General features: G+C 68.2%; 60 protein-coding genes (2 of these 60 running past the window's edge). 38 read left to right on the top strand and 22 right to left on the bottom strand.

Translation table 11 applies throughout. The annotated features are described in order from the left end of the window. On the bottom strand, window positions 1-1,064 hold the 5' portion of the coding sequence (locus GC106_RS32440; protein ID WP_173138690.1) for a metallophosphoesterase. It extends 13 nt beyond the left edge of the window; only the first 1,064 of its 1,077 coding nucleotides appear in the window; it begins with the start codon at window positions 1,062-1,064; its stop codon lies off the left edge, out of view. Window positions 1,065-1,385: 321 nt separating this feature from the next. Between GC106_RS32440 and GC106_RS32445 the strand changes: the two genes are divergently transcribed. Next, entirely contained in the window at window positions 1,386-1,973 is a 588-nt protein-coding gene (locus GC106_RS32445; RefSeq protein WP_173138511.1) for an LppU/SCO3897 family protein, read from the top strand. A 9-nt stretch (window positions 1,974-1,982) separates the two neighbouring features. Here GC106_RS32445 and GC106_RS32450 read toward each other — a convergent pair whose 3' ends face one another. Next, entirely contained in the window at window positions 1,983-3,371 is a 1,389-nt protein-coding gene (locus GC106_RS32450; RefSeq protein ID WP_173138513.1) for a hypothetical protein, read from the bottom strand. 183 nt (window positions 3,372-3,554) lie between these two features. Continuing rightward, window positions 3,555-4,538, bottom strand: a complete 984-nt coding sequence (gene pip, locus GC106_RS32455) for a prolyl aminopeptidase (RefSeq protein WP_173138515.1) — start codon at window positions 4,536-4,538, stop codon at window positions 3,555-3,557. A gap of 135 nt (window positions 4,539-4,673) precedes the next feature. Here pip and GC106_RS32460 point away from each other — a divergent pair, with 135 nt between their 5' ends. Next, window positions 4,674-5,180 (top strand): amidase family protein, encoded by a 507-nt coding sequence (locus tag GC106_RS32460; protein ID WP_312873044.1) that lies wholly within the window; start codon window positions 4,674-4,676, stop codon window positions 5,178-5,180. Here the strand turns inward: GC106_RS32460 and GC106_RS32465 are convergent. Beyond that, entirely contained in the window at window positions 5,152-5,493 is a 342-nt protein-coding gene (locus GC106_RS32465) for a hypothetical protein (RefSeq protein ID WP_173138517.1), read from the bottom strand. The genes GC106_RS32460 and GC106_RS32465 overlap by 29 nt on opposite strands. Before the next feature lie 535 nt (window positions 5,494-6,028). Here GC106_RS32465 and GC106_RS32470 point away from each other — a divergent pair. Beyond that, entirely contained in the window at window positions 6,029-6,769 is a 741-nt protein-coding gene (locus GC106_RS32470; RefSeq protein ID WP_173138519.1) for an SIR2 family NAD-dependent protein deacylase, read from the top strand. Here the strand turns inward: GC106_RS32470 and GC106_RS32475 are convergent. Further along, window positions 6,760-7,845, bottom strand: coding sequence for a damage-control phosphatase ARMT1 family protein (locus GC106_RS32475; protein ID WP_173138521.1), 1,086 nt, complete (start codon window positions 7,843-7,845; stop codon window positions 6,760-6,762). The genes GC106_RS32470 and GC106_RS32475 overlap by 10 nt on opposite strands. Before the next feature lie 102 nt (window positions 7,846-7,947). Here GC106_RS32475 and GC106_RS32480 point away from each other — a divergent pair, with 102 nt between their 5' ends. The 6 genes from GC106_RS32480 to GC106_RS32505 all read left to right on the top strand — a co-directional run bounded on the left by GC106_RS32480 (window position 7,948) and on the right by GC106_RS32505 (window position 13,435). Beyond that, a complete protein-coding gene (locus GC106_RS32480) occupies window positions 7,948-8,484 on the top strand; it encodes a dihydrofolate reductase family protein (RefSeq protein ID WP_312873045.1) in 537 nt (178 codons plus the stop codon). Window positions 8,485-8,606: 122 nt separating this feature from the next. After that, window positions 8,607-8,894 (top strand): small secreted hydrophilic protein, encoded by a 288-nt coding sequence (locus GC106_RS32485; protein WP_173138522.1) that lies wholly within the window; start codon window positions 8,607-8,609, stop codon window positions 8,892-8,894. Then, window positions 8,881-10,290, top strand: coding sequence for a sensor histidine kinase (locus GC106_RS32490; protein WP_173138523.1), 1,410 nt, complete (start codon window positions 8,881-8,883; stop codon window positions 10,288-10,290). Before GC106_RS32485 ends, GC106_RS32490 begins: the two co-directional genes overlap by 14 nt. After that, window positions 10,287-10,946, top strand: a complete 660-nt coding sequence (locus GC106_RS32495; protein WP_173138524.1) for a response regulator transcription factor — start codon at window positions 10,287-10,289, stop codon at window positions 10,944-10,946. The genes GC106_RS32490 and GC106_RS32495 overlap by 4 nt, the downstream gene beginning before the upstream one ends. 60 nt (window positions 10,947-11,006) lie before the next feature. Then, a complete protein-coding gene (locus GC106_RS32500; RefSeq protein ID WP_173138525.1) occupies window positions 11,007-12,308 on the top strand; it encodes an SLC13 family permease in 1,302 nt (433 codons plus the stop codon). Further along, window positions 12,305-13,435: a glycerate kinase family protein gene (locus GC106_RS32505; RefSeq protein ID WP_173138526.1), complete on the top strand. Its 1,131-nt coding sequence runs from the start codon at window positions 12,305-12,307 to the stop codon at window positions 13,433-13,435. Before GC106_RS32500 ends, GC106_RS32505 begins: the two co-directional genes overlap by 4 nt. Window positions 13,436-13,442: 7 nt before the next feature. On the opposite strand, the gene GC106_RS32510 is transcribed toward GC106_RS32505, so the two are convergent. Beyond that, on the bottom strand, window positions 13,443-14,246 hold the full coding sequence (locus GC106_RS32510) for a nuclear transport factor 2 family protein (RefSeq protein ID WP_217281261.1): 804 nt from the start codon (window positions 14,244-14,246) through the stop codon (window positions 13,443-13,445). A gap of 169 nt (window positions 14,247-14,415) precedes the next feature. Here GC106_RS32510 and GC106_RS32515 point away from each other — a divergent pair, with 169 nt between their 5' ends. The 7 genes from GC106_RS32515 to GC106_RS32550 all read left to right on the top strand — a co-directional run bounded on the left by GC106_RS32515 (window position 14,416) and on the right by GC106_RS32550 (window position 21,186). After that, window positions 14,416-14,979, top strand: coding sequence for a TetR/AcrR family transcriptional regulator (locus tag GC106_RS32515; protein ID WP_173138528.1), 564 nt, complete (start codon window positions 14,416-14,418; stop codon window positions 14,977-14,979). 410 nt (window positions 14,980-15,389) lie between these two features. After that, window positions 15,390-16,430: a FecCD family ABC transporter permease gene (locus GC106_RS32525; protein ID WP_312873046.1), complete on the top strand. Its 1,041-nt coding sequence runs from the start codon at window positions 15,390-15,392 to the stop codon at window positions 16,428-16,430. Beyond that, entirely contained in the window at window positions 16,430-17,203 is a 774-nt protein-coding gene (locus tag GC106_RS32530; RefSeq protein WP_173138532.1) for an ABC transporter ATP-binding protein, read from the top strand. The genes GC106_RS32525 and GC106_RS32530 overlap by 1 nt, the downstream gene beginning before the upstream one ends. Continuing rightward, window positions 17,200-18,174 carry an ABC transporter substrate-binding protein gene (locus GC106_RS32535; protein WP_462937413.1) on the top strand — a complete coding sequence of 325 codons (975 nt, stop codon included), beginning with the start codon at window positions 17,200-17,202 and terminating at the stop codon, window positions 18,172-18,174. Before GC106_RS32530 ends, GC106_RS32535 begins: the two co-directional genes overlap by 4 nt. Then, complete coding sequence (locus tag GC106_RS32540) at window positions 18,171-19,199, top strand: pyridoxal-phosphate dependent enzyme (RefSeq protein WP_173138534.1); 1,029 nt, start codon at window positions 18,171-18,173, stop codon at window positions 19,197-19,199. Before GC106_RS32535 ends, GC106_RS32540 begins: the two co-directional genes overlap by 4 nt. Then, entirely contained in the window at window positions 19,196-20,362 is a 1,167-nt protein-coding gene (locus tag GC106_RS32545) for an ATP-grasp domain-containing protein (protein WP_173138536.1), read from the top strand. Before GC106_RS32540 ends, GC106_RS32545 begins: the two co-directional genes overlap by 4 nt. 20 nt (window positions 20,363-20,382) lie before the next feature. Beyond that, window positions 20,383-21,186: an alpha/beta hydrolase family protein gene (locus GC106_RS32550; protein WP_173138538.1), complete on the top strand. Its 804-nt coding sequence runs from the start codon at window positions 20,383-20,385 to the stop codon at window positions 21,184-21,186. Window positions 21,187-21,224: 38 nt separating this feature from the next. On the opposite strand, the gene GC106_RS32555 is transcribed toward GC106_RS32550, so the two are convergent. Beyond that, window positions 21,225-22,247 carry a S1C family serine protease gene (locus GC106_RS32555; protein ID WP_173138540.1) on the bottom strand — a complete coding sequence of 341 codons (1,023 nt, stop codon included), beginning with the start codon at window positions 22,245-22,247 and terminating at the stop codon, window positions 21,225-21,227. A 56-nt stretch (window positions 22,248-22,303) separates the two neighbouring features. Continuing rightward, a complete protein-coding gene (locus tag GC106_RS32560; protein WP_173138542.1) occupies window positions 22,304-23,470 on the bottom strand; it encodes an MFS transporter in 1,167 nt (388 codons plus the stop codon). A gap of 95 nt (window positions 23,471-23,565) precedes the next feature. On the opposite strand from GC106_RS32560, the gene GC106_RS32565 reads away from it, so the two are divergent. Next, a complete protein-coding gene (locus GC106_RS32565) occupies window positions 23,566-24,075 on the top strand; it encodes an Lrp/AsnC family transcriptional regulator (RefSeq protein ID WP_173138544.1) in 510 nt (169 codons plus the stop codon). Here GC106_RS32565 and GC106_RS32570 read toward each other — a convergent pair. After that, a complete protein-coding gene (locus GC106_RS32570; protein WP_173138546.1) occupies window positions 24,069-24,605 on the bottom strand; it encodes a nitroreductase family protein in 537 nt (178 codons plus the stop codon). The genes GC106_RS32565 and GC106_RS32570 overlap by 7 nt on opposite strands. Window positions 24,606-24,752: 147 nt before the next feature. After that, a complete protein-coding gene (locus tag GC106_RS32575; RefSeq protein WP_173138548.1) occupies window positions 24,753-24,947 on the bottom strand; it encodes a hypothetical protein in 195 nt (64 codons plus the stop codon). 169 nt (window positions 24,948-25,116) lie between these two features. Here GC106_RS32575 and GC106_RS32580 point away from each other — a divergent pair, with 169 nt between their 5' ends. Next, complete coding sequence (locus GC106_RS32580) at window positions 25,117-25,674, top strand: TetR/AcrR family transcriptional regulator (protein WP_173138550.1); 558 nt, start codon at window positions 25,117-25,119, stop codon at window positions 25,672-25,674. Continuing rightward, a complete protein-coding gene (locus GC106_RS32585) occupies window positions 25,662-26,822 on the top strand; it encodes an FAD-dependent monooxygenase (RefSeq protein ID WP_173138552.1) in 1,161 nt (386 codons plus the stop codon). Before GC106_RS32580 ends, GC106_RS32585 begins: the two co-directional genes overlap by 13 nt. A gap of 258 nt (window positions 26,823-27,080) precedes the next feature. On the opposite strand, the gene GC106_RS32590 is transcribed toward GC106_RS32585, so the two are convergent. Beyond that, entirely contained in the window at window positions 27,081-27,761 is a 681-nt protein-coding gene (locus tag GC106_RS32590) for a CDP-alcohol phosphatidyltransferase family protein (protein ID WP_246367356.1), read from the bottom strand. Window positions 27,762-27,812: 51 nt separating this feature from the next. Here GC106_RS32590 and GC106_RS32595 point away from each other — a divergent pair, with 51 nt between their 5' ends. The 6 genes from GC106_RS32595 to ribA are packed head-to-tail and all read left to right on the top strand — an operon-like array spanning window position 27,813 to window position 32,592. Continuing rightward, a complete protein-coding gene (locus GC106_RS32595; protein ID WP_173138555.1) occupies window positions 27,813-28,781 on the top strand; it encodes a zinc-dependent alcohol dehydrogenase in 969 nt (322 codons plus the stop codon). A 29-nt stretch (window positions 28,782-28,810) separates the two neighbouring features. Further along, a complete protein-coding gene (locus tag GC106_RS32600; protein ID WP_173138698.1) occupies window positions 28,811-29,221 on the top strand; it encodes a 6-pyruvoyl trahydropterin synthase family protein in 411 nt (136 codons plus the stop codon). Beyond that, window positions 29,182-30,270, top strand: a complete 1,089-nt coding sequence (locus tag GC106_RS32605; RefSeq protein WP_312873047.1) for a glycosyltransferase family 4 protein — start codon at window positions 29,182-29,184, stop codon at window positions 30,268-30,270. Before GC106_RS32600 ends, GC106_RS32605 begins: the two co-directional genes overlap by 40 nt. Next, window positions 30,258-31,064 (top strand): class I SAM-dependent methyltransferase, encoded by an 807-nt coding sequence (locus GC106_RS32610; protein WP_173138557.1) that lies wholly within the window; start codon window positions 30,258-30,260, stop codon window positions 31,062-31,064. Before GC106_RS32605 ends, GC106_RS32610 begins: the two co-directional genes overlap by 13 nt. After that, window positions 31,061-31,975, top strand: coding sequence for a lysylphosphatidylglycerol synthase transmembrane domain-containing protein (locus tag GC106_RS32615; RefSeq protein WP_173138559.1), 915 nt, complete (start codon window positions 31,061-31,063; stop codon window positions 31,973-31,975). The genes GC106_RS32610 and GC106_RS32615 overlap by 4 nt, the downstream gene beginning before the upstream one ends. Next, window positions 31,972-32,592: a GTP cyclohydrolase II gene (ribA, locus tag GC106_RS32620; RefSeq protein WP_173138561.1), complete on the top strand. Its 621-nt coding sequence runs from the start codon at window positions 31,972-31,974 to the stop codon at window positions 32,590-32,592. Before GC106_RS32615 ends, ribA begins: the two co-directional genes overlap by 4 nt. Window positions 32,593-32,649: 57 nt before the next feature. On the opposite strand, the gene GC106_RS32625 is transcribed toward ribA, so the two are convergent. Then, window positions 32,650-33,345 (bottom strand): creatininase family protein, encoded by a 696-nt coding sequence (locus GC106_RS32625; protein WP_173138563.1) that lies wholly within the window; start codon window positions 33,343-33,345, stop codon window positions 32,650-32,652. 8 nt (window positions 33,346-33,353) lie between these two features. After that, the gene (locus GC106_RS32630) at window positions 33,354-34,184 is read right to left on the bottom strand and encodes a transglutaminase domain-containing protein (RefSeq protein WP_217281263.1); all 831 of its coding nucleotides are present in this window, start codon (window positions 34,182-34,184) and stop codon (window positions 33,354-33,356) included. 52 nt (window positions 34,185-34,236) lie between these two features. On the opposite strand from GC106_RS32630, the gene GC106_RS32635 reads away from it, so the two are divergent. Then, window positions 34,237-35,142 (top strand): nucleoside hydrolase, encoded by a 906-nt coding sequence (locus GC106_RS32635; protein WP_173138567.1) that lies wholly within the window; start codon window positions 34,237-34,239, stop codon window positions 35,140-35,142. On the opposite strand, the gene pdxR is transcribed toward GC106_RS32635, so the two are convergent. Next, on the bottom strand, window positions 35,114-36,580 hold the full coding sequence (gene pdxR, locus GC106_RS32640; protein ID WP_173138569.1) for a MocR-like pyridoxine biosynthesis transcription factor PdxR: 1,467 nt from the start codon (window positions 36,578-36,580) through the stop codon (window positions 35,114-35,116). The genes GC106_RS32635 and pdxR overlap by 29 nt on opposite strands. A 28-nt stretch (window positions 36,581-36,608) precedes the next feature. On the opposite strand from pdxR, the gene GC106_RS32645 reads away from it, so the two are divergent. Together GC106_RS32645 and GC106_RS32650 are read left to right on the top strand one after the other, a co-directional pair. Continuing rightward, window positions 36,609-37,217, top strand: a complete 609-nt coding sequence (locus GC106_RS32645; protein WP_173138571.1) for a LysE family translocator — start codon at window positions 36,609-36,611, stop codon at window positions 37,215-37,217. A gap of 70 nt (window positions 37,218-37,287) precedes the next feature. Then, a complete protein-coding gene (locus tag GC106_RS32650; protein ID WP_173138573.1) occupies window positions 37,288-38,394 on the top strand; it encodes a serine hydrolase domain-containing protein in 1,107 nt (368 codons plus the stop codon). On the opposite strand, the gene GC106_RS32655 is transcribed toward GC106_RS32650, so the two are convergent. Then, window positions 38,384-39,556, bottom strand: coding sequence for a cytochrome P450 (locus GC106_RS32655; RefSeq protein ID WP_173138575.1), 1,173 nt, complete (start codon window positions 39,554-39,556; stop codon window positions 38,384-38,386). The two genes, GC106_RS32650 and GC106_RS32655, sit on opposite strands and share 11 nt — an antisense overlap. 91 nt (window positions 39,557-39,647) lie before the next feature. Between GC106_RS32655 and GC106_RS32660 the strand changes: the two genes are divergently transcribed. Further along, window positions 39,648-40,250, top strand: coding sequence for a TetR/AcrR family transcriptional regulator (locus GC106_RS32660; RefSeq protein ID WP_173138577.1), 603 nt, complete (start codon window positions 39,648-39,650; stop codon window positions 40,248-40,250). Window positions 40,251-40,415: 165 nt separating this feature from the next. Continuing rightward, window positions 40,416-41,222 (top strand): putative protein N(5)-glutamine methyltransferase, encoded by an 807-nt coding sequence (locus GC106_RS32665; RefSeq protein WP_312873048.1) that lies wholly within the window; start codon window positions 40,416-40,418, stop codon window positions 41,220-41,222. Here GC106_RS32665 and GC106_RS32670 read toward each other — a convergent pair. Next, complete coding sequence (locus GC106_RS32670) at window positions 41,217-41,876, bottom strand: class I SAM-dependent DNA methyltransferase (protein ID WP_173138579.1); 660 nt, start codon at window positions 41,874-41,876, stop codon at window positions 41,217-41,219. The genes GC106_RS32665 and GC106_RS32670 overlap by 6 nt on opposite strands. 178 nt (window positions 41,877-42,054) lie before the next feature. Here GC106_RS32670 and GC106_RS32675 point away from each other — a divergent pair, with 178 nt between their 5' ends. Together GC106_RS32675 and GC106_RS32680 are read left to right on the top strand one after the other, a co-directional pair. Beyond that, window positions 42,055-43,128 (top strand): DUF5005 domain-containing protein, encoded by a 1,074-nt coding sequence (locus GC106_RS32675; protein WP_173138581.1) that lies wholly within the window; start codon window positions 42,055-42,057, stop codon window positions 43,126-43,128. A gap of 121 nt (window positions 43,129-43,249) precedes the next feature. Continuing rightward, window positions 43,250-44,401, top strand: a complete 1,152-nt coding sequence (locus GC106_RS32680; protein WP_173138582.1) for a metallophosphoesterase — start codon at window positions 43,250-43,252, stop codon at window positions 44,399-44,401. A 67-nt stretch (window positions 44,402-44,468) separates the two neighbouring features. Here GC106_RS32680 and GC106_RS32685 read toward each other — a convergent pair whose 3' ends face one another. Both GC106_RS32685 and GC106_RS32690 read right to left on the bottom strand, forming a co-directional pair. Continuing rightward, window positions 44,469-44,993, bottom strand: coding sequence for an NUDIX domain-containing protein (locus GC106_RS32685; protein ID WP_173138583.1), 525 nt, complete (start codon window positions 44,991-44,993; stop codon window positions 44,469-44,471). A gap of 9 nt (window positions 44,994-45,002) precedes the next feature. Continuing rightward, window positions 45,003-46,379, bottom strand: coding sequence for an FAD-dependent oxidoreductase (locus GC106_RS32690; protein WP_173138584.1), 1,377 nt, complete (start codon window positions 46,377-46,379; stop codon window positions 45,003-45,005). Window positions 46,380-46,713: 334 nt separating this feature from the next. Here GC106_RS32690 and GC106_RS32695 point away from each other — a divergent pair, with 334 nt between their 5' ends. After that, window positions 46,714-47,913, top strand: coding sequence for an MFS transporter (locus GC106_RS32695; RefSeq protein WP_173138585.1), 1,200 nt, complete (start codon window positions 46,714-46,716; stop codon window positions 47,911-47,913). Here the strand turns inward: GC106_RS32695 and GC106_RS32700 are convergent. Together GC106_RS32700 and GC106_RS32705 are read right to left on the bottom strand one after the other, a co-directional pair. After that, window positions 47,901-48,869 carry a D-2-hydroxyacid dehydrogenase gene (locus GC106_RS32700; protein WP_173138586.1) on the bottom strand — a complete coding sequence of 323 codons (969 nt, stop codon included), beginning with the start codon at window positions 48,867-48,869 and terminating at the stop codon, window positions 47,901-47,903. The genes GC106_RS32695 and GC106_RS32700 overlap by 13 nt on opposite strands. Window positions 48,870-48,887: 18 nt before the next feature. Beyond that, the gene (locus tag GC106_RS32705) at window positions 48,888-49,340 is read right to left on the bottom strand and encodes a DUF5134 domain-containing protein (RefSeq protein WP_173138587.1); all 453 of its coding nucleotides are present in this window, start codon (window positions 49,338-49,340) and stop codon (window positions 48,888-48,890) included. 48 nt (window positions 49,341-49,388) lie between these two features. Here GC106_RS32705 and aroQ point away from each other — a divergent pair, with 48 nt between their 5' ends. Next, window positions 49,389-49,967 carry a gamma subclass chorismate mutase AroQ gene (gene aroQ, locus GC106_RS32710; RefSeq protein WP_173138588.1) on the top strand — a complete coding sequence of 193 codons (579 nt, stop codon included), beginning with the start codon at window positions 49,389-49,391 and terminating at the stop codon, window positions 49,965-49,967. Window positions 49,968-50,112: 145 nt separating this feature from the next. Here the strand turns inward: aroQ and GC106_RS32715 are convergent, their stop codons facing one another. After that, window positions 50,113-50,529, bottom strand: coding sequence for a cupin domain-containing protein (locus tag GC106_RS32715; protein ID WP_173138590.1), 417 nt, complete (start codon window positions 50,527-50,529; stop codon window positions 50,113-50,115). 355 nt (window positions 50,530-50,884) lie between these two features. On the opposite strand from GC106_RS32715, the gene GC106_RS47145 reads away from it, so the two are divergent. The 3 genes from GC106_RS47145 to GC106_RS32730 all read left to right on the top strand — a co-directional run bounded on the left by GC106_RS47145 (window position 50,885) and on the right by GC106_RS32730 (window position 52,506). After that, window positions 50,885-51,145: a LuxR C-terminal-related transcriptional regulator gene (locus tag GC106_RS47145; protein ID WP_217281264.1), complete on the top strand. Its 261-nt coding sequence runs from the start codon at window positions 50,885-50,887 to the stop codon at window positions 51,143-51,145. Between the two features lie 151 nt (window positions 51,146-51,296). Next, window positions 51,297-51,611 carry a hypothetical protein gene (locus tag GC106_RS32725; protein ID WP_173138594.1) on the top strand — a complete coding sequence of 105 codons (315 nt, stop codon included), beginning with the start codon at window positions 51,297-51,299 and terminating at the stop codon, window positions 51,609-51,611. A gap of 43 nt (window positions 51,612-51,654) precedes the next feature. Beyond that, window positions 51,655-52,506, top strand: coding sequence for an LLM class F420-dependent oxidoreductase (locus GC106_RS32730; protein WP_173138596.1), 852 nt, complete (start codon window positions 51,655-51,657; stop codon window positions 52,504-52,506). Window positions 52,507-52,538: 32 nt separating this feature from the next. On the opposite strand, the gene GC106_RS32735 is transcribed toward GC106_RS32730, so the two are convergent. Continuing rightward, window positions 52,539-53,687, bottom strand: coding sequence for a trans-sulfuration enzyme family protein (locus tag GC106_RS32735; protein ID WP_173138598.1), 1,149 nt, complete (start codon window positions 53,685-53,687; stop codon window positions 52,539-52,541). Window positions 53,688-53,748: 61 nt separating this feature from the next. On the opposite strand from GC106_RS32735, the gene GC106_RS32740 reads away from it, so the two are divergent. Next, window positions 53,749-54,807, top strand: the 5' portion of a protein-coding gene (locus tag GC106_RS32740; protein ID WP_312873049.1) for an aminotransferase-like domain-containing protein. It continues 357 nt past the right edge of the window; only the first 1,059 of its 1,416 coding nucleotides appear in the window; it begins with the start codon at window positions 53,749-53,751; the stop codon falls past the right edge of the window.

A 54,807-nucleotide genomic window follows, 5' to 3' on the forward strand; every position in this document is an offset into this window, starting at 1 on the left:
GTGATCACGGTGATCTCGCTGGGCGCGAAGACCCGGAACGGGGGACCCCAGAACCCGCTGCCCCGGGTCGTGTAGAGCTGGGTACGCGAACCGTGCCGCGACAATCCATGCACGACGCCCTGATCCAGGCGGACCAGGTAGTGGAACGGCCAGATCTGGCCGCCGTGCGTGTGCCCCGAGATCTGGAGGTCGACCTTGTCGACCGCCTGCTTGACCTGCTTTGGCTGGTGGGCAAGCAGGATCACCGGAAGATCCGGGTCGGCGCCGTCGAGCGCGCGCGTCAGGTCGGCGCCGTGGCCGTCGAGGCCGGACGCCCGTGCGGTGGCGTCGTCGACGCCCGCCAGCACCAGCCTGGCTGTGCCGCGTTCCACCACGATGTGCCTGTTGTGCAACGTTTCCCAGCCGAGACCGGCCATGTGGTCCAGCCAGGCCTGTGCTTCGCCGAAGTACTCGTGGTTGCCGGTGATGTAGGCCTTGGCCAGTCTGGATCGGACAGTCGCGAGCGGGGCGGCCTGGGCTTCGCGGCGGGACGGTGAGCCGTCGGCGATGTCGCCCGCGTGACAGACGATGTCCGCGTCGAGGTCGTTCACCGCCGCGACGAGCCGGGCCGACCACCGGGCGCGGTCGAGCGGGCCGTAGTGCGTGTCCGAGATGACGACGAGCCTCGTGCCCGCCAGGTCTTCGCCGAGACGAGGGATGGTCACGTCGACGGTCCTGATCCTGGGCACGCGCAGTGCTTCGCGGTAACCCCACACCAGGAGCCCGATCGCGGCAATTGCGACAAACCCGGCGACGATCCGCGATCTGGCCGGATCGTCGACGCCGAGCAGTGCCAGTTCCAGGATCTGGCCGATCACCGACCACACGAGCAGGACCCAGATCGCGCCGAGGGTCGTGTCGCCGATCCGGGCCGCCCAGTCCCTGGCGCCCCTGTTGTGCCCCAGGTACATCATCACGGGGAACGCGACGAGCACGATGGCGAACAGGGCCGTTCCCGTCACGAACACGCCGGCCGGCCAGTCCGTGCCGGACCCGATCAAGGTCCACCAGGGGATACCGAACATGACCAACAGGACGGCGACCAGGATCAGTGCCCGGACAAGGCTTTTCACGAGGACAACGATAACTTCGCCGGAGGCGGTGCGGTTCCTGGTCCGCTTGGGCTGAGGAGAACCGGGCCGCGGAGCGGTGCCGACGCCGATACGCTGGGTAGTCGCGACACCAATTCGTAGCCTGTTCGAGTCCACGCGGGTATGGACTTCCGACCATCCGATTCGGACAGTCACCCCCGCTGTCGACGCGCTGTGGCGTTGGTCTAGTGTTCGCTCGCCAAAGCCCAGCCCAGGAAGGCGGTCCTGGCGCCATCAAGAGGGGAAATTCCTTATATGTCTGCTGATGTCTCGACCCCGCCTCCTGCGCCGCAACAGCCAGGACAGCAAGGTCAACCCGCGCCGCAACGCAAGAAGGGCGTGCCGAAGTGGCTGATCAGCGTCATCGCGCTGGTCGTCATCGGTGGCGGCGTGTACGCGTACAACTACTTCACCAACGACGTCGCGCAGGCCAAGGCCGGCGACTGCGCCAAGATCACCGGTGAGAAGAACGCGCCGAACTACGAAGCCGTCGGATGTGACGCGGGCGGTGCCACCCACGTGGTCGGCAAGGTGCTGGCCAACACGTCGGACAGCTGCTCGGAGCCGTACGCCTCGTTCACCATGACGGCACGTCGCGGGCCGGACGCCAAGTTGTGCCTGCTGCCGAAGTGGACCGAGGGGCAGTGCTACAAGGAGGACCCGTCGGCATCGGAGTTCGCCACGGTCGACTGCGCGGCGCCGACCGACGAGACCCTGAAGGTCGTCAAGATCGTCCAGGGCAAGTCCGACCCGGCCGCGTGCGAGGGCGACGCCATCGTGCCCATCGCGTTCCCCGAGCCGCCGATCACGATGTGCCTGACCCCGGCGAAGCAGCAGCAGTAGCCGAAGCGGTCACTTCCGTTTGAGGTACAGCACAGCGGCGCCGGTGAACGGCGCCGCGAACTCGGTGGCCTGACCGCCGCCGGCCTCGGACACGGCAGTGGTCCGGCTCGTCTGCGGGTCGAACCACTGCCCCTCGTACTGACCGGCCACGATGGACACGGTGAACCGTCCGCCAGGGCTGAAGACCAGGTACTCCTGGGAGTTGGCCAGGCAGTAACCGGTCGAACTCAGGTCCCCTCGCGGTGTGGCGGTACTCAGGTCCATCCGCGAGGCGTAGGCCCGGACGTGGCCGAGGTTCGTACGGATCGCGACCTGGGTGTTGTCGTCCATGCTTCCGCCGATGCCGTAGGCACCGTCGTAGGGGTCCATGTAGATCGGGTTCTCGCCGCGGGTGAACGACTTCCACGGCCAGGAACTGTTACCGCACAGCCCGCACAAGTGGTCCGTGTCCGACAGGATGACCTTGCCGCCGTCGGCGACAGGCGGATTGTTCACGTCGCCGTTCGGCGAGATCCAGTCAGCGGGCGATGCCAGCAGGTCGTTGTTGTCGCCGCCGGGATACGTCGACGTCATGCCGATCGGATGCACCTTGCCGCGGCTTCTCCCGTACGCCCGGATGACGTCGATCATGTGGTACTGCCACGCGACCGACGTGGCCGGAGCTTCGTTGGCGACCTCGTAGAGCACGTTGTCGAGGTCGCCGACCGCGTCGATCACCTTGCGCACGTAGGCTTCCTGCCGAGCGGTCACGGCGGGCACAGCCAACGTGTGGACCTCCTCGCCGCTGCCGTCGCCGTTGAGGTCGCCGTCGATCCCGTTGACGTTGTTGGCCTTGTTGAAGGGATGGCCCTTCCACGGGTTGTTGTCGCAGAACTGGCCTTTGCACGACTCGATGCTCCAGCCGTTGAACAACATCACCGAGACGTAGATGCCGCGCCGACCGGCGTCGGCGACCCGCTGCCGGACGCGGGCGAAGTAGCCGGGATCGAACTTGTCGAGGTCGAACTTCGGCTGCCCGTCCGGCCCGCTCGTCCTCAGGTACGGCATCGGCGCGGTGAAGTAGTCGTCGCTGGCGATCTCGTTGGAGAACCTGGCCTGTTCCCACGTCCACAGCCGGAAGAAGTTGTGGTTGTTGCGCTCCAGGAAGTCCAGGTAGCCCGGGTAGTCGAACTCGCGCGGCGGGTTCGTCACGCCGGTGTCCTGGAGGTTCTGCCAGGTGTGCGCACCGGTCAGCAGGACCGGCTTGCCGTCCGGGGTGGCGAAGTACCTGGGGTTCTTGGCGTCCCGCTGCAACGGCCCGATGGCCGGTGCTGGCGTCGACGGAACCGTCGGCGTCTCGCCCACGAGCATCACTCCCGTCACGATCATGCACAGGGCGAGCGGGACAATCCGGACCATAACCGAAGGTTATCGGCGGCGGTGTGATGGCACAGTGATCGGTACAGCGACGATCAGTACAGCGGCCAAGCCGACCTGACGTCACCTGTCCTTTCCTGCCCAGCCGTCTGGTGTTCGGGTCTTCTTCGTGGGATGGATGTGTTGAGCCGGTCGGCGATGGAGCGGGGCGGCAGGCCGCAGCGATCACTCGCCCTGACCGGGGGCGAAGCGGTCGGTCGCGGCGATGATCGCCGCGGTCATGCTGCCGCCGCCGTGACCGGTGTCGTCGAGAACCACGAGCTCGCTTCCGGGCCAGGCCCGATGCAGCGCCCAGGCTGTGCCGAGCGGACCGCTGACGTCGTAACGCCCGTGGATCAACACGGCAGGAATCCCGTGGAGCCGCTTGATGTCACGCAGTAACTGCCCGTCTTCCAGAAAACAGCCGTGCGACCAGTAGTGGGTCACGAGGCGGGCGAAGGCCAGCTGAAATGCCGGGTCGGCGACCGACAGGAATGGTGCGGCGTCAGGGGCCAGCGACATGTGCGTGTCCTCCCACTCGCACCACCCGCGTGCGGCCTTGGCCCGGACTTCGGGGTCGGGATCGTGCAGCAGCCGGCTGTAGGCGGCGGACAGGTCGCCGTCGCGTTCGGCGGAGGGTACGCCGTCGCGGAACCGTTCCCACTCGCGCGGGAAAACACGGCCCATGTCACGAGTGATCCAGTCAGTCTCGCTCCGGTCGCCGCTGGTCACGGCCGCGAGCACCATCTCGGTCACCCGCTCCGGATATGCCTGCGCGTAGGCGAGAGCGAGTGTGACGCCCCACGAGCCACCCCACACCAGCCAGCGCTCGATTCCCAGGTGCACCCGCAGCGCCTCGATGTCGGCGATGAGGTGCTGAGTGGTGTTCGCCGACAGGTCCACGACCGGGTCGGCCGCCGACGGGGTGCTGCGCCCGGCGTTGCGCTGGTCGAACTGGACCACGCGGTAGCGGTTCGGGTCGAACAGGCTCCGCGTTCTCGGAGAGCTGCCCGAGCCGGGACCGCCGTGCAGCGCGACGGCGGGCTTGCCGTCGGGATTGCCCGACACCTCCCAGTACAGCGAATGGCCGTCGCCGACCTCCAACATGCCTGACTGGTGTGGCTCGCTCGATGGATATGGATGACGCTCGTCGTCGGATGTACTCGCCATACAGGCATGATCGCGCACCGTGCCCGACGGGAGGAGGCGGCCCACGCCACCCAGCCACTCCCGTGACGGGTACTTCGAGGTGCCGACCGAATAACGACGAAGGCCGGGTTGACCCGGCCACATGGTGGGAGTGAGGTGCTGCCACTCGTACTGCTCGTCACGGCCGCGCTGGTCGCCAGTCCGGTGCCGGTGTCGGCCGCTTCGCTCGACCTGGGCCGTGTCGACCTCGATGGGGCGACCATTCCCGACCTGCGGCGCCTGATGGACAGGGGACGGCTCACGTCCGTCCAGCTGGCCAAGGCCTACCTGGGCCGGATCAAGGCGGTCGACAGCAGGATCCGGTCGGTGGTGGCGGTCAACCACCACGCGCTCGCCGAAGCCGCGGCGAGCGACGCGCGCAGGCACGGCGGCAGGGAGTTGGGGCCGCTCGACGGCATTCCCGTGCTGCTGAAGGACAACGTCGACACACGTGCCATGCCGACAACGGCGGGCGCACACGCGTTGCGGTCCTTCTCTGGACTGGCCAAGGGAACGGGTGGGAGGCTCGCAGTCGCTTGGTGTGCTGTCCTTGGTCACCTCCGCGTCGGCTTCGGAGGTGCTCGACGACGCGGGGTCATACGTAGAAGTGCTGCCAGGCGATGACGTCGTCGATGATCACTGAGCCGGTGCCGCTGAGGATCGTGAACTTCAGCTTGTTCTGAGGCGGCGGGTCAGCGAAGACTGTGGGGGCGATCGCGTAATCGGCTCTGCTGGCGCTCACCGAGGTCGGACCGTAGCCGTAGATGGTCGTGCCGTTGAACTTGACCCCCAGGTGGAGGTTGTTCGGCGATTGCGCGATGATCCGGAACTGGATGATCGCATTGTCCGAGCCGGGCGAAACCTGTTCGAACTGGAAGCTCAGTTCCTTTTCGGTTGTGCCGGAGCTTGAGAGAGTGAAACTGGTCGCGGCGACCACGGAGAAGTTTGACACTTTTGGCACGACATGCCTCCCTGGTGAACAACGCTGCTCCGTTGGAAAGTACCGGTCGTTGTCCGGGACGGCGTGCCCCAACAGGCTGGCTCTCGGGCAGTGTGGTCCCCCTGAAACGCCGCCTGAACCGGTCTCGCGTGATCGAGCAGCGCGCCGTCGTTCCGTTCGGTCGGCGGGCACCGCGCGATGCTCACTGGCCGATTCGTCGGCCTGGGCGTCGATCGCGGTGTGAAGCAGGCCGCCGGATACAGCACCTTGTCCAGATTGGACAAGCGAAGTATTCGTTCTCCCACCTGTACGGTGACTTTCTTGCTTGGCGGCGTCGCATGTGCAGCGTCATGTTGTGGCTGGGGTGTCGCGGTGTGGCTGGTGGGGGCGATGACATCGCGCGGTTGTTTGTCGTGACCGGTCTGTTCGTCGAACACGGTCACCCGGGCGGCAAAGGGACTGACGAACATCCCGGTCACCCCTTGACCTGTCGCGGGAGAAATCGGTCGCCTCGATCCCTATGCTCGTGTTCATGGAGTGGACGCGAGGGGTGACCAGGGTGTCGGTGCTGACCGGGGCCGGGATCTCCACTGACTCGGGGATTCCGGACTTCCGTGGGCCGGACGGCGTGTGGACCAGGAACCCGCGCATGGCCGACATGTTCACCTACCAGAACTACATGGCGGATCCGGCGGTCCGCGAGCAGTTCTGGGCGACGTACAGCGGTCATTCCGCCTGGACGGCCGAGCCGAACGCGGCGCACAAGGCGATCGCCGAGCTCGACCGTGCCGGTCTGGCTGTTCGCGTGCTGACGCAGAACATCGACGGGCTGCACCAGCGCGGCGGCATGCCGGACCGCAAAGTCCTGGAACTGCACGGCTCCATGCACACGACCGTCTGCACGAAGTGCGGCAAGTCCCAGCCGAGCCAAGGTGTTCTCGCCAGGGTCGAGGCGGGCGAGAAGGACCCGGCCTGTCAGGACTGCGGTGGCATTCTCAAGCTCGCCGTGGTCCTGTTCGGACAGTACCTCGACCCGGACGTGTTCTCGAAGGCGAGCGCGATCGCCGCGGCGAGCCAGGTGTTCATCGCGGTAGGCAGCACGCTGGAGGTCCATCCGGCCGCGTCGTTGTGCGTCGAGGCGGTGGAAAGCGGCGCGAAGCTCGTCATCGTCAACCGGGACCCGACGCCGTACGACCACATCGCGGAAGAGGTGATCCGGGAACCGATCGGGACCGCGGTGCCACGGATCTGCCAGGCGCTGCTTCAGGGGTGAGCGAACTGGACCATCGCGTGCGTTCCGGCGGTCCGCCAGCCCGGTTCCCTGCCGTGGTGCTCGGCGCCGACGACCACTTCGGACTTGAGAATCCGCAGCGCCACCGCCGGTCCCGGCAGGTACGAAACGGTCTCGCCGAACGGCGTCGCGGCGTCCCAGTGGAAGTCGCCGACCAGGCGGCGGTAGTTCAGGTCACCCTTGAACACGGTGAGCCCGGCGCCGAGCTCCGCGCGGAGGTCGGCTGGCATGTCGTGGAAGGACAGCGGGGAGCAGTGGAACGGATGGGTGCGAATCCGCAGCCGTCCTTCCGCTGCCGCCTCGTGCAGCCGGTTTCCCGCGCCGCCGGGTAGGTCGCGCAGCCGGCGCAGGCAGTCGCCGACGTCGGTGATCGTCGCGTCGGAGACGTAGTACGGGACCGGCTTGGTGTGCAACGTGATCTCACCGGCGAGCCCGCTCGTCAGCAGATGGTCCGCGAACACCAGGTCGGACACCAGCTCCCGGCCCGCGTTGTCCAGCACGAACGTCACCGGCAACGGACCGTTCCGACGCAGGAAAGCGTGGACAGCGGCGCTGTCGTCCGCCACGAGCTGGTCGTGCGCCGCCGTCGAGTTCCCCGCGATGAGCTGGAAGCCGAGATCCGCCCGGTTTCCGTACAGCGACGCCAGCAACACCGCGTCGAAGTCCAGTGGTTCCGCCAGCCAGCCGTAGTCCGAATCCAGGCTGGGGGAGCGCAGTTCGGCGGTCTTGGCCGGCCCGAACGGGTCCACGCCCGTCTCGAAGTACCCCACCGCGCCCAGCAACAGCCGGTAGAAGTAGCTCTCCGCCCACAGAAACGGCGCCTTCGCCCACGGTGTGCCGAAATGACCGCGATCCCAGTCCAGCCACTGCGCGCGGTCGAAGGCGTCGTCGGCCAGGGTGATCACGCCGGTGTGCGTCTGCTCGAGCAACGTGTCCAACGCAGTACGCTGCGCGGGACCGTACGGATGGGCGTCCTTGAGCCGCTGGACGAGCACCGGGTGTCGCTCGTGGAACACCTGGTGGGCGAAGGAGCTCTCAAGCGTGATGACCGGTGGCACCCACCCAGCCTAAATGTGTGACGCGAGTCACAATGCGTGGGCGATGAGTAGTTCGGCGAGCCCTGGTCGGTACGGGCGCAACCCTGGCGAAGGAGTCCGATCGTGATCATCCACTTCGTGCACCAGTCGGTCGACGGCTTCATCGAGGGCCCGGACGGCGAGTTCGACTGGCCGGTGATGGGCCCGGAGATGTCGGCGTACGCCAACGCCTTGAGCCGCGACGCGGACACGTTCCTCTACGGCCGGGTCGTGTGGGAGATGATGTCGTCCTACTGGCCGCAGGCCGAGGAAATCTCCGACCACCCGCACGACCTGGAATTCGCGCCGATCTGGCGCGAGAAATCCAAGGTCGTGGTGTCCAGGACGCTGCCGGACCCCGGCGGGAACGCGCGCGTGGTGCGTGACCTCGCCGACCTGCGGGACATCCCCGGCACCCTGCTGCTGTTCGGCGGATCGGACCTCGCGGCCGGGCTGACCGAGGCCGGGCTGGTCGACGAGTACCACATCTTCGTGCACCCGGCCGTGCTCGGCGGCGGCAAGCCGGTCTTCAAGGACCCCAGCCGGCGTGTCACTCTCGACCTGGTGGAGTCGCGGGTGCTGGACGCCCAGGCCGTGCTGCTGCGCTACCGCCGCCGCTGACGTCGTCGGGACCCGGTGCGATGCGGGCGCTGGAGTGGCTGGTCAGGGCGGCAGGAGGCAAGATGAAGGAATTCTCATCTTGATCTCATCGAGCAGTCATCCCGGAGACGCAAGGTAGGTGCATGGCCCGGCTCAAGAGCATCCTGGCGGCGATCGCCGTGCTCCTGCTGCCGGGGCTCGCGGCACTCGGCGTGCTCATGCTCGCGCCGGACACGCCGCCGCCGAACGTTCCACCGGTCGTGCGGATCGGGGAGTCGAGCACGCCGCGGCCGACGACCACCACTGCGGAGCCCGCGCCGACCACCACGGCGTCCACGCCACCGGCACTGCCGCCGCCTCCGCCCCTCGACGACGACGATGACGACGGTGGCGGCGGGAGCGACGACGGGGGCGGCGATGACGACGGGTAGCCGCCTGCCCGCGCGGGTCCGGATCATGGGCTGGCTCGTCCTGCTCATGCTCTCCGCGCTGACCACGGTCATCCTGGTCGTCCGGGAGTACCAGCTGCGCGAGATCGACGACCGGGTCAACCGGTCGCTCGAACAGGACGCCGAGGAGTTCAGGATCTACGCGGGCACCGGCGTGAACCCGGTGACCGGCCAGATGTACGACCACCAGCACGAGCTGATCGAAGCTTACCTGCGTGGCCAGTACACCGACACCGCCGAAGTGCTGATCGGCGTGCCGGACTCGGCCGGTCCGTTGGACGAGAAGGTGCAGGGACACCCGTCGGTGACGTCGATCCCGCTGGATGACGGCCTGCTCCGGTCGATCATGCATGATCCGGGCACCACCGGGACGGCGATGACGCCCGGCGGCGAGATGCGGTGGGTCAAGGTCGGTGTGCTCGCCGCCAACGCGCCGGAAGGTGCTCAGCCCACCGCCTGGCTCATCGCCGGGTACTTCATGGACCAGGTGCGAGCCGTCGTCACCTCGACGCTGCGCACGCTGGTCGTCGTGAGCTTGATCGGCCTGGTGCTCACGGCGGGTGCGTCGTGGCTGATCGCCGGGTGGATTCTCGCGCCGGTGCGGACCGTGCGCGCGGCGGCGGCCGAACTGACCGAACAGGACCTGACCAAGCGAATCCCCGTGCAGGGACGCGACGACATCGCCGCGTTGGCCGAACAGTTCAACGCGATGCTCGACCGGCTGGAGCACGCCTTCGCCACCCGTCGTCAGTTCCTTGACGACGCCGGGCACGAACTGCGCACGCCGATCACGATCATCCGCGGCCACCTTGAGCTGATGGGCGACGACCCGGCCGAACGCGCCGAGGTGATCCGGTTGTGCACCGACGAACTGGACCGGATGGCCAGGATGGTCGACGACCTGCTCCTGCTGGCCAAGGCCGAACAACCCGACTTCGTCCGGTTCGCGTCCACCTCCGTGCCCGAGCTGACCAGCGATATCGACGCCAAGGTGCGCGCGATGGCCGACCGGCGCTGGACGCTGGAGAACCTCGGCGAGGGCGACGCCATGCTGGACGGGCACCGGGTTACTCAGGCCATGGTCCAGCTGGCGCACAACGCGGTGCAGCACACGAAACCGGGCGACGAGATCCGGATCGGCTCGGCACTGACCGGGTCCCAGGTGTTCTTCTGGGTCGGCGACACCGGTCCGGGCGTCCCGGAGTCCGACAGGGACCGGATCTTCGAGCGGTTCGCCCGTGGTACCAACCAGACCCGCGACGGCGCCGGGCTCGGTCTCGCGATCGTCAAGGCGATCGCGGACGCGCACAACGGTGAGGTCAGCGTGCACACGTCGCCGGGCGGCGGCGCGAGATTCGTCATGGAGCTGCCGAGATGAGCCGGATCCTGATCGCCGAGGACGAACAGCGGATCGCGTCCTTTGTGGACAAAGGGCTACGTGCCAACGGGTACAGCACGACGATCGTCACCGACGGGGATGCCGCGCTGGCCACCGCGATCACCGGCGACTTCGACCTGGTCGTCCTCGACCTCGGCCTGCCCCGTCGCGACGGCTTCGACGTCCTGCGCGGCATGCGCAGGGCGAACGTGCTGACACCGGTCATCATCCTGACCGCACGCGACTCCGTGCACGACACCGTCGCGGGTCTGGAGGGCGGCGCGGACGACTACATGACCAAGCCGTTCCGCTTCGAGGAACTGCTGGCCAGGGTGCGGCTCCGGCTGCGCACCGGCGACAGGACACCGGAGCTGACCGTGCTCAAGCACGGCGATCTCACCCTCGACCTGCGTACCCGGCGGGTCACCACCGCACAGTCCACAGAGGACTTGACCGCGCGCGAGTTCTCCTTGCTGGAGCTGTTCCTCCGGCATCCCGGCCAGGTACTCGCGCGGGAGCAGATCCTGTCGCACGTGTGGGGCTACGACTTCGACCCCGGTTCGAACGTCGTGGACGTCTACGTGCGGACGTTGCGCCGCAAGATCGGCCCGGACTACATCGAGACCGTGCGCGGCATGGGGTATCGCCTGTCCTGATGAAGATCCCCTCATCCACGTGTCATCTCCGCTTAAGGCCCGCGATGCACAGTGGACACCATGGCAGGCACGGCCCTTCTCACCCTGGTCATCTTCGCGATCACCGTGATCGCGTGGATGATCGGCAGGCTTGACGACACGTTCGTCGGCCTGCTGGCCGCGCTCGCCCTGGTGTTCGTCGGCGTCATCGAGCGTGATGATCTGTTCGGTGCGCTGGGCGGGGACACCATCTGGCTGCTGATCGCCGCCTTCGTGCTCGCACAGGGCCTTGCGGCCACCGGATTGCCGGAGAAGGTCGGTGCCTTGCTGATCAGCCGGGCACGAAGTGTCCGGCAGCTCGCCCATCTGATCACCGCCGGGCTCATCCTCACCGCACTCGCCGTGCCGGCCACTTCCGGGCGTGCCGCCCTGGCGTTGCCCGTGTTCATGGCTCTCGCCGAGGTGCTGAAGGAACGGCCTGCCGTGGTCAGGGCGCTGGCTTTGCTGATCCCGTCGGTGATCCTGCTGTCCGCCATCGCCACGCTGATCGGCGCGGGCGCGCATCTGATCACCACGCAGTTGCTCACCGGGCTGACCGGTGCGGGCATCGGTTTCGGTCACTGGCTGCTGCTCGGGCTGCCGTTCGCGGTGATCAGTTCGCACCTGTGTGCCGAAGTCGTGGTCCTGCTGATGACCCGCCGCGAGGATCGGCGCACGCCGTTGCCGCCGGTACAGCTCGACAAGGAACCTTTCACAGGCGCGCAAAAGCGGGTCACGGTCGTGCTCGCCGTGGTCGTCGTCCTGTGGTGTACGGGGTTTCTGGACCCGGCGCTCGTGGCGCTTGTCGGCGCGGTCGTGATCACGTCGCCGCGGATCGGCACGATCGGCATGAGCAAGGCGCTGTCGAAGGTGCCGTGGTCGCTGCTGTTGTTCATGGCGAGCACGGCGGTGATCGGGCACGCGCTGTCCTCGTCAGGTGCGGCGGAATGGCTTGGCAAGGCCGCTTTCGGCGGTGTCACGGGCGACACGATCGCCCTGCTGATCACGGTGGTGGTCGTGAGTGCCGCCGCGCACCTGGTGTTGCAGTCGCGTTCGGCGCGCTCGGCCGTCCTGGTTCCGCTGGTCATCCCGATGGCGGTGGCGACCGGGATGAACCCGGCGGCACTGGCGTTCGCGTCGACCGCCGCCGCCGGTTTCTGTCACACGTTGCCGTCCTCCGCCAAACCGGTCGCGATGTTCGCGGTCGCCGAGGACGTTCCCACCTACCGCAAACGCGACCTCGTCCGGCTGTCCTGTGTGCTCGGTCCGTTGATCGCCGCACTGGTCGTCGTGTTCGCGATGTTCGTCTGGCCGATGCTCGGCCTTCCGATGGAGGTGCCATGAGGTTCGCTGTCGCTCCCAGTGGTTTCAAGGAATCGCTCGACGCCCCGGCCGTCGCGGCGGCGATCGCCGACGGGATCAGGCGGGTCGTGCCCGACGCCGTCGTGGAAGAGATCCCTCTTGTCGATGGGGGAGAGGGCTCGGCCGAGGCACTTGCCGTCGCCCGTGGCGGCCGGATCATCCCGGTCACCGTGACCGGGCCGGTCGGCACACCGGTCGAGTCCCACTTCGCGATGCTCGACGAGCGCACCGCCGCGCTGGACATGGCCGCCGCGGCCGGCTTGCGGCTGGTGCCACGATCGCACCGTGACCCCGGCCTGACCACGACGTACGGCGTGGGTGAGCTCATCCGCGCGGCGCTGGACCACGGCGCCCGCACGATCCTCGTCGGCTGCGGTGATTCCGGCACCTGTGACGGCGGTGCGGGTGCCCTGGAAGCGCTGGGTGCGCGGGTGCTGGACGCCGACGCCCAGCCAGTCGGTCGTGGCGGGAACGCGCTCCGGGCCGCCACCAAGCTCGACGTGTCCTCAGTGGACAAGAGGCTCGCGGACACCGAGATCATCGCGGCGGTCAACCCGTACAACCTGCTGACCAGCGTGGCCCAGGTGTTCGGTCCCCAGAAGGGTGCATCACCGGAGCAGGTCCGCACACTCGCCGCGGCGATGGACCGGTGGGCCGACGTCCTGGCCGGGCACTGCGGCATCGACCTCCGCCCGTTGCCCGGCAGTGGTGCCTCCGGTGGCCTTGGCGCGGGCCTCGCCGGCGCGCTCGGCGCACGCCTGATCCCGCGGTTCGACGTGCTGCTGGGCCACACCGACCTGGACACCCGGCTGGCCCGCGCCGACCTCGTGATCACAGCGGAAGGGACGATCGACTACCAGACACCTCGCGGCAAGATCCCCGCCGAAGTCGCCACCCGGGCGAAACGCCACGGCAAACCCGTCATCGCACTGGCGGGCACCATCGGCGACGGCGCACATCACGCGTACGCCACCGGCATCGACGCCTACACAGGCATCCTCTCAGCGCCCGTTCCCCTCGCCGAGGCCATCGACCACGCCGCCGAACTCCTCACCGACGCCACCGAACGTACCCTCCGCCTGCTCCTGGTCGGAGCGGCCATGAGGTAGGCGCGGTTCAGGTGTCGTGCCCCAGAGCGGCCAGCGCTGCCGGGATGTTGACGTAGTCGCGCAGGTGGGCGATCTCACCGTCGCGCACGGTGAGCACAACGATGTTGGGAAGCGCGAACTCGCCGGTGATCGCGCTGGTGCCGAGCGCTTCCTGTTCGACGATGATCGTGTCCGGGTCACTGGTGGCGTGGACGGCCAGCGTGCGGTAACGCTCGTACCTCAAGGGATTGTCCTGCCACCCCGCGGAAATCCAGGTCACGATCTCGTCCCGGCCGGTAAGCCGGGACGGCAGGCCAGGCCGGGTGAACGGGAACTCGTGCACCGCGTCGGCCGCGTACACGCGCCTCATGTCATCGGCGGACTGGGTGATGGAGGCTTGGCGGAAACGCTCCAGAACCTCGCGCGGACCGACTCCTCGCACGCCGAGGGGCGCACGTCTGGCGCTCACCTTGCGGTGGCTGATCTTCCAGCCGTCGGGCCCGCGTACGACGACGTCGTCGTAGACCACGCTGCCGGATGTCCCGTCGGCCTGGATGCCGATTCCTTTGGAGTGGACTCGTGCCGAGCGGTCGTCGATCCGTGTGATCACGATGTTGGTGACATGATGGCCGACCGGGTTGGCGCTGCCCAGTGCCAGCGCGGCTTCCCGCAAGGCCGCGGTTCCGTGTAACGAGCCGAAGCCGAAGTCCTTCACGTCGTACGTGATATCCGGGGTGAACAGCTCGCCTGCCTGGTCCAGTTCGCCCGCGTCGATGAGGTGGCCGTGCAGGTTGATCAGGTCGGTGATGTCGATCCGGTCTTGTTCCGTCAACGCCATGAGGCTGCCCTCCGTGCTCCGGGTCAGTCACGCCCCCTCGTGAGTGGTTGTCAGGGTTAGAACCCCGATAACCACTCACGAGGGGGCGCACGTCCTAAGATGAGGCATGGTCCGGTTAGCCTGGACGGTAACGGACCATGTCCCCGGTCAGCAAGGAGGGATGATGCGCGCGGACGCCCGGCGTAACTACGAACAGCTGCTCGGACAGGCGAAGATCGCGTTCGCCGAGTTCGGCACGGACGCCTCCCTGGACGAGATCGCCCGGCGGGCAGGGGTGGCGAGCGGGACGCTGTACCGGCATTTCCCCACCCGGCTGGACCTCATCGAGGCGGTCCTCGCCGAGCGGATAGCCGAACTGGCCGCCCTCGGTCGCCAGTTGCTGACGGCCGAGGACGAGTTCGAGGCGTTGTCCACCTGGCTGCGGGCCGCGCTCGACCACGGCCTGACCTATCGGGGTCTGTCGGCCACCGTGATGAACGCGGCCCTCGACCGGGGAACCGATCTGGCATCCACGTGGCATGCCGAACTGTTCGAGGTGGGAGCCGCGTTGCTGGCGCGCGCACGGCGATCAGGCACGATCGTCGCCGACGCGCACGACGCGGACGTGCTCAAGATGATCGGTGCCATCGCCTGGGCCGCCCACGACGCCCCAGACAGCTCCGCCCAGGCCAGCCGCCTGCTCGTCCTGCTGCTGAACGGACTACGTCCCCGCAGCGTCCAGCAATGACGACGTTCCCTGCGTATCCCCTCGTGAGTGGTTAGCAGGGTTAGAACACGGATAAACACTCACGAGGAGCAGGGAACTTTTGGCCGGCGTGGGCCGACTCGTACACCGGAAGAGGTCTGTGCGAGGGCGGGAGGCGCCGGCGGAATGCGGTGGTACGAGAACGACGGCCTGTGGTCGGGCTTCGCGGAGACGATGTTCTCGCCGCGCCGGGCGGAGGAAGCCGCGGAGCTGGTCGCCACGTCGCCGTTGCTGGCCTACGAACCGGGGAATCACCTGCGTTCTCTCCAGCGCGGCCGAGTTGAAGGAGATGTTCAGGCAGGCGGGATTCCAGGACGTCGAGTGCTTCGGCGACTTCGACGAATCGCCTTACGACAACCACTCGGCGCGGTTGATTGTCCGTGGCTACCGGCGTGACTGAGCGAGTCCGGCTGGTTCCGGTACTCCTGATCCTTTCCGTGGCCCTGGTCGTGTCCATTGCCGCCGGCATCGCGCTCGGCGCGACGGTCATCCCGATCGGCGACGTGCTGCGGTACCTCCAAGCGGCCTTGACGGGCGGCACGATCACGGCAGACGAGCTGTCCGGTTACACCATCGTGTGGGAAGTTCGCACGCCACGAGTCCTGCTCGCGGTGCTGGTCGGAGCGGGGCTGAGCGTGGTGGGCGTCGTGATCCAAGCATTGGTGCGCAACGCTTTGGCGGACCCGTTCGTGCTGGGTATCTCGTCGGGTGCGTCTGTCGGGGCGACGGCGGTCGTGGTGTTCGGCGTGTTCGCGAGCCTGGGCGTGTACGCCTTGTCGGCAGCGGCGTTCCTGGGGGCGTTGGGTGCGTCGGCGCTCGTCTACATCGCCGCCATGAGCAAGGCCGGACTCACGCCGCTCAGGCTGGTGCTCACCGGAATCGCCCTGGCGTACGGGTTCCAGGCCGTGATGAGTGTGCTCGTGTTCCTCGCGCCCGACGGGCAGGCCGCGCGCACGGTGCTGTTCTGGCTGATGGGCAGCCTTGGCGGGGCGAACTGGGGATCACTGCCGATCGGGGTCGTCGCCGTACTGCTCGCGATGGTTGTGTTGCTGCGCAACAGCAGGGCGTTGGACGTGCTCGCGATGGGCGACGAAACAGCGGCGAGCCTCGGCGTGGACGCGGCCGGACTGCGGCGTTGGCTGTTCGTCCTCACCGCCGCGGTGACCGGATTGCTGGTAGCGGTCAGCGGGGCGGTGGCGTTCGTCGGACTGGTCATGCCGCACCTGGTCAGGATCCTGGTCGGGTCGGGGCATCGCCGGGTGCTCGCGGTGGCCCCGCTGGCCGGTGGGGTGTTCATGGTCTGGACCGACCTGGTGTCCCGGACGCTCGCCGCTCCCGAGGAACTGCCGCTCGGCGTGATCACGGCCGTGATCGGTGTGCCGGTGTTCATCACGTTGATGCGCCGCCGCGGCTACCTCTTCGGGGGCCGCTGATGGACGTCGCACTCACCGGTGTCTCGGTGGAGATCGCGGGGAAGTCCCTGGTCCGTGACCTGCACCTGGAAGCAGACGCCGGGCAGGTCGTCGGACTGGTGGGGCCGAACGGGAGCGGGAAGTCCACGGCGCTCAGGTGTGTCTACCGTGCCCTGAAACCGAGCGCGGGAGCGGTGTTCCTGGACGGCACGGACGTGGCCACGTTGACACTGAAGGAGAACGCGAGGCACGTCGCGGCCCTCACCCAGGACAACCACACCGACCTGGACTTCACGGTCGCCGAGGTGGTGGCGCTCGGCCGGACACCGCATCTGCGTGGCAACGAGGCCTTGTCGGCCAGGGAACGTGAGCTGTGCCGGGAAGTCATGGAGCAGACGGATGTCCTGCATCTGAAGGACCGCAGCATTCTCACGTTGTCCGGGGGAGAACGGCAGCGCGTCTTCATCGCGCGAGCGCTGGCGCAGGAACCGCGAGTGCTGGTCCTCGACGAGCCGACCAACCACCTCGATGTGCGGCACCAGGTGGAACTGTTGTCGTTCCTGCGCAAGGCCGGGCTGACCGTGCTCGTCGCCATCCACGACCTGAATCTCGCCGCTGCGGCGTGTGACCGGCTCGGGGTGCTTGCCGGCGGCCAGGTGGTGGCCGCCGGTGCTCCGATCGACGTGCTGACCTCTGGACTGATCAAAGAAGTGTTCGGAGTGGACGCGACTGTCGTCTCCCATCCAAGCACCGGCGTGCCGCAGTTGCTGTACGACCTCAAGGAGAAAGCGTGATCAGAATCCTGCCCCTTGTGCTCGTCGCGGGCCTGCTGACGGGATGCGGCGCTTCGGTGCGACAGGCCGCGGAAACGGACACACCGGTCACGATCAGCAACTGCGGCAGGGAGATCAGCTACCGGACGCCGCAACGACCGGTCGCCTACGAGGTCAGCGGCGCGGAGAAGATGTTCTCCCTGGGACTGGCGGACCGCATGCGCGGTTACGTGATGAACAAGGTGGCCGATCCGGCGATCGCCGGATCGCCGTGGCGCGAGGACTATTCCAGGGTGGAGCGACTCGGCACCTCGCGGATCACGCGGGAGATCGCGGTGAACGCCAAGGCGGACTGGGTCCTCGCCGGGTGGGGTTCCGGGTTCAGCGAGGAGCGGGGCATCACGCCGCAGCTGCTCGACCAGGTCGGCATCAGCAGCTACATGCACACCGAGACCTGCTGGAACTTCGGTGACAAGAAGGTCGACGTGCCGCCGCTGGAGGCGTTGTACGCCGATCTGGAGAATCTCGGCCGGATCTTCCGGGTCGAGCAGCGCGCCAGGGATCTGGTCGCCGGACTGAAGGACCGGGTCGCCAAGGTGTCGAAACCCGCGAACGGCCGGCCCGCCAAGGTCTTCGTCTACGACTCCGGCACCGACCAGCCGTACACCGCGGGCAGGCAGGCCGCGCCGAACGACATCATCAGCACGGCGGGTGCCCGCAACGTGCTGGGGGATCTGAAGAAGGGCTGGACGTCGGTCGGCTGGGAGCCGGTGGTCCAGGCCGCACCCGAAGTGATCATCATCATCGACTACGCCGACCAGCCGGCCGAGGACAAGCGGAAGTTCCTCGAGTCGTTTCCCGCCCTCCAAGCTGTCCCGGCCGTCCAGCACGATCGCTACTTCGTCATGTCCTATGGGGACGCTGTGAGCGGGCCACGCAACGTCAAGGCCGCTGAGGACTTCGCCGCCTACCTGCGGTCGGTCGGCCGATGAGCGTCGTGCACGAGCACGTCACCGATGCGATCAAACAGCCGGACCTGATCCGGTTGACCGGCAACATCGTCCTGGCCCGATTCGAGACGATGAAGGTCTACGCCGCCCTCGGCGCGGTCCGTGCGTTGCTGGATCGTGGTGTCGTCCGGCCCGGGCAGACGCTTGTCGACAGCTCCAGCGGCATCTACGCGTTGGCGCTGGCCATGGCGTGCCACCGGTACGGCCTGAAATGCCACATCGTCGCATCGACCACTGTGGACTCGGCGATGCGCGCGCAGCTGGAGATCCTCGGCGCCACGGTGGACCAGATGCCGCCTTCCTCATCGCTTCGGCTCGACCAGGAACGCCGTGTGCATCGTGTCCATCAGCTGTTGGCGCAACGGCCGGACGCGCACTGGATGCGGCAGTACCACGACAGCGTGCACTACGAGGGGTACAAGCACTTCGCTGACCTCGTCGCCGCGGCGATCGACGGCCCGCTGACCGTCGTAGGGGCTGTGGGAACGGGTGCGTCGACCGGCGGATTGATCGAGGCGTTGCGGCAGAACGATCCGTCGGTGCGGCTGCTCGGATTGCAGCCGTTCGGCAGCGTCACCTTCGGCAGCGAAAGGTTCACCGACCCGGAGGCGATCATCGCCGGGATCGGCAGTTCGATCTGGTTCGGCAACGTCCGGCACCACTTGTACGACTGCCTGCACTGGGTGGATTTCCGGCACGCCATGGCCGGGACTGTCGGACTGCTCAGGGACCACGCCGTGTTCGCCGGTCTTTCCACGGGCGCGGCGTACCTGGTCGCCGGATGGGAGGCCGCACGCAACCCTGGCCGTACACATCTGGTGATCGGCGCGGACACCGGACATCGTTACGTGGAGCGGGTATTCGCGCGGCACCAGGAAGCGCTCAGTGTGGAATCGTTGCGTCCGTTGGAGATCACGTCGCTCAAAGATCTGGCCATGCCGTGGTCGGCCATGGAGTGGCAACGCCGTCCGTGGCCCGTTGCGCGACAGGAGGAGCAAGCGTCGTGACCGTCGCGGCCCTGGAAGCGCTCAGTTTCGGGCTCGGCCACATGGTCCGTGCCGCGTCCCGGGCTGGTGAACGGCTCTGCCTGTTGACTGGCGTGCGTGAACTCTACCTGCACGAGTTGTCCCGGCTACCTCCCGGCGCTGTGGACATCGTCGACGTCGACACGAACGACAACCAAGCCTGCGCCGACGTCCTCAAGCAGATTCCCGACCTGCACGGACTGGTCAACTCCACCGACACGTGGCTCGTGCCCGGCGCCGAACTGACCGAGCGGTTCGGCCTGCCCGGACGGTCCGCGGAATCGGCGCGGTTCCTGCGGGACAAGCTGAGGGTCCGGCAGCGTCTGCACGAACGCGGTCTGAGCCCGGCGCCGGGCGACACGCTTCCGGCTGTGCTCAAGGACTCCGCCGGGACGTCGTCCCGGAATGTCTGGCTGGTCAGGACTCCCGAAGAACTGGGACGGGCTCGCCAGGAGGCGGCTCGCGGTGACCTCAAGGGCCGGTTGTTCGCCGAGCCGCTGTTCGCCGGTCCGGTCTACAGTGCCGAAACGATCACGTGGGCGGGGAGGACCCGGCTGCTGGGTGTGTTCAGCCGCCAGGTGACCGGAACCCGCGAGGACGCGGCCGCGTTTCCGGTCGCCTTCCCGGCGGAGGACGCCATCGCCGCCTGGGCCGGCCAGGTGCTCGACGCGGTCGAGTTCGAGCAGGGCTTCGCCCACGTCGAATTTGTGCTCACTGTGGACGGTCCGCAGGTCGTCGAGGTGAACGCCCGGATCGGCGGCGCCCTCGTGGGTGAGGCGTTGTGCCGCACGCTCGGCACGAACGTCTACGAGTCGATGATCGACATGGCGCTCGGGAAGCCACCGGCACTCGCGGCGCACGCGGAACGGACCGGTCCCGCGGTGGCGTTCGCGTTGGTCTACCCGTCCCAGAAGGGAGTCCTGCAAGGGATCGACGGTCTTGACCAGTTGCCCGGCTATCCAGGCCAACCCGAGTGGTATCCGATGAGGACCGTAGGTGATCACATCGAGCACTTGACCGACCAACGCGGATGCGTCGGCATGGTGCTGACCGAGGGACCGACGGCCGAACTGGCCCTGCACCGGGCCTTGGCCGCGGCGGCGGTCGTTTCGCCCAGGGCAGAACGGGACGCCACAGCCCGGTAGCAGCGTTTAGGGTGACCGGCATGGGTGAGGCGATCACCGGCACAGCCGCAGGCGTGCCGTACACAGCATTACGACCGGCTGTCGAAACCGACGCGTTGGTGGTGTCCTGGCACATGATGGACGCGCCACGCACGAACGCGGCTTTCGCCGCCGCACTGCCGATGAACGACGTCCCTGCCTGGCGCGTGCATCTCGGTATGCCGTTCAGCGGCGCCAGGAGACCCAACGACATGGACGCGCTCTTCGAGCGGGCCAAGCGCGACCCGGCGCTGGCGTTCTTCTCGCCGTTCGCCCGCCAAGCCGTCGAGGAGTTCCCCGCGGCGCTGGATGACGTCCGCGGTCAGCTGTCCATAGGGGACGGACCACTGTTCGCGCTGGGTGGTTCGCTCGGGGGCGCTGTCGTCCTGCAGAACCTGACCAAGGTGCCGTTCACGGCGGCGGCGTTGGTCAATCCGTTGATCCGCATGCGGTCGGGTGTCCGCTTGTTCGAACAGATGGTGGGCAAGCCGTATTCGTGGAACGACGAATCCACTGCGGCGGCCGACGCGATGGACTTCGTGGCTCGGGCGAGCGAACTCGGCGACGTGCCTTTGCTGGTCGTCAGCGGAACGGAGGATCATCCGGATCTCCGTGACGACGCCAAGGAACTGGTCGATCGTCTGCCGAATGCCGAGCTCGTAACCATTCCCGGCCTCGCGCATCCGCTGGCTGACGAGCCCGGGATCGATCCCGCGCCACAGTGGCCGGTGACCAGGACGGTCGACGAGCGGCTCACTCAGTGGTTCCAGCGGTTCGTCCCCCTCGTGAGTGTTTATCAGGGTTAGAACCCTGCTAAACACTCACGAGGTCTGACCAGGCGGTCTCAGCCGGTGCGAGAGCCGATGGTCAACTCGAGTTGTTGTCGTGCGTCGCCTCGGGCGATGGTCACGGGAACCTTACGGCCGGGTTCCGTCCGGCGGAGTCCGGACAGCAGTTCCTCCACGGTGCGGATGTCCTGACCGGCGAACTGGACGATCACATCGCCGGTGCGCAGTCCGCTGCCGGCGGCCGGGCCGGCCTGGTCCACGTCCAGCACCAGCGCCCCGTGGCCGGTGCGCACACCGAGCCGCTGCTGGATGTCCGGCGTCAGACGACCCAGTGACACGCCCAAGTAGGGATGTGTCGCGGTGCCGTCGGCCAGCAACTGCTCGGCGACGTCCAGCACAGTCGCCGACGGGATCGCGAAGCCGAGGGAGACCGCACCCGCGGTGGGCGGAATGTAGGCCTCGTTGATGCCCACGACGCGGCCGAGCGAGTCGATCAGGGCACCGCCGGAGTTGCCGGGGGAGATCGCCGCGTCGGTCTGGATGAGGTCCACCAGTGCCTGCGTCCGGCTGCCCGAGCCGGGGATCTCCCGGTGCAGACCGGAGATGATCCCCGCGGTCACGGAGTTCTGGAAGCCGAGCGGGCTGCCGATCGCCACGGCGGTCTCACCGGGCCGGGGGAGCGCGGTCCGGAATTCCGGGACCGGCAGGTTCTTTCGTTCGGTGCGGACCACGGCGAGATCGGTGACGGTGTCGGTGGCCAGCACCGTGCCAGGGGACCGGCCACCGTCGGCGTACGCGACGACCACCTCACGTTGCTGGCCCACAACATGCTGGTTGGTCACCACCACATCCGGCCGCAGCACCACACCACTTCCCACGCCCGCACCGACCTGGACGGTCACCACGCTCGGCCCGATCCGGTCGACCACGTCCGCCAGAGCGGCCTCCGGCGCGGCCGGTGCCGGAGCGGCGGGCACCGGTTCGCGCGACGGTTGCCCGCCGTCCTGCCCAGCTGTGCACGCCGACAACGCCATGACCGCCGCCAACACCACAGCACTGATCCACCGTGTCTCGGCCATACGTACCCAGTACCCAGAAACCCCGGTATCTGGACATCTGGGCGTCGGCGAGCGGCTCACTCAGGGGTTGCGGTTCGTCTGACCAGCAGGAGCACCGGGAGCAACGCCAGCGCTCCGGCCACCGCGGCGACGAGCGGGTACCCGCCGTACCCGAACAGGTGACCGGACCCGACGCTGGCGAACGCCGACGAACCCCAGATCACCGCGTCGACCGCACCCTTGGCGCGGGTCTGCACGGTGCCGCTGAGCAGGCTGCTGCCGCCGACGAACATCAGGTTCCAGCCGTAACCCAGCAGGAACAAGGAGATCGGCAGGCCGGACGTGTGCGAGGTGGGCAGGGCGTACGCCAGCGCGGTGGCCACGGCGAGCACGACGATGCCCCAGCCGATGGTGCGCCGGCCGCCGATCCTGTCGGCGATCCGGCCGGACAGCGGGGACAACGCGAACATCCCGAAGATGTGGGCGCTCAGGATCCAGCCCACCACGTCCAGGCTGTGGCCAAGGTGGTGCAGCTGTGGCGGCGTCATCGTCATGACCGCGACCATGGTCACTTGGGCGGCGACCATGGCGGCCAACGGAAGCCGCAGCGACGGACGCCGGAACACCGCCCAGCCTTCCGGTTTCGCCGATTCGGTGACCTCGTCCGGCGGCAGGAAGAACGACGTGACCGCGGCGAGCCCGACGGCCAGACCGGCGGTCACGATCGGGCCGGACAGGCTGGGCAGCCCGAGCCGGGCCGCGGCGCCGGCGGTCGGCGCGATCATCAACGGACCGGTCAGCGCGCCGATCGTGCCCGCCCAGACCACTGAGGACAACGCGAATCCCTTGCGCTCCTCCGGGTACATGTCCGCCGCGAGATAGCGGGACAGCTGCGCGGCGCCGTTGCCCAGGCCCAGGACGACCAGCCCGGCCAGCAACAGGACCACCGAACCGGTGACCGCGCCGATCGACGCGGCGAGCGCCCCGGCGGTCGCCGACCCGTAGCCGACCAGCAACGCGAACCGTCTGCCACGCAACGACGTCAGCGTGCCGGACAGCAGCGCGCCGAGGGCGGTGCCCAGGACGCCTGCCGCGCTGGGCAGTCCGCTCGCCGCCGGGCCGCCCGCCTCGGCGGCTATCAACGTGCCCGCCGTGCTCGCCAGGACGGTCGCGGTGTTCATCAGAGCCACGGTGGCGAAGAGCGCGGACATCGAACGCCGCCGGATATTGGTCCCCAGGTCCATGGTCGTCGATGCTATGCGGGTCACGACGCGAACCGAATGGTCACAGCACGGAGTTGGCCGGTACGGACCGTGCTGGAGCAAGGAGGAAACGGCCGATGACCTTCCGAACGGAAAGAGAGCTCGACGAGCTGGACTGGCGGATCGTCGAGCAGTTGCAGGCCGACGGCCGGTTGTCCTTCAAGGAACTGGGCCGCCGGGTCAACCTCTCGGCGCCCGCGGTGGCCGAACGGGTCCGCAGGCTCGAAGAGAACGGCGTGATCACCGGGTACCACGCGCAGGTCGATCCGCGCAGGGCCGGCTACCCGATCGCGGCGTTCATCGAAATGCGCTGCGCGCTGGGCAAATGCCTGCTCAAGACGAGCGCGGCGGACGATTACCCCGAGGTCGTCGAGGTGCACAAACTCAGTGGTGACCACTGCGCGATGGTCAAGGTGCGCGCCGCGTCACTGGAACACTTCGAAGGGCTGCTCGAACGGATCGGCAGGCACGGCGAGATGCGGTCTTCGGTGGTGCTTTCCACCCAGTACGACGGCCGTCCGGTGGAACGCCCGGCCGCCGACTTCTTCCGGGCGACGTCCAGCCACGGCTGGAGTTCCGGTCAGTAACCGATCCACCGGACGTGTCCGTCGTCGCGGGCGCCCAGTGCCGGGGCCTCGTCGGGGAAACCGACCGGAACGATGCCGACCAGCGTCTTGCCGTTGTCGGCGAATCCGGCGCCGCGCGCGGTGGAGTTGCCCGGAGGCAGGGCGGCCCACGCGGTGGCCAGGCCTGCCGCGTGTGCTCCGAGGAACATGTTCTGCAGAGCCATGCCCACGCTCAGGGTGTCGTCCCGTCCGTCGGGCAGCTTGCCCGCGTAGGCGAAGACCAGGACCGGCGCGCCGCCGAAGTCGAGGTAGAAGTCCGCGGGCCGCGTCCCGCAGACCCGGCGGATGACCTCGATGTCGTCGATGACAGCCTCCTGGATCCGCGCGCGTGCGGCGCCACGGGTCACCACGAATTCGTGCTGGATGTCATCCCCGCAGGTCGGTCCCCCCGCTGTCTGCGCCATGACCTGGGCCATCAGCTCACGGGGTACCGGGGTGGGCTTGAACTTGCGGACGGGCCGGCTGCCGCGGATCGCGTCGTGCAACTCCATCGGTCAGCACTCGGACAGGCCGTCGAGTAATCGCATTGCGGAATCTTGCACCCCCACCGCGCGGAACGACGGACCGGTGACTACTTCTCGCCTGATCCGGTCAAAACGGGCGTGTCGGGCCACGCCGACCGCCTGGGAGGTGTCCGGCTAGCTGTCCCGGTGCTGGTGTGCGTCGATGCGCTCGTCGAGCTCGGCCAGGTCGTTGTGCAATGCGGTCAGCTCGCGAGCGTGTCTGTTGAGCTGGCGGGATTGCTGGTCGATGCGGGTGCGCAGATGGTGCAACTCCTTGCCGGTCTGCGACTCAGGGACGGCGGCGGTGTCGTCGTCGGTGTCGTCGGTCATACATATCTCCCAGCAGTACAGATCGTGTCCCCTGCGTCTGGACGCGGAGACCCGGGAAGGGTTCCCCCGCTGATCGAGGACTAAACGTGTCGACTTCCCGGCAGGTCTGGGGTAGGTTGGTCATGCGCCTTGGACAACTGCCCAAGGCGCATGACCAAAGGAGTGGGGTATGACGTCGCCGATGGCCGCACGGGGCCGGGACGTGCGGCGGCGCCTGACCGCGGCAGCGGTCGAGCTGATCGCGGAAAAAGGCTGGTCAGCGGTGAGTACGCGGATGCTCGCCGAACGGGCAGGCGTCGCGCCGGGCTTGGTGCACTACCACTTCCCGTCGTTGCGGGCGTTGCTCACCGAAGCGGCGATCGGAGCGATGCGCGAGGCCGTCGCGGGCATCGAACCCGCGTCGGATCTCGTCGACGGGCTGCTCGGCCCGCTGGACGCGTACACCGGCCGCGACCCTGTCTCGCTGGTGTTCGTCGAGACCTATCTCGCCGCGACCCGTGACGAGCAGGTGCGGTCGGCGATCAGCGCGTTGGTCGCCGAGTTCCAAGGCAAGGTCGCCGGATGGCTGGCCGACCGCGGGGTTGTCGCGCCGGAGGCGACAGCGGCCGTGCTGATGGCGACGATCGACGGCCTGATGGTGCACCGTGCCCTGAACCCCATGGCCAGGACGGACCTCCGGCCGGTGCTGCGCCGGCTGGTCGAAGGGGGTGCGGTGTGCGGATCGTGATCTGCGGAGCGGGCATCGCGGGCCTGACGCTGGCGAACCAGTTGGCCGGCCGTCATGACGTGACCGTCGTGGAGAAGGCGCGGGGCCCGCGCCCGCAGGGCTACATGATCGACTTCTTCGGTCCCGGCTACGACGCCGCCGGCAGGATGGGCCTGGTGCCGGACCTGGAGTCCGTGGGATACCGGGTCAGCGAGGCCGTCTACCTCGACGAGACCGGCCGCCGCCGGGCCGGGCTGCCGTTCGGCACCTTCGCCAAGGCAGTGTCCGGAAAGCTGATCAGCATCATGCGGCCCGACCTCGAAGCGGTCCTGCGTGCGGCTCTTCCGGCGTCGGCCGACCTGCGGTTCGGGACGTCGGTGACGCACATCGAGAACTCCCCGGACCGCGTCCAGGTCACGTTGTCCGACGGCAGCACGATGAGCGCGGATCTGCTGGTCGGTGCGGACGGAATCCATTCCGCCGTCCGCCGCCTGGCCTTCGGCGACCAGGATTTCGTGCGCTGCCTCGGCTTTCACACGGCGGCGTACGTCTTCGACGATCCCGCGGTGCACGCCCAGGTCGCGGACCGCTTCTGCCTGACCGACACCGTGGGCAGGCAGTTCGGCTTCTACGCTCTGCGCGACGGCCGGGTCGCTGCGTTCGCCGTGCACCGCACGCCCGATCCCACGTTGCCGCCGGACCCTCGCGAGGCGGTCCGCACGACCTATGCGGACCTGGGATGGATTGTGCCGCAAGCGCTTGAGGCGTGTCCTGGAGCGGAAGACGTGTACTACGACCAAGTCGCGCAGACGGTGTTGCCACGGTGGAGCCGCGATCGCGTGACGTTGGTCGGCGACGCCTGTCACGCCGTTTCGCTGCTCGCGGGTCAAGGCGCGTCGCTTGGTATGGCGGGTGCGTACGTTCTCGCGGCTCAGCTCGACAAAGCGCCTGTCGCGGACGCCTTGGCGCGCTACGAAGAACTGTGGCGCCCGGTCGTCGAGGAGAAACAACAGGTCGCCCGCGACGGCGCTCGCTGGTTCCTGCCTGCGTCAGAGAGTCACCTGCGGATCCGCCGTGCGGCGATGCGGCTTGCCAGGGTCCCCGGCGTCAGCCGGTATCTGGCCGGGACGATCGCGGGCAAGACCACCGCGGTGATCCGGCAACTCTGACCCGAAGGGAATTTCGGCGTGCCGGAATGGTGCACTCGGGGTGCCGGAATGGTGGATACGGGGTGCCGGAATGGTGGACACGGGGTGCCGGAATGGTGGACACGGGGGCACGCGTCATGGTCCCAGCTCGACTGGACACAGTGGACGACGTCACGGTGAAAGGCCTGAGCATGACCGACGTCTGCGGCATGCCGCTGATCCTGCGTGGCCGCGGCCGCCGGGGTCGACATCAGCGACATCGACGTGTGCAACGTGATGTCAGGCCCGCGAACGGTACAACCAGCGCACATCCCGGCTGAACGACCACAACAGTGCGCCTAATGCGACGGCCGTGATCAGCGACGACGTCCAGACCGGGAACAAGCCCGAAGCGGCGGCGACCAGGATGATCCCCTGCATGGCGGCCACGGTCTTGCGGGCCATGCTGTGCGGCAACGCTTTGTTGAGCCACGGCAACGCCCAGCTCGCGGCCACGAACACGTACCGCATGGCGCCGATCAGCAACACCCACGGCCCCAGTGAGTGGGCCACGAACACGCTCAGGATGAGGATCAGGAACGCGTCCACCTCCATGTCGAAGCGTGCGCCCAACGGCGTCGCAGAACCCGTGCGCCGCGCGATCTGACCGTCGATCGCGTCGCCGACCAACGCGACCGTGGCGATGACGGCGAGCAGAAGCAACGGCACAGGCCGCCAGAACGAGTCGACGACGAGGGCCGTCACGCTCCCCACAAGCGCGGCTCTGGCGAGAGTGACGCGGTTGGCCGCTCCCACGCTCGTCGCGTCGGCCCGGAACAAGGCTGTCGTCACCATGCCGCCGAGCACGACCGCGTAGGTCGCACCCGCCAGCCACCCTTCAAAGCCCAGCGGAGTGACCGTCGCCAGCACAGTGACCAGCACCAACTGTGCGACCACGGCCACAAAGGGCTCGACGGCCAACGCAGCCCTCCCACTTAAGGTGATCGAAAGCCTGAGTGGAGGGTAGAACGGATGGAACGGGCGTTCTGGGTGCGTTCGGCTGGTCACGGCGAGGTTGAGCCTGTTCATGTGCATCAACACGCGCCGGGCGAGGTGTTGGTTCGAACTCTTTTCAGCGGGGTGAGCCGGGGGACCGAGACACTGGTCTTCCGGGGTGAGGTGCCGCGGAGCCAGTGGGAGGCGATGCGGGCGCCGTTCCAGGAGGGTGACTTTCCCGCGCCGGTCAAGTACGGCTACCTCAACGTCGGTGTGGTCGAGGACGGACCCGCCCACCTCACCGGGAAAACCGTGTTCTGCCTCTATCCACATCAGACCCGTTACGTCGTGCCGGCCACGGCGGTGACGGTGGTTCCGGACACCGTTCCCGCCGGGCGGGCGATCCTGGCGGGCACGGTCGAGACCGCCGTGAACGCCGTGTGGGACGCCGCGCCGATGGCCGGCGACCGGATCGCCGTGATCGGGGCCGGCATGGTCGGCGCGTCCGTGGCCAAGGTGCTGGCGGGTTTTCCCGCCGTCCGAGTCCAGTTGGTCGACTCCGATCCGGCGAAGGCCGGGATCGCGGCGGCGCTGGGAGTCGAGTTCGCCACGCCGGGACAGGCCAGGGACGGCTGTGATCTCGTCGTGCACGCCAGCGCGACCGAGGCGGGTCTGGTCCGGGCGCTGGAGCTGCTCGCCGAGGACGGCGAGGTGATCGAGATGAGCTGGTACGGCGACCGGCGGGTGAGTCTGCCGTTGGGCGAATGGTTCCACTCGCGCCGGTTGACCATCAGAGCGAGCCAGGTGGGAGCCGTCGCGAAGGCGCGGCGCGGCAGCCGCGGCTATGCCGACCGGCTCGCTGTGGCCCTCGACCTGTTGGCCGACCCGGGGTTCGACGCGCTGATCACCGGGGAATCCCCCTTCGACGAGTTGCCTCGGGTGATGAGTTCTTTGGCCAATGGTGAACTGCCTGGCCTTTGCCACCGTATTAGGTACGACGGGTGACGATTCGAACCGATTGGGAGGGCCCCCGGGTGTTCAGCATCACCGTCCGCGATCACGTCATGGTCGCTCACAGCTTCCATGGCGAGGTTTTCGGACCCGCGCAGCGGCTGCACGGCGCCACGTTCGTCGTGGACGCCACGTTCAGCCGGCCCGAGCTGGACGACGACAACATCGTCGTCGACATCGGACTCGCCACCGAACAGCTCAAGGACGTGCTCTCGCCGCTCAACTACCGCAACCTGGACGACGAGCCGGACTTCAAGGGCGTGAACACCTCCACCGAGTTCCTCGCCAAGGTGATCGCCGACCGGCTGGCGGACCGGATCGGCGAGGGCAAGCTCGGCGAAGGCGCCCGCGGACTGTCCGAAATCACCGTCACACTGCACGAGTCGCATGTGGCGTGGGCGAGTTACCGGCGATCACTGGAACCGTCGCCGTGATCACCTTTGTTGTCCCTGGCGACATCGACGACCAGACGGTACCGAGCGGCGGCAACGTGTACGACCGCCGGATGAGCCGCGCGCTCGGTGCCCACGAGGTCGCGGTCGCCGGGACATGGCCGACACCGGACGAGGCGGCTCGTCAGGAGCTGGCGAGCGCCCTCGCGGATCTCGACGACGGCGCCACCGTCCTGATCGACGGGCTCGTCGCGTGCGGTGTCCCGGAGGTCGTCGTGCCGCAGGCACAACGGTTACGCATCGCAGTGCTCGTGCATCTGCCGCTGGCGGACGAGACCGGCCTCGAACCTGACCTCGCCACCGAGTTGAACACCCGGGAACGGGAGACGCTGCACGCCGCGGGTATGGTCATCGCGACCAGCCCGTGGGCGGCGCGCCGGATCGTGTCGCACCACTGGCTTGACGCGGACCGTGTCCACGCCGTGCCGCCGGGCACCGACCCCGCGCCGCTCGCACCGGGCACAGACGGGCGCTCGCGGCTGCTCTGCGTGGCCGCGGTGACGCAGCGCAAGGGCCAGGACCGCCTGGTCGAGGCCCTGGCGGAGGTCCGTGACCTGCGGTTCGAGTGTGAGCTCGTCGGCTCGTTGCGGCGCGACACCGACTACGTGCTGCGGCTGCACGAGATGATCAAGGAGTGCGGACTGGCCGACCGGGTCACGCTGGCCGGTCCGAAGACGGGCGCCGAGCTGGAAGCGAGTTACGCGGCGGCGGACCTGTTCGTGCTGCCGTCGCACACCGAGACGTACGGGATGGTCCTGACCGAGGCACTGGCTCGGGGAATCCCTGTGCTGGCAACGAGAGTCAGCGCGATGCCGGAAACCGTCGGGCGTGCGCCCGACGGGACCGTGCCCGGCATCCTCACCTGGAAGTTCGCCGACGCGCTGCGCCGGTTCCTGACCGACGCGCAGTTGCGGGACGGAGTGCGCGCCGCGGCTCGCGCCCGGCGGGAGACGCTGACGGACTGGGACGCCGCCGCGCGTGAGCTGGCCGATGTACTGGCCGACTTGGAGGAACCGGCATGTCGGCGATGAGCAACCGCACCACGTATCCGGCCGAGTGGCTGTCGCTGCGCGAGGACGCGGACGCGGCGGCCAGGTCGGCCGGACTGGTCGAGCCGCTGCGGGCGTACCTCGGTGACCGGCCCGGCCTGATCATCCGGGACCTCGGCTGCGGCATCGGCTCGATGGGCCGGTGGCTGGCCGGCCGGCTGCCGGGGCCGCAGCACTGGATCCTGCACGACCGTGACCCGGGCCTGCTGTCGCGTGCGGTCGCCGGGTTGCCGCGGACCGTCACCGTCACCGGTGAACTGCAGGACATCACCCGGCTGCGGGCCACCGACCTCAGCGGAACCTCGCTGGTGACCGCGTCGGCACTGCTCGACCTGCTGACCGCGGACGAGATGGCCGAGCTGGTCGGGGCCTGCGCCACGATCCCCGTGCTGTTCACGCTGTCGGTGGTCGGCCGGGTGGAGTTCGAACCGGCCGACGCGCTCGACGGCGAACTGGTCAAGGCGTTCAACGCCCACCAGCGGCGCACGGTCGAAAGACGCCGCCTGCTCGGCCCCGACGCCGTGGACACCGCCGCCGAACTCTTCCGACGACAAGGAGCGACCGTGCACCGCAGGCCCAGCCCGTGGCGGCTTGGCGCAGGCGACGCCGCACTGATCACCGAGTGGCTGCGTGGCTGGGTGGCAGCCGCGGTGGACCAGCGGCCCGGACTCGCCGAGCACGCCGAGGCGTACCTCGGCCGCAGGCTCGGGGACTCCGGCCTGCGAGTCGTCGTCCACCACGAGGACCTGCTCGCGCTGCCGGCAGGTGCCCCGTGAAGAAGGTGTGGGCGTGGGCGCGGCTGCTGGCCGGCGCCGGAATCCTCGTCGCGCTTTTCCTCCAGCTGGGTACCCAGACCTTCGTGGACGGGCTGCGCGCGATCACCGTGGGTGAGGTCCTCGCGGCGCTCGGGATCGGACTGGCGACCACAGTGCTCAGTGCGTGGCGCTGGTGCCTGGTCGCTCGCCGGCTCGGGCTGCGGCTCTCGCTTCCCCGTGCGGTGCTGGACTACTACCGCGCGTTGTTCCTCAACGCGGTGCTGCCCGCGGGCGTTCTCGGTGACGTGCAACGTGCCGTCGAACATGGACAGCAGGAAGGAGACCTCGGCCGAGGCGTCCGAGCGGTTGTCCTGGAACGGATCGCGGGCCAGGCCGTGATCATCGTCGCCGGGGTCGCCGTGCTGCTCGCGGTTCCGTCCCTCGGTCTTCCCCGTGACATCATCCTGATCGTCCTCGGCGCACTCGCTGTGATCGCGGCCGCCTTCGTGGCCGGGAAACGCTGGGCGCGCAACAACACCGGGCTGTCAAGGACCATCGCGGACATCCGGGCGGGGCTTCTTGCCCGTAACGCGTGGCCCGGAATCACGCTACTGTCGGCAGCAGCACTGGCCGGGCACATCTGCCTGTTCGTGGTGGCGGCACAGGCCGCCGGATCGACAGCGCCGATCGCCCAGCTGGTTCCGCTGATGGTGCTGTCGTTGCTCGCGATGGGGCTGCCGGTGAACATCGGAGGCTGGGGGCCGAGGGAAGGCGTGGCCGCGGTGGTGTTCGGTGCCGCCGGTCTGGGCGCCGCCCAGGGACTGACCACAGCGGTGGTGTACGGAGTGCTCGCGCTGGTCGCGAGCCTGCCCGGGGCCGGAGTGCTGATACTGCGCGCGCCGGTGCTGCGGAGATTGGACAAGGCACTATGACGGAACTTGCCGGCTTCACCCGACGAGCGGCCGAGACACGGCTTCCCACCCGGTACGGTGACTTCACCGCGATCGGATACCAGGACCCGGCGTGCGCGATCGAACACATGGCGCTGGTGTACGGCGACATCACCGCCCGTGACCCGTTGACGAGAGTCCATTCCGAATGCCTGACCGGTGACGTGTTCGCGTCGACCAGGTGCGAATGCGGCGACCAGTTGTCCGCGGCGATGAAGGCGATCGTCGCCGATGGCGCGGGAATCGTGATCTACCTGCAGGGCCACGAAGGCCGGGGGATCGGCCTGCTGGCCAAGCTGAAGGCGATGCGGTTACAGGAGGACGGCCTGGACACGGTGGACGCCAACGTGGCGTTGGGACTGCCGGTGGACAGCCGTGACTACCAGGCGGCCGCCGACATCCTGCAGGACCTGGGCGTTCCCGCGATCCGATTGCTGTCCAACAACCCGCACAAGGTGGAGTCGCTTTCGCAGTACGGAATCCGGATCTCCGAGCAGGTTCCGCTGCTGATCGACGTGAACGACGACAACCTGCCGTACCTGAAGGCCAAGCGGGAGCGGCTGGACCACTACCTCCCCCAACTCGACGACATCCGGTAAACCCCCTCGTGAGTGTTTATCCGGGTTCTAACCCTGATAAACACTCACGAGGGGGTTTCAGGCGAGGGCGGTCAGGACGGCCGCGAAGGAGGTCACCAGGCTTGCCAGGACGTCGCGGCCTTTCTCGGCCGTGGCACGCGACGGCAGGCCGATGACGCCGGACCGCGTGTAGGCCTGAAGCCCCAGTGTCAGCATGTGGTCACGGTTGTCCGCGAGGTGGTCGTGCTGGGCGTAGTCGGCCTTCACGACCTCCGGGTGAGCGTGCAGCAGAATGGACACCTCGAGCTCGCCCGCGTGCATGTCGCTGGCCATCGGCGTCTCGATGCCACCGGCCGTCCTGGCGTTGTTCCAGTCCACTTCGGTCGGGAACAACGCCATCCCGGTCGATTCCTGGACCACGTTGCCCAGCACGTAGTTCCCGCCGTGCCCGTTGACCAGGACGAGCTTGTGCACGCCCGACTGCCGCAGCGACGCGGCGATGTCCCGTACCACGGCGTACAACGTCGGCGCCGAGATGCTGACGGTGCCGGGCCAGGCCGCGTGTTCATGGGAGCACGAGATGGTGATCGGCGGCAGTTCGAGGAGCGGGTAGGCGGTGCTCAACGCGCGGGCGACGGTGGAGGCGATGATGGTGTCGGTCGCCAACGGCAGGATAGGACCGTGCTGCTCATGGCTGCCGACGGGCAGGATCGCGACCTGCGGTCGCTGGTTGCGCACGTCGACTGTCGTGGTCAGTGGCAGGAACTGCGTCATGTCACCCTTCAGGCGATCGCTTCCTCGCGGTGCCGCGCCGTGTTCAGCACTTTAGCCGGGACACGGATCCGCTCGTCGTGTGCCAGCAGGCGTTTCAGCTCGTCGGTGGGTGCGCCGGGGTGCTCGGTCAGGGTGGCCAGGTGGTCGAAGAACGCCATGTCGACGGGATCTGCCGGCTCGGGCATGATGCCCCACGCGTCCCACGGCAGCAGCGGGGTGCCCAGCAGCGCCGCGGCGTCGCGCATCATGTTGCCCGCGATCCACCAGTAGCCGGTCTCGTTGAGGAAACTGAGCCCGAACGTGTCCGGGTCCTTCTCGCCCGCGCGGCACAACTGCCACGCCGTGCCGGCCGTCAGGAACTTGTCCCGCGGCACGTCCGTGACGTCGAAGTCGATCGGGAACTTCTCCTTCTGCACGTCGTCGATCTGGCTGTCGACCAGGACCCAGCGGGACCCGTTCCAGTACTCGCAGACCCAGTGGTCCTCGTGCGACCCCTCAGTGAAGTACGAGCCGAACCCGCAACGCGCCCGGGCCGAGATCCCGCGCGACTGCAGGATCGAGACGAGCAGCACGGTGAAGTGGCGGCAGTTGGCGGCAGTTCGCTCGCCGGGCGAGCGGGCCACGCCGAGCGGCCGGTCGTCCTCGCCGACAATGGCCGACAGCAGCTCCTCCACCGGCCTGATGTGCACCGTCTCGCGGTCCTGTTCGGACAGTTCGACGTCGTAGAAGTGGGCCAGGTGCTCGTGGATCAGCAGACCGTGACCGACCGCGGTGAGTCCTTCGATGTCCTGGGGCAGCGCGTCGAACAGGCCGGCGTTGCGGCCGGGAGACGTCAACATGCCGTCGATAGTGGCGGAATTTCCGCCGGATTCGCAACTATTGTGGCGAAGCATGACCGATGTGGTGCTCGACTGCGATCCCGGCCACGACGACGTGTTCGCCATGCTCCTGGCGGCCGCGCATCCCGCCGTCCGCCTGCGCGCGATCACGACTGTCGCCGGAAACGGCCCACTGGGCCAGGTCACCCGAAACGCGCTCAGGATCTGCGCGCTGGCGGGTATCGACGTCCCCGTCGCGGCCGGGCTTTCCCAGCGGGGAACCGGGAACGCGCCGTCGATTCACGGCGAAAGCGCGCTGGACGGCGCGGATCTGCCGGAACCCGCGGACGTGCCGGCCGACGAGGACGCGGTGTCGTTGACCGAACGACTGCTTGACGAAGGACCGTTGACGATCATCGCGACCGGCCCGCTCACGAACGTGGCGGCGCTGCTGCGCAGACGGCCGGATCTGCGGCCGTCGATCGTGTTCATGGGCGGCAGTTGCGGCCGCGGGAACTGGCGGCCTTTGGCGGAGTTCAACGTCTGGGCCGATCCCGAGGCCGCGGACGTCGTGCTGACCAGCGGCCTGCCGGTCACGATGTGCGGGCTGGACGTCACCCACCAGGCCACCGCGACGCCGGACGTGTTCGACAGGCTGCGGGAAATGGCGACGCCGTTGGCCGGCACGCTGGCGGATTTGCTGCGGTTCTTCGCATCCACGTACGACGAGGTGTTCGGGATGCCGGATCCGCCCGTGCACGACCCGGTCGCGGTCGCCGCCGTCGCCGAACCCGGCCTGCTGACGATGGTCGACGCGCCGGTGGCCGTGGAGCTGACCGGGACGCATACCCGTGGCGCCACCGTGGTGGATTTGCATGGCGTGACAGGAAAACCGGCCAACGCGCGGATCGCGGTGGGACTTGATCGCGTGAGGTTCTGGGACGTGCTGCTCAGTGCTGTCGAACGACTTGGCCGATAGTCGCGATGCCCGCGTGGATGTCGCTCGGGTTGTTCGCGGCGTACCCCAGAATCAGGCCGGGCCGATACGGGCGCTGACAATGCCACGACAGGGGCTGGACCTTCACGCCTTGCCGCAGGGCCGCCGCGGCGAGGTCCACATCGGAGAACCCGGCGTCGAACGTGATCATGATGTGCAACCCCGCCGCGGCACCGTGCACGACCGCGCCGGGCAGGTGTTCCCGGACGGCTTCGACCATCGCGTCGCGCCGCCGGACATGGCGCCTGCGCAGGAACCTCAGCTGCCGCTCCAGCTCCCCGCTGGACATCAGCTCGGCGAGCACCAGTTGGGGCAGCGCGGCGTTGCCGAGATCGGCCAGGCGCTTCGCGGCGATGATGGCGTCCCGGTATCTCGCCGGTACGAGCAACCAGCCGACACGCAGCGCCGGAGCGAGCAATTTGGACACACTGCCCGCGTAACACACGCGTTCGGCCAGCATCGAGCGCAGCGCGGGGACGGGCGGCCGGTCGTAACGGTGTTCGGCGTCGTAGTCGTCCTCGATGATCAGCCCATCCCAGCTCATCACCTGACGGCGTCGATCACCGTCCAGGATGACACCGGTCGGGAACTGGTGCGCGGGCGTCATCATGACCGCACCGACTCCGCTGTCGCGCAACACATCGACGCGCAGTCCAGCGTCATCCACCGGTATGGGCGGCGTTCTGAGTCCTGCGTTACGCATGTGCTGTTGAACGCCCAGTGATCCGGGATCTTCCACCGCGACTTCGGTGATCCCGTCGGCTTGCAGCACCTTGGCCAGGAGACCAAGCGCTTGCGCGACTCCGGCGACGATGACGACCTCGCTCGGGTCCACGCGGATGCCACGGGTCCGTGCCAGCCATGTCGCCACGGCCAGCCGTAGGGCTGGTGTGCCGCGCGGGTCGCCGTAACCGAACGCCGCCGGTTCCAGTCTCGCGAAGACGGTCCGTTCCGCCCGCAACCAGGCCGAGCGGGGGAACGCGGCGAGATCCGGCACGCCAGGGGAGAGGTCGATCCGTGCCGTGGCGGCGCGAAGCGAGTCGAACACGTCGTCCGCCGGATCTGTGGCGAACACGTCCGCGGTCGACGGCGGCCGGTACGGTTTGGCCGTCGGTGCTGCTTTCGGCACGGCGACGACCACCGTCCCGCCGCGGCCACGGCCAGCGACGTGACCGTCCTCGATCAGCCGCTGGTAGGCCTCGGTGACCACGCCCCGGGAGACGCTGAGGTCGGCGGCGAGCACCCGGGTCGCCGGCAGCCTGCTGCCCACCGGCAGCCGGCCGTCGGACATCGCCAGCCTGAGCCGCTCGGCCAGCCAGTCGGCCCGGCCGCCCGCGGGCGCGTCCTCGATCCGGAGCTGGAGGAAGTCGGACCCGGAAGTTATGGACCTCTCGACCGGGCCTGGTTTGGCCCTACTCATGGGACCATTATGGCAGCAGAGTACCGGCATGAGCATCGCATTCCTGGTCACGACCCTGATCGCGGTCGCGACGCCCGGCACCGGTGTGCTCTACACGCTGGCCGCGGGCCTGACCCACGGCCGCCGTGCGAGCGTCATCGCCGCCTTCGGCTGCACGCTGGGCATCATCCCGCATATGGTCGCCACCATCACCGGTCTGGCGGTACTGCTGCACGCCAGCGCGCTGGCGTTCGAGATCGTCAAGTACCTCGGCGTGGCGTACCTGATCTACATGGCCTGGAGCACCCTGCGCGACCGGACCGCGCTGACGGTGGAGCAAGCACCCGCTCGGTCGTCGACGAAGATCGTCGTCTCGGCGGTCCTGATCAACATCCTGAACCCGAAGCTGACGATCTTCTTCGTGGCCTTCCTGCCGCAGTTCGTCAGCGCGGACGATCCGGCCCGGCTGTGGCGAATGGTCGAGCTGAGCTCGGTCTTCATGCTGCTGACGTTCGTGGTCTTCGCGCTGTACGGGATTTTCGCCGCGGCCATGCGCGACCGCGTGATCTCCCGGCCCACGGTGACGGCCTGGCTGCGCCGTTTCTTCGCCGGCTCCTTCGTGGCCCTGGGCGCGAAACTGGCCTTCACCCAGGTGTAGCCCGCTACACCACACAGGCAGGGAGTTCGCGCGATCGACGGCAGAACGTGTTCTCCCTAGGTTGAACCGCATGACAGGAGCAACGGTCGCTGCCGCGATGGTCGCAGCCCTGGTGTCCGCACCAACCGGGTACGACCACGCGGCCTTGCAAAGGGATCTCGACGGTCTGCGGGACGCGGGCGTGGTCGGTGTCCAGTCCGAAGTGGACACCGGGCCACGCCGGTTCACCGCCCGTTCCGGCGTCGCCGGCCTGACCACGGGACGGCCGGTGCCGGAGCGGGGGTACTTCCGGATGGGCAGCAACGGCAAGACGTTCGTCGCGGTTGTCGTTCTGCAGTTGGTGGCCGAGCGGAAGATGTCGTTGGACGACACGGTCGAGCGTTGGCTTCCTGGTGTCGTCCAGGGGAACGGCAACGACGGAACCAAGGTCTCCGTGCGGCATTTGTTGCAGCACACGAGTGGACTGCACAACTACACGAACGAACTGCCGCTCTTCGCCTACGACGACTACCTGGCGCACCGGTTCGACCAGTACCGGCCGGAGGAACTCGTCAAGGGCGCGATGGCGTTCCCGCCCGACTTCGCCCCTGGCACGGGCTGGAGCTACTCCAACACCGGCTACCTGCTCGCCGGAATGATCATTCACAAGGTCACCGGCCGCGACTGGTACGACGAGGTCTCCCGCCGGATCATCGGGCCGCTCGGCCTGCGGGACACGTTTTCTCCCGGCAGCCGGCCCGGTCTGCCGCGCCCGCACAGCAAGGGGTACATGAAGTTCCCGGGTACCAACGACTACGCCGACACCACGCTGCACAACATGTCGTGGGCGGGTGCCGCGGGCGACATGATCTCGACCACCGCCGACCTCACCCGTTTCTGGCAGGCGCTGCTCGGCGGCAAGCTGATTCCCGCCGAGCAGATGGCGCGGATGCGGACCACCGTGCCGGAAGACCGGCCGGGTCGCGAATACGGCCTGGGCATCGGGCGGATCAAGCTGACCTGCGGCGGTCACGCCTGGGGACACGGGGGCAACACGGCCGGATACGCCAACCGCAACGGGTTCAGCGAGGACGGCGCGCGAGGCCTGGTGATGATCCAGTCCAGCAGGCAGATCGAAGGCCCGACCGAGCAGCTGACCGATCGGGCCATCGACCGGATGTTGTGCTCTACCAGGTGATCGGCAACGCCTGCAGGCCGTGGACCGGGGAGTGCTGCCGGAACGGCAGTTCCTCGTACGGCGCGGCCAGCGCCATCGTGGGGAAGCGTCGCAGCAACGCGGGGAACGCGATCCGCATCTCCATCCTGGCCAGCGGCGCGCCCAGGCAGTGGTGCAGGCCGTGCCCGAACGCCATGTGCGCGGAGATCTTCCGGGTGATGTCGAACGTGCCGAGGTCCGCACCGAGGATCGGGTCGCGGTTGGCCGCGGGCAGCGAACACACCAGGACATCGCCTGCCGCGATGCGCTGGCCGGACAGCACGAGGTCCTGCTTCGCGGTGCGGGGGATTCCGGAGTGGACGATCGACAGGTAGCGCAGCAGCTCTTCGACGGCCTCGTCGACCAACCGGCCCGCGCGGATCTCGGCGGCCTGCTCGGGGTGGCGCAGCAACAGCAGCGTGCCGAGGGCGAGCATGTTCGAGGTCGTCTCGTGCCCGGCCAGCAGGAGCAGGTCGGCCACGCCGGTCAGTTCGGTGTCGGTGAGGTCGTCGCCGTGCTCGCGGATCAGCATCCCGATCATGTCGTCGCCGGGATTGGCACGATGCGTGGCCACGAGGCCGGCCATGTACCGGCGGGACGCCTCCAACGCGGCGATGCGCTTGTCCACGTCCTGCGTCATGTCCAGGCGGACGGCCGCGTGGTCCTGGAACTCGTCGCGGTCGTCGTACGGCACACCGAGCAGTTCGCAGATCACCAGCGACGGGATCGGCAGCGCGAACGTGGACACCAGGTCGGCGGGTGGGCCGGCCTGTTCCAGCGCGTCGAGGTGATCGTCGACGATCGCCTCGATCCGCGGCTGCAACCGCCGGATCCGCCGTACGGTGAACTCGGGCGTCAGCATCTTGCGCAGCCGCGTGTGGTCCGGCGGGTCGTAGGCCAGCAGGAAACCGCTCCGGTCGGCGATCTGATCGCCGAACGGGCGGGCTTCGGCGGAGTTGCTGAACCGGTTCGCGTCCCCGAACACCTCCCGGATGTCCGAGTACTTCGTCACCAGCCAGGCACTCGTTCCCCACGGCAGGCGGATCTTGGTGACGGGCTGCTCCTCGCGCAGGCGAAGGAGCTCGTCCGGCAGGTCGAAACGGTTGCGTTGGGCGTGCAGCGGGATTTCGGGCGCTTGGGTCACGACGTCTCCCCGTAAGTGATATCGAACTATCGGTTTAATCCCACGCTAGCACAAGTGGAAGTCGGCTATCAGTCTGTTAGCGTTGCCGGATATGACCGGGTCTTCGCAGCGCCCGTTGCGTGTGGACGCGGCACGCAACGCCGAGTTGCTCGTCCGTGCGGCGTGGCGGGCGTTCATCGAATCGGGGCCCGAGGTCCCGCTCGACGAGATCGCCAGGCGCGCGGGCGTCGGCGTGGCGACGCTGTACCGGCGGTTCCCGAGCAAGGACGACCTGCTGCTGGCGGTCATGGAATGGCGGTACGCCGAGCACATCCAGCCCGCGGTGGCCCGCGCCCTCGTCGACACCGATCCGTGGCGGGCGGTGGTGACGGCGATGGAAGCCGCGATGACCATCGCGGCCGAGGCGCACTCGGTGCTGCGCGCGGTCCGTGAACCAGGTGCGCTGCTCACCGGCCTGAAGGAACGGTTCATCGCCGATCTCGCCACGATCGTGCGGCGCGCGCAGGACGCCGGCGTGGTCCGGGCCGACTTGCGGGCGTCCGACCTGCCGATGGTGATCTACATGCTGATCAGCGCGCTGCGGGTGTCCGCCGACCCGGCCGAGGGCTGGCGGCGGTGCTTCAGCCTGCTGCTGGCCGGGCTGCGTCCGGACTCCGGAATCCCGTTGCCGGACAGTCCTCTCGACGACTGCTGAGCGGCGGCAGTTTCCTCTCGTGAGTGTTTGTCCGTGTTAGAACACGGATAAACACTCACGAGTGGTGTCAAGGGCGTGTACTGTCGGCGGCGGAACCACGACCGAGGAGGTGAGACCCATCAACGCTGTGTCAGGCCGGGCGCTCACCCAGGTCCACCGATAACGGTGCGGCCGCGAGCGCCTGAGGATCATCGAAAGGCGCTTGAGATCTACTCCGACATCGTTTCCCGTCTGCGTGCCGTCGGCTGCGTGTTCGCCGAGGACGAGGCACGCCTGCTGTTGTCCACCGCCCAGGACCCGTCCGCGCTCGCCGCCATGGTCGACCGCAGAGCCGCCGGGCTGCCGCTGGAGCACGTCCTCGGCTGGGCCGAGTTCCACGGACTGCGGATCGCCGTGGACCCGGGCGTGTTCGTGCCCCGGCGCCGCACCGAGTTCCTGGTCACCCAGGCCCTGGCGTCGGCTGCCGAAGGCAATGTGGTGGTGGATCTGTGCTGCGGTTCGGGCGCGGTCGGCGCCGCCCTCGCCGCCGCCATGGACCTCGAAGTGCATGCCGTGGACATCGACCCGGCGGCCGTGGCCTGCGCCCGGCGCAACGTGGCCAACGTGTACCAAGGCGACCTGTACGCCCCCTTGCCTTCGCGGTTACGCGGGCACGTGGACGTCTTGGTGGCCAACGCGCCGTACGTACCGACCGACGCGATCGCTTTGATGCCACCGGAAGCCCGTGACCACGAACCGTTGGTGGCCTTGGACGGCGGTGCCGACGGGCTCGCTGTGCAACGCCGTGTCACCGCCGAAGCCCGAGACTGGCTCAGGCCCGGCGGTCACCTGTTGATCGAGACCAGCGACCGGCAGGCCCCGCACACGGCCACCGCGTTCGCCGAGCACGGCCTGGCCCCGAGGATCGAGCGGTCCGACGAACTCAGCGCCACCGTCGTGATCGGCACGGTGATCGGTGCCGGTGTCTCATGACTGCTTGCACCACACCGAGACGTGTTTGGTGCTGTCGCTGGTGAACGGGCTGCGGTCCCAGTCGGTGACTCGTTCGTGCAGGGACATTCCGGCCATCCGGGCCATCAGGTCGAGTTCGGCGGGCCAGACGTAGCGGAACGGCATCGAGAACGTCCGCATGGTGCCGTCGACGACCTGGAAGTGGTGGGAGATCAGGCCCTGGTTGGCGACGTCGTACTCGTCGAAGCCGAGCTTCGTCGGGCTGACGGTGAACGGGCGGACCGTCTCGCCCGGCGGAAGACGGCGCAGATCGGGCACTCCCACCTCGATCACGAAGTATCCGCCCGGCTCCAGATGCCGGGCCACGTTCGCGAAACACGCGACCTGCTCGTCCTGCGTCGTCAGGTTCCCGATCGTGTTGAAGACCAGGTACGCCAGCCGGAACAGGCCGGGTGCCTGGGCGGTCGCGAAGTCGCCGATGGTCACGCCGATCCCGGCCGCACCGGGCTTGTCCCGCAGCCGGGCCACCATCTCGGGGGACAGGTCGATGCCGTGCACCGGGACACCGGCCTGGCTCAACGGCACGGCGATCCGGCCGGTGCCGATACCCAGTTCGAGGGCACGGCCGTCGCGCGCCAGCTCCGCGAGGAACGTCACGACCGGTTCGACGGGCATGTCGTGCACACCCTTGTCGTAATCCTTTGCCACATCTTCGCCGAAGTGATTCACAGGCACCCCGGCACTCTGACACCCGGCAACCGCACAAGCGAGTCATTTTCGGGCAAATGGCCCTTGACGTGCCTGGCTTGATCGCTAGCGTCGAGCACATCCACTATGGACCGGGGGTGCGGCCGTGGCCTGGTTGATGTCCGCGGTTCTGCTCGTGTTCAGCGGCACCGTGGCAGGGCTGCCGGTCAGGGTGACGTCGAACTTCGAGCACCACAGGGGTATCAGCCTCGACCGTGACTGCGGGTTCTCCGCGCCGCTGTCCCGCGGACGGACGTTCTGGCTGTTCTGCGACACCGCATGGAACGACGGCGACGGCCGCCATTTCATCCCGGGGTCCACCGCCGCTGTCGGCACGGCGGCGCCCGGGCAGATCCCCACCGATCTGCACGAACTGCCCACGCCGCCTGGCCGGCCGCCCGCGTCGCCCCACCCAGGCGGACCTGCCCAGTTCCTCACCGCGCCGGGCGGCATGCGTACGCCGGACGGGCAGCCGTGCACGACGAACGCGGGCCAGTTCGCGGCTTCGTGGATCACCGGGATCACCACGACCAGCCCGGACAACCTGCTGATCACGTACGTCGATCTGTGCGTCACGAGCACGCCGAAGCCGTTTTTCATCCAGGGTTTCGGGATCGCGGAGTACAACGCCGAGACCAACACGATCACCGCGCGCACGACCGTGTTCTCGACGCCCGGTGCGCAGCTGCCGGCCACCAAGATCCTCGGATCGCCGATCCTGCAAGGCGGATCGCTGTACCTCTACGCCTTCGAATGCGGCAGGTGGTTCAGCGGGGTCTGCGTCACCGGCACGACCCACGTCGCCAGGGCGGAGTCATGGCGGACCGCGGCGAACTACCAGTGGTACTCGCAGGGCCGGTTCACGTCCGACCACACCAAGGCGGGCAACATCATCCCGTCGGCCGGGGCCGCGGTGTCCGTGCACTCGTTCGGCGCCGCGGGCCTGCACGCGATCCTGCAGAAGGACCTGGGCGGCGGATTCGAGGTCTGGCAGGCCCCGACCCCGGCCGGACCGTGGACCCGCCGGTCGACCGGCAAGGTCGGCTGCCGGGGCGGCCGCGGCAACGACCTGTGCCGTGCGCTGACCGGGCATCCGGAACTGTCGACCGCGCACCACATGGTGATCTCGTACTTCAGCCCGGCGACGAGGCACGTGGAAGCCGCCCTGTTCCCCTGGTGACCGGGTGAAGCCGGTTCGCCTGTGATGCGTCCTACGGGGGCGGTGCTCGCCGGACAGGGGCCGGCGGCCACGAGGTAGCTTGGAGCCCAGTAGGTCCTCTTTGCCCGGAAGGTCACTGTCCTTGTTCTTCTTGTTGCTCGGTGTGCCTGCCGCGCTTGCTCATTACTACCTGTGGCGCAGACTTGTCCGTGACACCACGCTACGGGGTGGTCACGGCAGGCTGTTCGGGACAGTGGCGCTCGTGGGCGCTTTCGTGCTCATGATGCTCGCCCTGGTGCTGCAACGCGACGTCGCGTTCCTCGCGTGGCCGGGGTTCCTGTGGCTCGCGTTCATGTTCTACCTGACGCTCGTACTCGGCGTCCTGGAGATCCCCAGGGTGCTGGTGAACCGCCGGGTGAAGGCGCCGGTCATGGCCGGCGCGGACGAGCCGGACGCCGTGCCGGTGCCGAGCAGGCGGGTCTTCATCGCCCGGTCCTTCGCGATCGCGGGCGGCATCACCGCGGGCGGCATCGTCGGCTACGGCGCGACCAAGGCGCTCGGCGCGCCCGAGCTCAGCACGGTGCCGGTGCCGATCAGGCGGCTCGACCCGTCGCTCAACGGTTTCCGGATCGCGGTGGTCAGCGACATCCACCTCGGACCACTGGCCGGCCGCGGGCACACCGAGCGCATCGTCCAGATGATCAACCAGCAGCGGCCCGACCTCGTCGCGATCGTCGGCGACCTGGTCGACGGGACGGTCGAGAAACTCGGCGACGCCGCCGCACCGCTCAAGGACCTGGTGAGCAAGCACGGCAGCTTCTTCGTCACCGGCAACCACGAGTACTACTCCGGCGTCGAGCCGTGGCTGACCGAACTGGAACGGCTCGGCGTGAACCCGCTTCGCAACGAACGGGTCGCGATCAACCGCGGCGGCGCGTCCTTCGACCTGGCCGGCGTCAACGACGTGACAGGCGGCCAGTTCGAGGACGCTCCGGACCTCACCCGTGCGCTGGCGGGCCGCGACACCGCGAATCCCGTCGTGCTGCTGGCACATCAGCCGATCCAGGTGGAGGACGCCGCCCGGCACGGCGTGGACCTCCAGTTGTCCGGGCACACGCACGGCGGCCAGATGTTCCCGTTTCACCTGGCCGTTCCGTTGCAGCAGCCGGTCACCGCCGGTCTCGCGCGGATCGACGGGACGTGGGTGTACGTCACCCGCGGCGCCGGTTTCTGGGGCCCGCCGGTCCGCGTCGGCGCGCCGCCGGAGATCTCGATGATCGAACTTACGCCGTGACCCCTCCCGGCGTTCAGGGCAAGCGCGGCCGGGAACACGCCTGTGTGGACAGGTGCTGGAGTGCGAGTCACAGTGGGGTGAACTCGGCCGGGCCCTCGTAGCCGAAATACCGCCGTGCGGCGTCCTCGTGCAGCGGGAAGGCCAGCCCGCGCGTGCCGAAAACCACGCCACGCTCGGACGCCTCACTGTTCGGCTCGAACGGCGGCAGGCCGGACGCCTGGATCTTCGGCGCGACACCGAACAGCAGCACCCGGTTCGGGCAGGGCTCGGTCGAGGTGAACCACAGGGGCTCCAGGCTGCCGGAGTCGATGACCAGGCCCGCCTCCTCGTACACCTCCCGTGCGCCCGCCTGCTGCCAGGTCTCGTCCGCGTCGACGAACCCGCCCACCAGGGCGAGTTCGCCGACTGGCGGGATCGCCCGGCGCACCACGAGCAGACCGGTGCGGCCCCGCACGTCGACCGGGACGAGCACGATGGCGACCGGCGTCGGGTTCGCCCAGGCCTGGGCGCCGCACGCGGCGCAGACGCGCGGATAGCCCGAGGTGTCGGCGTACGGAGTCCCGCACGAGGAGCAGTAGGCGTCACGGATCATGACCGGAACCTAGATCCTCGGCAGCAGCCTTTCGGTGAACCGCCACAGCAGTGTCGAGTCGTTCGTGTGGAACGCCGCCCCGGAGTAGAACGTGCTGTTGTGGCCTTGCAGGGCGTTGAGCCTGCGGTAGAAGCCGTTCGCGATGTCACGGGCGCTGACGCTGATCAGGAAGGGCGCGTGACTGGAGAACATCTCGAAGCGCGGCCGGGTGGCTGGGATGACGCCGGTGTTCTGCAACCTGTCGAGCGCGGCGACAATGTCGGCCCGCACGTGCGCGTCGGGAAGCGGCTGGGCGCTGCCGTAGTACGCGATGAAGATGTCCGGGATGCCGGTGGGAGCGAGGATGTAGATCCCTGGCATGGACGGCATGTGGAAGCGGGCGGTGTCCGCGCTGATGTTCTGGATGGGGACCTGCGGAACGCCTGGCAGCCGCAGCACGCTGGTGTAGTAGCCGCCCGGACGCCACCGGCTGAACACCGCGCGTTCCGTGCTGTCCAGGTCGAACGGAGCCAGGTTGCCCAGCAGCGGCGGCACAGTCACGACCAGCTTGCGTGCCCGGATCGTGCGCGGCCCTTGCGGAGTGCCGGCCTGAACCCGTACCCCGGCGCCGTCGCGCTGCACGGCGGTGAGCCGGGCGTCGAGCAGGACGTCGCCGCCCAGGTGCGTGGTGATCTTCTCGTAGAGCTCGCTGTTGTCCCGGCGGCTGGTGGTCAGTGCGGTGCCGGTCAGCGTGGCCCGGACGGAGGGAAGGTTGAGGTACTTCATCATGTAGATGGCCGGCTGGTCGAACAGGTCGCCTCGGCCCTGGCTGTGCAGCGCGAGGAACGGGGCCATGTCGCTGAGCCCGTGCTTGACCATGACGTCCCTGAACGGCGCCAGGAGTTCGTGCGGAACCGGATCGGGCAGGTCCATCCCGTCGTCCAGATACGGGTACTGCTCCAGCACCTCGGCATACTCCGCCATCCTGCCGACCGGTGGCATCAGGTAGTTGTCGACGACCTGTCCGGTGCGGAAATCGGCGAACCTGATCGTGCCGACGGCGGCGGGAGGGGTCCGTAACGGCACGTCGAACCGGCCGAAGAGGTCCCGGACGACCGGGAAGTCGTACCACGCCACCACACCGATGTCAGCGGTGCCGCCGCTGACCGGGTCGTGGAACGTCTCGGTGTGCCCGCCGAGCCTGTCCTTGCGTTCGACCAGGACGACCGAACGGCCCAGGTCACGTAGCCGGACCGCGGCGTAGCTGCCGGATGCTCCGCCACCGAGGACGCAGACGTCGCGTTCGATGACCCGGCTGCCGGAGGCGTTCGCGGGCAACGGGCCGACCACCGCCGCGGCACCCGCGCCCGCCATGGCCTTCAGCAATTGCTTGCGAGACAGGTTCATCCAGCAATCCCCTCGTCGGCTTTTGTCATGTCATTCAAGTGATGGTTGTTCGCGGGAGTCCATCCACTGAACGGGTGCGTGGCGCCGCCGTTCGACCAGCCGCCCGTGACCTCCTCTCGTGAGTGTTTATCAGGGTTAGAACACTGATAAACACTCACGAGGTCGAGGCCTGGCCGAGGTTGATGACGGCGAGATTCTGACTGCGCGTGCCGCGTTGAGCGACCCTTCGTAGCGGCCGATCATCCCTTCTCTCCCGCTGTACCACAAAGATCCTGCCTGAATCGAACATCAGTTCGAACCCGTGCTAGGGTCTGCGGTCGGTGGAAGGGGAGAGATGATCTGGGGCCCGGTCTTGCCCGCCGCGGTGGTGTTCCTGGTGGGACTCAACCTCCGGCCGGCGGTGACGAGCCTCGGTTCGGCGCTGCCGGACGTCGCGACCGCGCCGGGGGTGAATGGCGCGGTCGCGGCCGTACTGGTCGCGCTTCCGTTGTGGGTGTGTGGAACTGGCGCGTTGCTGGCGCCGCGGCTGCAGGCCCTGCTTGGGACACAAAGGACAGTGCGGGTGGCGTTGGTCCTGCTGGCGCTGGCGCAGGTGGTGCGCGTCGCCGACGGGCCGGGAGTGCTCATCGCCGGCACTGTGTTGGTGTGCGTGGCGATCGCGTTGATCGCGACCATGCTGCCGTTGCTCGTCGGTGCGAAGTCCACGGCTTCCAGCGTTTGCTACACGCTGTCGCTTGGCTGTGGCAGCACCGCCGGCGCGCTGATCACGCCGTGGATCGTCGCGCATTCCTCGTGGCGGTTGGGTTTGGCGGGCTGGGCGGTGCTGGCGGCCGCCGCCTTGCCGTTCACCCGTCGTCTGGAGGGAGTCCGTCCTGGGCACGGCGTGGTCAGCCCGCTGCCGGTGGCGCGGTCCGGCCCGGCCTGGGGCTTGACCGTCTACTTTGGACTTGTGTCGACCGTGACGTTCCTGGTGATGGGCTGGTTACCGGCGATTCTTCGGGACGCGGGGGTGCCCGCGGACGTCGCCGGGGCGTGCCTGAGCCTGTCGATGGTCATCGGGCTGCCAATGATGTGGCTGGTTCCGTGGTGGCTGCATCGGCGACGTCAACAGCCCGTGTTGCTGGCGGTTCTCGTGGTGCCGAGCATGGTCGGTGTCGTGGGATTGCTGGTGGCGCCGACCGTGATGCCGTGGTTATGGGCGAGCGGGCTCGGCGTCGGCATGGGTGGCGTCGCCCTGGCGCTGACGAGCATTCCTCGGCGTGCGGGTGGCAGAGCGGACGTCACAACGGCGTTGTCGGCGATGGTGCAGGGCGGGGGTTATTTCATCGCCGGTGTCGGCGCGCTCGCTTGCGGACTGGTCCACGCTGTCACGCGGTCGTGGGCGGTCTCACTGGTGATGATCCTGATTGTCCTGTGTGGACAAGCCGGTGCCGGGCTGGCGGCCGTACGGCCTGGTGTCGTGCGGGCTGGTGCGGTGCCCCGGCAGCGGACCGCGAGCCGGCCTGGCCGCGTCGGTCAGCGTCAGTGCCAGTGAGCCTTGTCCACCACGTTGATCAACCGGTCGCCCGCGGCGAACCGCTTGACGTTCTCCGCCAGCACCGCGAACCTGCGCTCTTCGGCGTGCGGGCCCGCGCCTGCCACGTGCGGGGTGATCAGCACGTCCGGACGTGTCCAGAGTGGATGATCCGCGGGCAGCGGCTCGGTCTCGAAGACGTCCAGCGCGGCACCGGCCAGTCTGCCCGCCGCCAGCGCCTCGGTGAGCGCGTCCAGCCGCAGTGTCGGGCCACGGCCGACGTTGACCAGCCGGGCGCCGGTCCGGAACCTCGCCAGGCGCTCGGCGTCGAACATGCCTTCGGTCTCGGGCGTGTGCGGGACCGTGATGATCACCAGGTCGGCCTTGCCCAGTTCGTCGTCCAGGTTCTCGGCAGGCAGGACTTCGGCGAACCCGTCCACCGGTCCGGTCCGCCGCGCGTCGACGCCGATGACGCGGGTGCCGAACGCCGCGAGCATCCGGCCGGCCGCCTTGCCGATCGCCCCGACACCGACGATCAACGCGGTCGACTCGGCCAGGGCGAGCACCGAATCGGGATTCCAGTCCGGCGCCCAGTTCGACCGGGCCTGCTCACGGACGTACCGCGGCAACCCACGGGCCAAGGCCAGGACAAGCGCCATGGTGTGAGTGGCGACGTGGTCGGTGTACGTGTCGCGCATGTTCGTGACGACAGCGGGGTGTTCGATCAGCTTGGGGTGGTAGAAGCCGGCGGGCGGCCCGGCCTGGGGTGCCTGCAACCAACGCAGCCGGTCAGCGTGTGCCAGCAGCTCCTCGGGCAGCGCGCCGTACGCCGCGTCGGCCTCGTGCAACGCCGCGGCCGCTTCCTCCGCGGTGTCCGGCCGCAGCACGCGAAGGCCGGGCACGGCTTCGGCGAGTCGCTGCGGCCAGGTCGCGGTCTCGTCCTGATGCGGTGGCACGAACACCAAGGTGAAGCTCATGCGCCGCATTATTCCTGCTCACATGGCCAGCAACAGCAGGCCCGTGCCCACGCTCATCGCCGCGTGGCCCACGGCGTCGATCGTCTTCCCAAACAGTGGGATGGTCGCGACGAGGAAATACGCGGCGAGCACGACCATGACCGAATGCCCGCCAGGCACCGACATCGCGCAGACCATCCAGACCATGCCCGCTCCCATGAAGGCGTGGTGCACCGCCCGTAACCCGTCCGAGCGATGCGGCACGGTGGCCAGCCCGGCGAACCACACGGTGATGGCCGTGAAAACCCCGACCTGAAGCCAATCGGGCAACGGCAACCCCCAGACCATGGCGATCATCGCCAGGCTCATCACCGAATGGGTGCCGCACGTGACGCGGGCGGCACCGGACGCCCGGGCGCAGGCGAGGGTGAACCACACGCCGGTCGCGAGGAACAGACCAGTCAGTGGCCAGGTGAATGACAGCACATCCATACAGACCGGACAGGAGGCCAAAACTGAGCGGGCGAGTACCGTGGACGCATGCGGATCCGGTTTCTGGTCATCGCGGCGATGACAGCGGTGACGTTCGGCGGGGCGGGAAAGGCGGTCGCCGCGCCCGCGATCGCACCAGTGGGCCCGTTCGGCCCGCTCGCGGAACTGGTGGTTCGCCGCGTCCTGCTCGGTGATTTCGTGGCGGCCGCGAAGTACGGCACTGGTCAGCCGATCGACGACCCGGTCAGAGAGCAGAAGATCCTGGACACCGTGACGGCGGAGTCGGTCCGGCTGGGCATGCCGCCGGAGCCCAGCGTCCGGTTCTTCCGCGCGCAGATCGAGGCGAGCAAGGTGGTCCAACGTGGACTGTTCAGCCGGTGGGAACGGCACCCCGGGCAGCGGCCGGTCCGCAAGCCCGACCTCGCCACCGAAGTCCGGCCACGACTGGACGAACTGACCATGGAGCTGCTCCGGGAGCTGCACGCCACCCTGCAGTTGCGCCGCCCCAACGTGGTGTGCGGGATCTGGCGCGTCGAAGCCGAGACGTCCGCCGACATCGTTCACCGCCTGGACAAACTGCATCGGCGCGCGGTCGCCGTGTCCATGCGCCCGATCTGCCAGTCCTGAAGCCGCACAGGCACGCCGGTGGCCGATCGCGTCTGACAGGAATGTCTGATCAAGAGGGCAGACCGCGAAGGGAAAATCGGGCACATTCGGTGTTCTTCCCCCGTTCGCGCCATCGACGCGGCCTGCCCGGGCGTTTACCGGTGGTTCACTGGAAATCGCAGCCGGGGTTCGGCGCGTCGTCCGACAATGGTGCGTCCTTGGGCAGGACGTACAGGACTTCGAGTACCACAGGCGTGGTGCCGAGGTTACGGCCGACGTGCACCTGGTTCGGCGGTTCGGTGAAGGCTGCGCCCTTCTGGTAGATCCCGTCGATCGAGCAGTCGGATTCGTTGTGGGTCAGTGTTCCGTTGCGTACGTAGGCGTAGAGCGTGCCCTGGTGGAAGTGCCATCCGGTGGTCCCGCCGGCCTGCAGGGTGATCTCCCTGAGGATGTAGTCCTTGCCACCGAACGTGGTCTTGCTGATGATGGTTCCGGTGACTCCGCTGGACGGGGTGGCCTCGGCTGCCGTGGCGGCCAGGGCGAGTGTGCTGAGGACCACGCCGGCGAATGCGGTCGTACGCATGGGTTGTCTCCTCTCGTCGGGGCCATTCTGCCGGGTGCGTCATCATGGACTGTCCACTGTCGATGGTCGTACTGGCCGAATGCCCGAATGGCCATCACACACTGCGCGAAAACCCCAGGCCGAACGCCTCTCCGGCCGCCTTTTCCGGTGTAGCGTCGTTCTTGTCGCGCTGCGATGGGGTGCGACAGCCTCGAATGCTTCACGAACGGACATGAGGGCAGGGCTCATGTCCGTTCATCGCCCGGTGCCGATACCCCCTTCGGCACCGGGCGGCGTTGAGGCAGTGCCTGGTGTGGTGTCGGCGCTGGCATCACACCGGGCTTTCCTACCGCCGCCGTATCGGGAGCTGTACCGAATGAAGCCCTCTACCAGTCCACGCGTTGTCGTCCTCGACCGGGAGCAGCGGGAACTGCTGCGACTGCTGGCCACCGGCCTGCCGGACACCGCGATCGCCCGCCGGATGTCGCTGGCGCCACGCACTTTGGCGCGCCGGATCTCCAGCCTGTACCAGATGCTTCAGGCGGACAACCGCTTCCAGGCCGGTGCCGCGGCCGAGCGGCTGGGCCTGCTCGCCGGCGCACGCGCCGACGAGCATCCGAAGTCCGTCGCCGTCTGAGAGTCGCCGTCTGAGACTCACTGTCTGAAAGTCGCTGTCAACGAGTCGCTGTCCGAGTCGCCAGCTGATCGTCCGTTCGAACACGTGTTCGAGTCTGTGGTAGGTTCTTCGTCGGTGATGGGTGCTCGCGAGCCGACGGGGATGGGCGGACATGCGCAGTCGAGTGATCAGGATCTACCAGCCGTGGCCGACGCCCGTCCGGGCCGCGTGCTACACCGATCCGGCTGTGTTGCCGGAGATCGACGCCTGGGTGGACCGGTTGCGGGAGCAGGGTCTTGTCCCTCCGGACGTCGACTTCGTCATCAGGGACGGCTCGGGTGGCCCGGTGGGCGTGCTGGATGATCACGAAGGCGAGCACGAGCTGCGGCCGGCCGGGTTTCTCGTCTTCGGTCGCGGGAGGTTGCGGGTACTGGACGAGTCGGCGTTCTTCGGCCAGTACCACGACCCCGCGCGGGACGAGATCTGACGGATCATTGCAAAACTGAAACGTGTTCTAATACTGTGCTGGTGTGCGGTACGGAATAGTCCTGTTCACCAGTGACCGTGGCATCGCGCCCGCGGCGGCGGCGGCTGCCGCCGAGCGGGCCGGTCTCGACTCCTTCTACGTGCCGGAGCACACGCACATCCCGATCAAACGGGAGTCGCCGCATCCGCACACCGGTGACTCGTCGCTGCCCGACGACCGGTACATGCGCACCCTCGATCCCTGGGTGGCGCTCGCGACGGCCGCATCGGTCACCACACGCATCAGGCTCGCCACGGCTGTGGCGCTGCCGGTGGAGAGCGATCCGATCACGCTGGCCAAAACCGTCGCCAGCCTTGATCATCTGTCCGGTGGCCGGGTCACGCTGGGCGCCGGGTTCGGCTGGAACGTGGACGAACTGTCCGATCACGGTGTCCCCGGCGGGAAACGCCGGACCGTGCTGCGCGAGTACCTCGAAGCGATGCGTGCACTGTGGACGGACGAGGAGGCGAGCTACGCGGGTGAGTTCGTGTCCTTCGGGCCCAGCTGGGCGTGGCCGAAACCCGTCCAGTCGCGGATTCCGGTGCTGATCGGGGCGGGTGGCACCGAGAAGACCTTCCGCTGGATCGTGCGCTCGGCCGACGGCTGGATCACCACGCCCTATGAGGTGGACATCACCGACCAGGTCGTCCTGCTGCGCAAGATGTGGCGTGACGCCGGGCGGCACGGTACTCCGCAGGTCGTCGCGCTGGGCGGGCGGCCGGACCCGGACAGGGTGGCGCACCTGGCTTCCATCGGCGTGACCGAAGTGGTGTTCGGCCTGCCCGACCGGGACGCGCCCGCCGTGGAGTCGTGGATCGGCCGCCTCGGCGAGCGGCTGGCCCTCCACCCCTCGTGAGTGTTTGTCCGGGTTCTAACCCCGATAAACACTCACGAGCGGTCAAGTGCCTGGTCGATGTCGTCCCAGAGGTCCTCCGGGTGCTCGACACCCACGGCGATGCGGACCATGTCCTGGCTGACCCCGGCCTGCTGGAGGGCTTCGGCGTCCAGATGCCGGTGTGACGTGGTCGCCGGATGCATCACGATGGTTTCCGTACCGCCCAGGGAAGGAGCGTTCAGGATCAGGGCCAGGTCGCCCATGAACCGCTGTGCGAAGGGGATTTCCATGGCGAAGGTGGCACCGTAACCGCTCAGCAGCTTCGTCGCCCGGTCATGACTCGGATGGGACGGCAGGCCAGGGAAGTGCACGGCGGACACCGCCGGGTGCGCGGCCATCCGTTCGGCCAGCAGTCCCGCGGTCGAGCATTGCCTGCTCAGCCTGAGCGGCAACGTCTTCAGGCCCCGGATGATCAGCCACGCGGCGAACGGATCGGCGATCACCCCGAGCTTGACCGCGTGCTGCCAGGCGCGCAGGTGGAGGTCGTCGTTCGCGAAAACGGCCACACCACCGACGACGTCGTGGTGCCCGCCCAGGTATTTGGTCGCCGAGTGGACCACGACGTCGGCGCCGTGCTCGATCGGACGGCACAACAGGGGTGTGGCGAACGTGTTGTCGACGACCGTGACCACGCCGTGCCGCCTGGCCTCGGCGGCCAGTGCGGGCAGATCAGGCACGTGACCGATCGGGTTGGCGATGGTCTCCAGGTACAGCAGCTTGGTCGTGGGCCGGATCGCGGCGGTGACCTCGGCGGAGTCGACCCCCTCGATATAAGTGACCGCTACGTTGCATCGTTCGATCAGGTCGTTGAAGACCGCGACGGTACCGCCGTACAGCGCTTTCTGTGCGATTACGTGGTCTCCATGCCGCAGGGTCGCGTGCAGCACGGCGTTGATCGCACCGGTTCCGGACGCCGTGACCAGCGCGTTCACTCCGCCCTCCAACTCGGCCATGGCTTCTTCGAGCGCGCGGTTGGTCGGGTTGCTGTACCCGCTGTAGACGAACTGGCCAGGCGTTGTCATCGCCTCCGCGACCTGCTGCGGGCCGTCGAACACGAAGTTGGCCGTCTGGTAGAGCGGTACGGCCATGGGCTGACCTGGGCTGGGGGCGACGATTCGGGCCGCGCGGGTCTCTCGGTGCATGATCACGAGTCTGTCCGAGAAATTGGACCTATGGCAGAGCCAATCTGGCAGAATTGGTTTGGTGACGACGCCGGATGACCTGGTGACCCGGCTCGGCCGTTGGTCGGCCGGCCGTGGCCCGCTGTACCTGCTGCTCGCCGGGCGGATCCGGCGCCTGATCGACGACGGCGAGCTGCCACCCGGCTCGCCGCTGCCGCCCGATCGCACGCTGGCCGCGGCACTGGCGGTCGGCCGCACGACCGTTGTGTCCGCGTACGACCTGCTGACGCAGGAAGGGAAGATCGTCCGGAGGCAGGGCAGCGGGACGAAGGTCGCCCCGGCGGCGCTGCGCCCCGACCGTCCGGCGGACGCCGCGAACCCGTTGTTCATGCATTTGCTGGAGCCCCTGGACAAGATCGTCCAGTTGACGTGCGCGGCGCCGAACGTGATGCCGGCCGCGGTGACCGAGGCGTACACCAAGGCCCTGTCGGTCGAGGTCACCGACGACATCGGCTACCACCCGCTCGGCTACTCCGAACTGCGCTGCGCGATCGCCGGCCGGTTCACCGCACGCGGCCTGCCCACCGGCCCCGGGCAGATCCTGGTCACCACCGGTGCTCAGCAAGCGTTGGCGTTGCTGGCCAGGCTCTTCGTCTCACCCGGTGACAAGGTGGTGGTCGAGCGGCCGACGTATCCCGGCGCCCTCGAAGCGTTCCGCGAGTCCACAGCGGACTTCGTGCCCGTGCCGCACGGTGACGCCGACGCGTTGAGCCACGCGATGCGGGAACGACCGGCGGCTGTGTACGTGATCCCGACGCACCACAACCCGACCGGCTCGGTCATGTCGCCATTGACGCGTCAACGCCTCGCCGGGGAGGCGGTGGACCGGGGTGTCCGGCTGATCGAGGACGAAGTGCTGGCCGATCTGAGCTTCGACGGTGACCTGCCGCTGCCGATCGCGGCCTATGGCCCGGCGGTGACGATCGGCTCGCTGAGCAAGGTCATCTGGGGCGGATTGCGGATCGGCTGGGTCCGTGCGTCCGAGTCGGTGATCATGCGACTCGCCCGGCTCAAGGCCGTGCACGACCTTGGCAGCAACTACATCGGGCAGGTCGCCGCGGTGTCCCTGGTGTCTTCTTTG

Source organism: Kibdelosporangium persicum (genome assembly GCF_013280595.1).
Classification (GTDB): domain Bacteria; phylum Actinomycetota; class Actinomycetes; order Mycobacteriales; family Pseudonocardiaceae; genus Kibdelosporangium; species Kibdelosporangium persicum.

Bases quoted from the DNA above. Each gene is read 5' to 3' on its own strand.
- GC106_RS32715 (WP_173138590.1), bottom strand. From the start codon at position 50,529: ATGCGTACGACCGCATTCGCCGGCGTGGTCCTCAGCACACTCGCCCTG.
- GC106_RS32610 (WP_173138557.1), top strand. From the start codon at position 30,258: ATGTCGGCGATGAGCAACCGCACCACGTATCCGGCCGAGTGGCTGTCG.
- GC106_RS32625 (WP_173138563.1), bottom strand. From the start codon at position 33,345: ATGACGCAGTTCCTGCCACTGACCACGACAGTCGACGTGCGCAACCAG.
- aroQ (WP_173138588.1), top strand. From the start codon at position 49,389: ATGCGGATCCGGTTTCTGGTCATCGCGGCGATGACAGCGGTGACGTTC.
- GC106_RS32485 (WP_173138522.1), top strand. From the start codon at position 8,607: ATGGCCCGGCTCAAGAGCATCCTGGCGGCGATCGCCGTGCTCCTGCTG.
- GC106_RS32700 (WP_173138586.1), bottom strand. From the start codon at position 48,869: ATGAGCTTCACCTTGGTGTTCGTGCCACCGCATCAGGACGAGACCGCG.
- GC106_RS32595 (WP_173138555.1), top strand. From the start codon at position 27,813: ATGGAACGGGCGTTCTGGGTGCGTTCGGCTGGTCACGGCGAGGTTGAG.
- GC106_RS32445 (WP_173138511.1), top strand. From the start codon at position 1,386: ATGTCTGCTGATGTCTCGACCCCGCCTCCTGCGCCGCAACAGCCAGGA.
- GC106_RS32580 (WP_173138550.1), top strand. From the start codon at position 25,117: ATGACGTCGCCGATGGCCGCACGGGGCCGGGACGTGCGGCGGCGCCTG.
- GC106_RS47145 (WP_217281264.1), top strand. From the start codon at position 50,885: ATGAAGCCCTCTACCAGTCCACGCGTTGTCGTCCTCGACCGGGAGCAG.
- GC106_RS32645 (WP_173138571.1), top strand. From the start codon at position 36,609: ATGAGCATCGCATTCCTGGTCACGACCCTGATCGCGGTCGCGACGCCC.
- GC106_RS32490 (WP_173138523.1), top strand. From the start codon at position 8,881: ATGACGACGGGTAGCCGCCTGCCCGCGCGGGTCCGGATCATGGGCTGG.
- GC106_RS32530 (WP_173138532.1), top strand. From the start codon at position 16,430: ATGGACGTCGCACTCACCGGTGTCTCGGTGGAGATCGCGGGGAAGTCC.
- GC106_RS32495 (WP_173138524.1), top strand. From the start codon at position 10,287: ATGAGCCGGATCCTGATCGCCGAGGACGAACAGCGGATCGCGTCCTTT.
- GC106_RS32515 (WP_173138528.1), top strand. From the start codon at position 14,416: ATGCGCGCGGACGCCCGGCGTAACTACGAACAGCTGCTCGGACAGGCG.
- GC106_RS32695 (WP_173138585.1), top strand. From the start codon at position 46,714: ATGATCTGGGGCCCGGTCTTGCCCGCCGCGGTGGTGTTCCTGGTGGGA.
- GC106_RS32550 (WP_173138538.1), top strand. From the start codon at position 20,383: ATGGGTGAGGCGATCACCGGCACAGCCGCAGGCGTGCCGTACACAGCA.
- ribA (WP_173138561.1), top strand. From the start codon at position 31,972: ATGACGGAACTTGCCGGCTTCACCCGACGAGCGGCCGAGACACGGCTT.
- pdxR (WP_173138569.1), bottom strand. From the start codon at position 36,580: ATGAGTAGGGCCAAACCAGGCCCGGTCGAGAGGTCCATAACTTCCGGG.
- GC106_RS32560 (WP_173138542.1), bottom strand. From the start codon at position 23,470: ATGGACCTGGGGACCAATATCCGGCGGCGTTCGATGTCCGCGCTCTTC.
- GC106_RS32555 (WP_173138540.1), bottom strand. From the start codon at position 22,247: ATGGCCGAGACACGGTGGATCAGTGCTGTGGTGTTGGCGGCGGTCATG.
- GC106_RS32705 (WP_173138587.1), bottom strand. From the start codon at position 49,340: ATGGATGTGCTGTCATTCACCTGGCCACTGACTGGTCTGTTCCTCGCG.
- GC106_RS32725 (WP_173138594.1), top strand. From the start codon at position 51,297: ATGCGCAGTCGAGTGATCAGGATCTACCAGCCGTGGCCGACGCCCGTC.
- pip (WP_173138515.1), bottom strand. From the start codon at position 4,538: ATGGCGAGTACATCCGACGACGAGCGTCATCCATATCCATCGAGCGAG.
- GC106_RS32540 (WP_173138534.1), top strand. From the start codon at position 18,171: ATGAGCGTCGTGCACGAGCACGTCACCGATGCGATCAAACAGCCGGAC.
- GC106_RS32660 (WP_173138577.1), top strand. From the start codon at position 39,648: ATGACCGGGTCTTCGCAGCGCCCGTTGCGTGTGGACGCGGCACGCAAC.
- GC106_RS32450 (WP_173138513.1), bottom strand. From the start codon at position 3,371: ATGGTCCGGATTGTCCCGCTCGCCCTGTGCATGATCGTGACGGGAGTG.
- GC106_RS32650 (WP_173138573.1), top strand. From the start codon at position 37,288: ATGACAGGAGCAACGGTCGCTGCCGCGATGGTCGCAGCCCTGGTGTCC.
- GC106_RS32635 (WP_173138567.1), top strand. From the start codon at position 34,237: ATGACCGATGTGGTGCTCGACTGCGATCCCGGCCACGACGACGTGTTC.
- GC106_RS32690 (WP_173138584.1), bottom strand. From the start codon at position 46,379: ATGAACCTGTCTCGCAAGCAATTGCTGAAGGCCATGGCGGGCGCGGGT.
- GC106_RS32735 (WP_173138598.1), bottom strand. From the start codon at position 53,687: ATGCACCGAGAGACCCGCGCGGCCCGAATCGTCGCCCCCAGCCCAGGT.
- GC106_RS32470 (WP_173138519.1), top strand. From the start codon at position 6,029: ATGGAGTGGACGCGAGGGGTGACCAGGGTGTCGGTGCTGACCGGGGCC.
- GC106_RS32505 (WP_173138526.1), top strand. From the start codon at position 12,305: ATGAGGTTCGCTGTCGCTCCCAGTGGTTTCAAGGAATCGCTCGACGCC.
- GC106_RS32570 (WP_173138546.1), bottom strand. From the start codon at position 24,605: ATGGAGTTGCACGACGCGATCCGCGGCAGCCGGCCCGTCCGCAAGTTC.
- GC106_RS32500 (WP_173138525.1), top strand. From the start codon at position 11,007: ATGGCAGGCACGGCCCTTCTCACCCTGGTCATCTTCGCGATCACCGTG.
- GC106_RS32685 (WP_173138583.1), bottom strand. From the start codon at position 44,993: ATGATCCGTGACGCCTACTGCTCCTCGTGCGGGACTCCGTACGCCGAC.
- GC106_RS32575 (WP_173138548.1), bottom strand. From the start codon at position 24,947: ATGACCGACGACACCGACGACGACACCGCCGCCGTCCCTGAGTCGCAG.
- GC106_RS32565 (WP_173138544.1), top strand. From the start codon at position 23,566: ATGACCTTCCGAACGGAAAGAGAGCTCGACGAGCTGGACTGGCGGATC.
- GC106_RS32630 (WP_217281263.1), bottom strand. From the start codon at position 34,184: ATGTTGACGTCTCCCGGCCGCAACGCCGGCCTGTTCGACGCGCTGCCC.
- GC106_RS32670 (WP_173138579.1), bottom strand. From the start codon at position 41,876: ATGCCCGTCGAACCGGTCGTGACGTTCCTCGCGGAGCTGGCGCGCGAC.